Source organism: Gilliamella sp. X-23 (assembly GCF_057063545.1).
Genome location: NZ_JBXSQG010000004.1, coordinates 1 through 57671, shown reverse-complemented (window position 1 = coordinate 57671; position 57671 = coordinate 1). Strand labels below are relative to the sequence as shown.

Below are 57671 nucleotides of genomic sequence, written 5' to 3'. Positions count from 1 at the left end.
TCTAAATAATGAAATGGATGATTTTAGTAGTAAACCAGGTGTCGCTAATCAGTTTGGTGTTGTGAGCAAAGATGCTAATGCAATTGAGCCAAATAAACGCCCTTTATCTTCTATGACGCCAAGTATATTTATTAAAAATAATGATGTTGCAATGGTTATTGGTACGCCGGGCGGTTCAAGGATTTTTACTTCGATCTTTCAAGTGGTGACTAATGTCTTTGATAATCATATGTCATTACAAGCAGCAGTAGATGCTCCGCGTTATCATCATCAATTATTACCAACTAATCTTATCTTTATTGAGCGTTTTCAAAATAAAGTACCAGAAGATTTAAAAGATCAACTCAAACAAATGGGTTATCAGTTTAAGCAGCAAGATTTTAGCGGTGATATTCAAGCTATAAAAATCACGAATAATAAGCCCGAAGCTGTATCAGATATTCGAGGTAGAGGTAAATCAATCATTGTAAAATAAATAATAAAAAACCCGTCACTTGAACGGGTTTTTTGGTATTTATTGTTGGATAATTATTCAGGAATAATATCAACAATAAGTTTAGCAAATGCTTCGCTGTGTACTTGGAAGAACACTTCATGTTCACCAGTAGTACGCAGTACACCATTTGGTAAGCGAACTTCGCTTTTTGATACTTGAATACCACGAGCTTTAACGGCATCAGCGATATCACGAGTACCGATTGAACCAAATAGTTTGCCTTCATCACCAGCTTTAGAAGTAATGGTTACTTTACCAAGCGCATTGATTTGTGCAACGCGTTCTTCAGCTGCTTTTAGTGTTTCAGCAAGTTTTGCTTCTAATTCAGCACGACGAGCTTCAAAGAATTCGATGTTCTTTTTAGTCGCTGATACTGCTTTACCTTGTGGGATCAGGAAGTTACGCGCATAACCCGCTTTAACATTAACTTGATCACCTAAGCTGCCTAAATTAGCAACTTTGTCGAGTAAAATAATTTGCATTATATGTTCCCTCTGTTGCTAATTACTGATGGTTGTCAGTGTATGGTAATAATGCCAAGTAACGAGCGCGTTTGATTGCGCGAGCTAGTTGACGTTGGTATTTTGCGCTAGTACCTGTGATACGGCTTGGTACAATTTTACCACTTTCTGTGATATAGCTTTTTAATAAAGAAACATCTTTATAATCAATTTCTTTAACGCCTTCTGCAGTAAAACGGCAGAATTTGCGACGACGGAAATAACGTGCCATTTGGCTATTCTCCTAATAGTTTAATTTGGTCAGCATGTAAAACAAGTTGGCTTGTTTTGTTGCGTTTAGTGTGGGTGCTTATAAATCCACTAACTAGAACGTTGCTGCCTTTTTTTATGTAACTTAACTCGTGTTGTCCACTGGCTATGACGGGCATGACGCACCATGCTTGCCTTGTGAGTTCTGCTTCGGTTTGTTCAGAGACATGCTCTAAGTAAAACTGGCAGTGCGATATCCCACTTGGACTGACTTTCCTTATCGGTGTTTTAATAACAATACCCGATAACACTAAACGATTATTCTTCGGAATCATCGTCCATGTTTGTTTCGTTAAAATCTTCTTCAGAGCTACGACGCTCATCTTTCGCTTTTAACATCGGTGAAGTTTCAGTTACAGCATGTTTAGTACGCATAATTAAACTGCGAATTACTGCATCGTTAAAACGGAAGTTGTCTTCAAGTTCGTTAACAGCTTCTTGAGTTGCTTCAACATTCATTAGCACGTAATGTGCTTTGTGCAGTTTTTCGATAGGATAGGCTAATTGGCGACGACCCCAATCTTCTAATCGATGGATTTTGCCACCATCAGTGGTTAATGTACCAGTATAACGTTCGATCATACCCGGTACTTGTTCACTTTGATCTGGGTGAACCATAAATACTATTTCGTAATGACGCATTATCGCTCCCTACGGATTAATCAGCTTTCTGTCGGGGCAACCGCAACCCATTGAAAGCAAGGAACATGAAAAATAGGCGGTTGAAATCGACGGGCTATTATATATCAAGTTATTCTGTTTGACAAATGAATATACCGAGATATTTTTTTGTAGATTGGTGTTGTATTTTGTTAGGGAAGCGTCTGTTTTTATGTGCATTTTTTATAAAGTTTCTTTACTGGGATTGTCAAAAGTTAAAATAAAAAATTTAATAAAATCAATACCTTTTCTGACTGTTTTTGATGGTTATAAAAATGAGTTGTAAAATGTAACGATTTCTATACATTTTTGTTGATAAAATATGATATGCTTGGGCATATATAAATTGGCATTGGTTGATGTCTGTATAACTATATTAAGAGGAGAGGTTTGATGGCTCAGGAAACTATTTTTAGTAAAATCATTCGAAAAGAAATTCCAGCGGATATCGTTTTTCAGGATGATAAAGTAACAGCATTTCGTGATATCTCTCCCCAAGCACCGACTCATGTGTTGATTATTCCAAATAAACTGATTCCAACCGTTAATGATATTCAAGAAGAAGACGAAGTCGTTCTTGGGCATATGATGCTGGTTGCGGCTAAAATTGCCAAGCAAGAGGGTATTGATGAAAGCGGTTATCGTTTAATTATGAATTGTAATAAAGATGCTGGGCAAGAGGTTTTCCATCTTCATATGCATTTGTTAGGCGGTAAACATTTAGGTCGATTAATAGGTTAATCATTGTATGAAACAGATCAAACGTATTTTTGTTGTTAGTTTATTGGCTTTTTTGTTGGCCGGTTGTCATCTTATTGGCTTTTCTCAAAAAAAAGAGGTGAAACCACCGGTTGAGGTTAATCAGCCTGATAATACTGGTGTGATTGAAACTCCACCGCAAATTGTTCGACAAACGGATTGGCAGTCGATATTGTCGCCATTTATTTATAAATTAGTGAGTTCTTCGTCTTTAAATTCAGATAATAGACTCATTTTAATTAGCGATATTCAAAATCGTAGTGGTGATTATCTTGCAGGTAATAAGATCAATGAGGCGTTGTATCAATTAATGCGTCAACAAAATACTTTCACAGTGGTAGAGCAACAAGCTGTAAACCAAGCCAAACAAACGTTGGGAATTTTGGCAGATGATAAACTTGTGTCACGCAGTAAGATGATTGGTTTAGCTAAATCAATCAATGCAAATTATGTCCTTTTTACGACAGTTTATAGAGTGCCAAGTGAAAGTAGTGACGCAGATCTTGCTATGGAGTTGCTTTCAACACAAAGTGGCGAGATTTTAACTAGAGTGGCAGCGAAAGATTTGCCGAAGCCGTCTGATAGCTATGCGCAACCAAATCAAGTTGATGGGGATAATTAATAATGGGACCATTGCTGATTGATGTTGAAGGTCTAACACTAACCCAAGATGATAAAAAGCTATTGCAAAATCCGTTGGTGGCTGGGGTGATTTTGTTTAGCCGTAATTATCAAGATCAAGCCCAATTGTTGGCATTGATAAACGAGATTCGTGCTGCTTCTTCACAGCGTTTATTAATCTCGGTCGATCATGAGGGGGGACGTGTTCAGCGGTTTAGAGAGGGCTTTACGACGATTCCCCCTGCGCAATCGTTTGCGGCGCTTAATGATCTTGAGCAAGCAAAATCGTTGGCGTTTGATGCCGGTTGGGTTCTTGCTATGGAGCTGATCGCGTTTGATATCGATCTGAGTTATGCTCCAGTTTTAGATTTAGGTCATGATTGCCTTGCTATCGGTACGCGTTCGTTTCATCAGGATATTAATATTGCTTATCAGGTCGCTTCTGCCATGATTGATGGTATGCATGCAGCAGGGATGAAGACAACAGGAAAGCATTTTCCGGGGCATGGTCATGTGATTGCTGATTCGCATAAAGAAACTCCTGTTGATCATCGTGAAAAATCATTGATTGAGCACGATATGCAGATTTTTACTAGGCTTATTGCTAATCATAAACTTGATGCGATTATGCCAGCTCATGTAATTTACCCCGCTTTTAATGATAAACCTGCAAGCGGATCGCCGTTTTGGCTGAAGACCATGCTTCGCAATCAGTTGCATTTTAATGGTGTGATTTTTTCTGATGATTTATCGATGGAGGGGGCTTCGGTCATGGGCAATCACGCTGAACGAGCTCAAGCCGCGTTAGCTGCAGGTTGTGATCTGCTTTTAGCTTGTAATAATAGGACGGGGACTATGGCTATTTTAGAGCAATTAACCGCGCTAAATAAGGTTAATCCGCTAACATCAGATAAAGTAAAATGTCTATTAACCAATACTAAAATCACCTATGCCGAATTAACGAAAAGCCCCGAGTGGCAACGCCGTTGTGATAATTTACAAAAACTGAATGAGAAGTGGGCAGACTATGCAAATAGCCATCATTGAAATTGACCATAATCAACATCTGATTGCATATAACGATTCAGCTAAGAAGCTGTTTGGTCATCAGTCGTTGGTGTTAAACCAATATTTTGATTATCGAGCGGTTTTCAAATTTGATAATAAAGTCAGTATTGATAAACAAGATGATACGATTATTGTTTTAGATTCGCAGCATTTTTTTCTGCAGAAGGTGATGGCATCATCCAAAACAATATTTATTTTACAATCCATTGAGTATCTCAAAAAACGCTTGTCGAAAATCAATGTGGTGAGTTGTCATGCTTTTGATATTTTTGCTACCCAAAGTGGGGTTATGCAGAAACTAATTGCGCAAGCTAAAGTGTTTTCTATGCAACGCGAGCCGTTATTAATATCGGGTGAAACAGGTACCGGTAAAGATTTATTGGCTAATGCTTGTCATCAATATAGCCCGCGTGGCGATCAGACTTTTTTAGCCTTAAACTGTGCAGCCATGCCCGACGAAGTAGTTGAAAGTGAGTTATATGGTCATGCAGCAGGGGCTTACCCTGGAGCAATTGAGAGCAAAAAAGGCTTTTTTGAGCAAGCCAATGGTGGTTCAGTGTTGCTTGATGGCATTGATGAGATGTCTTTTCAAATGCAAACTAAGTTATTGCGTTTTATCAATGATGGCTATTTTCGTCGTGTGGGTGATGATAATGAGGTTTATGTAGATGTTAGAATCATTTGCGCAACAAAGGTTGATTTGGCCGATTTGGTCGAGCAAGGTAGATTTAGGAAAGATCTTTATTACAGACTGAATGTCTTGTCGCTTAATTTACCTTCTTTACAAGAGCGCAAAGATGATATTGCGCTACTTACTCATATTTTTGTCAATGAATTTGCCAATAAACAAGGCATCACTCCACCAACAGTTGATGATAATGTCATTGATTATTTAACTGGTTATTCATGGCCGGGTAATGTACGGCAACTTAAAAATATCCTTTATTCTGCATTGGCACAATTGAAAGCGCCTAAGTTAACCGCCAAAGATATAGTGTTACCAACCTCAACCCCATCACAATTGCCTTGGGGCGATAATATTGAAAATAAAACTTTAGATCAAATGACCAAACAATTTGAGAAAGAGATTTTATTAAAATTATATGACCAATATCCAAGCTCAAGAAAGCTTGCTAAAAGACTTGGTGTATCGCATACGGCGATTGCGAATAAGTTAAGGGATTATGGGATAGGGCGGTAGGTTTGTTTAGTCACGCTAAAAAAATTTTAATCACAGGTGGTGCTGGATTTGTTGGTTCTGCTGTTATTCGGTATATTATTGAACACACTAAAGATCATGTTATTAATGTAGATAAATTAACTTATGCAGCAAATTTGCAATCGCTTGCGATGGTTTATAACAGTGAACGGTATGTTCTTGAAAAAGTTGATATTTGTAATCAACAATCATTGGAGCGAGTTTTCCAAAAATATCAACCCGATGCTGTGATTCATTTAGCTGCTGAAAGCCATGTGGATACTTCAATAACTAATCCAGCTGTTTTTGTCGAAAATAATATTATCGGTACTTTTACGCTTTTAGAAGTCTCTCGATATTATTGGTGCAATTTATCAGAGGAACGTAAACATAACTTTCTGTTTATTCATGTTTCAACTGATGAAGTTTATGGTGATTTAGGATGTAGAAAACAGCACTTCACAGAAGCGACTCCTTATTCACCAAGTAGCCCATATTCGGCGTCTAAGGCATCAAGTGACCATTTAGTTGCGGCATGGTATCGCACTTATAATCTACCGACAATTATAACGCATAGTACTAATAATTATGGACCTTTTCAGCATGCTGAAAAATTAATTCCGTCAGTAATCTCAAAGGTATTAGCAGGTAAACCAATTTCTATTTATGGCAGTGGCTTACAGATTCGTGATTGGATATATGTCGAGGATAATGCTAAAGCTTTATATACTATTTTAGTAAATGGTAAAATTGGCGAAACTTATAATATTGGTGCAAATAACGAATATACGAACTTAGATACAGTACAAATTATTTGCTCAATGATGGATGAACTTATTCCAAAACACCCAAATGGAATCAAACGATATCAAGATTTAATTCAATTTATATCTGATAGACCTGGCCATGATTATCGATATGCTATCGATTCATCGAAAATACAAAAACAGTTAGGCTGGAAGCCACAAGAAAAGTTTGAAAGTGGTTTGAGAAAAACCGTTGAATGGTATTTAAATAACATAAGAGTGATAGGATAAATTTATGTTACCTAGTGTGTCAATTGTAGTGCCTGTTTATAATGTGGAAAAGTATTTGCGGCAATGTTTAGACAGTATTATAAATCAGTCATTAACCAACATAGAAATAATTTGTGTAAATGACGGTTCTACTGATAATTCACTTGCAATTTTACAAGAATATGCCGATAAAGATTCGAGAGTTCGTATTATTGATAAGTTAAATAGCGGTTATGGTCATTCAATGAATATTGGTCTTCAACAATGCATTGGCGAATATATCGGTATTGTTGAATCTGATGATTTTGCTAAGCCTGATATGTTTGAATCGCTATATAAAGTAGCTGTTGAAAATGATTTAGATATTGCAAGATGTCATTTTTTTACATTTATGCAAAAAGATAGCTCAATTAACAAAATTGATTCATATCAAATGGAAAGCAGTGTTTTAATTAATCCACAAAATGATTTATCTCCATTTTTACAATGGCCGTCAGTATGGGCTAATATTTATAAGCGAACATTTATTCAGGAAAATAATCTAAAATTTTTAGAAACACCCGGCGCATCATATCAAGATACAGCATTTAGTTTTAAAGTCTATGCCTGCGCAACACGAATGATGCTTATTGACGCTCCATTAATTTATTATCGAATACATGATCAGTCGTCAATAAAGAGTAAAGATAAGGTATTTTGTATTTGTGATGAATTTAATGAAATAATGTCATTTTGCAAAAGTAAAATGTTATATGAAAAACTTAAATATCTAATTTGCTATCTTCAATATAAAAGTTATAAATGGAATTATAATCGATTGGAAATGCCATATCGTTATTTATTTCTTTTACGTATGTCTAAAGAAATACGTGAAAATAAAAAAGTTTATTGTAAAAAAAATCCTTTTTTTACTTTTAAAGATATTAAAAAAATTTTGGTTATTAGGCTGTTACCGTTATTATATAAATATAGAGAGAAGCTATAATTTTAATATAAATTGAAAATCGATACATACAGATAATTTTTAATAAACAGGAATATTATGTATTCACTTAATACTAAATATATAGATCGGTTAGATCATTTGCGTTTTTTTGCAGCAATTTTGCTGATTTTTCATCATTTCCGTGGAAATGTTAATTGGAATGGTCATTTGCAATTGGAGTCGATTATACCGTTATGGTTACAAAATGGATCAACGGGTGTATCTTTTTTTCTTGTCTTGACAGGTTTTTTTGTTTTGTCAAATAAGTAATGGTGGACAGAAAAATTTAAAATATTGGGGATTTATTTATAATCGTGTTTTAAGAATTTTTCCTTTAATGATTTTTTTGGTGTTTATCATAATTTGTTGTAGCAGGCAAACATCAACACCTATGGATATCTTAAGGATTATTACTTTACAGCTAAACACAGGTAATCCATTTACAGGTTGGGGGCATGATTTTTACCCAAGTGGTCCTATCTGGACTATAGCTGTAGAGTTTCAGTTTTATCTTCTTTTTCCTTTTCTTTCATTATTTCTAAATCGTTATGGAACTAAATATTTAGTTGGGTTAGTGATTTTGATGATAGCCACAAAATTTAATATTGCTATATTAAAAGGTGGAGACATATACTATAACGTCTATCATAGCATTATAGGTCGATTAGACCAATTCATTATTGGCATGATATTAGGGTATTATTATCAAAAAGGTATTTTTAGGTTTCTAGAAAAATGGAAATATCAGTTACCTTTCTTATTAACCACTATACTTATATTTACTTATCTTTTTAAATTTAAAAAAGTTAGTGTTATGTATACATCTTTATCCTTTACTATCGAAGCGGTTCTTTGGGGAATTATTACCTTATGCTATATTTATGTTAGATTACCTAAAATAAATAAGTTAAATGCTATTTTATCTTATTTAGGTATGTGTAGCTTTTCAATGTATTTATTGCATTTGCCTCTTGGAATTATGTTAAATAAATTAATTGGGTGGCAAGATCCTCAAGATGTTTTTACATCTTTGTCTCAATCTGTAATCAGAACTATTTTAATAATTTTAATTTCATTTTTTACTTTTAATTTGATTGAAAAACCATTTATGAAAATGCGAATAAAATATATAAAAGAATGATATTTTATTATTTATTAAGGAATAATTATGGGATTTAGAAATTGGTTTTTTTCCAAAATTTATATTGATAATAAAAAAGTTAAACATCAAGTTTTAGATATAAATTGTAAATTAGATGTATTAAATCAAAAAATATCTTCGATAACTGAATATTTTCATAATGTTGGAAAAGATGAAAAGCATCATGAATTGTTACAAAGAATAGTTTTTCTAGAAGAAAAATTAGAACTGATACATGGGTTAATTGGAAAAAATACTAATTTGGATATCGATATTCGTAATTTGAACCAAACAGTTAATCTTATTTCAACGAATAGAACAATTAATAAAAGCCAAAAGCTTACATGTTTGTTTTTAGTACATAATATTGAGTCATGGGATAGTATTTTTTCTATTTATCAAGAGATGCTTAAGCATAACCAATTTAATGTTATTGTTGCATCAATAAATAGGCGATATCCAGGAAGTCAAGTATTTAAAGATGAAGAATATGTCCATAATATTTTATCGCAATTAGGTGTACCTCATTTGAGATTCAATAATGATAATTCATTTGACGATTTAAATATTATCAAAACGTTGGCTCCTAATGTGATTTTTAGACAGTCACAATGGGATTATGATATCCCTCCTGCTTTTAGCACAGATAATTTAAGATTTGCAAAACTATGTTTAGTTCCATATGAAATTATGAATTTTGTTCAGTTAGGGTTCAATCATTTATCTAGTCATTACCATAGTTCTTGTTGGAAGCTTTTTGTTGCAAATCAGCAAACTAAAATAGAACAAGAACAGCATGATAAACTCAATGGACTTAATGTTTTTGTGACGGGGCATCCTAAAGTAAAAGCGCTAAAAAATGCTAAACCAAAATGGCCGATTACTTCAAATTCTGAAGGTACAAAATTTAGAATTTTGTGGGCTTCTCATCATAGTACAGATAAAAATTGGAGCAATTTTAGCGTTTTTTTAGATATATATAATGATATGTTAAATTGGGCAAAAGAAGATGATTCAATCGAATTCGTATTTAGTCCTCATCCAGCATTAGTGACAGTTTTGGAGGCAATAACAGACGAAACTCTTAAACGTAGCGTGCAAGAATTTTTTGTAGAATGGAATAAGCTAGATAATACCTATTTTTACAGGGAAGGTCCTTATGGTCCACTATTTCAAGCTTCAGATATTTTAATCATGGATGGTATAAGTTGGCTATTAGAATATCAATTGATGAAAAAGCCATTAATTTTTATTGAACGTGAAGATCATTCTGCATTTACGGTGAATGGTGAACTAATTGCAAATGGAACAAATAGAGTGTCTACATTTGAACAGGCAAAAGCGTTAGCATATCGATTTAAAAATGGCGAGCCAGATCCAAATTGAAAGAATCAAGATATTGTTGTTGAGCAGTTATTGTCAATTGATAATGCTGCAGAAAATATTGTTGATTCTATAATAGATGCTTTTTAGAAAGAATAAACTTTATATTGAAAATTTAACTAAATGCATTAAAAATACTTGTTGATATTATCAGTATTCTTAATGTTTAAATAAATTCATATAAAAATGTTTGTAATTATACATAGTATAACTAATTAGTTATATGATAGTAAAATTAATTATGAAGATATATTTATAAAGTTTTTATATACAAAAATACAACATATTGTTATATAAGGGATATGCTGTTTTTTTGTGAAATTATTGTAAAGACGTTATAATGTTATTTTCCAACCTAATTTAACTCATTAAAAATGACTTTAAAAAACTTAACATGTATTCAAAATATTCTTATTCCAAATGGAATTTTTGGTTCAAACCAGTCAAAATATTTGCGCTCACATTTAACTAGTTATTCTAGTGATGAAATTGTGATTTTTGCAGGAGGAGTAGCATCCTTTGACTCTTATTATAATGCTTTATCCTTGCCTGTTTGGAAAGAACAGTGTGGATTAAATCATCTGGAATTTAGAATGAAAGGAAAGGGTAAGGCTGTCATTAAGTTATTTATTGCTACGATAGAAACTGATTATGAGCTAGCTCATAAAACGGTAGAATTAGATAATTCCGAACAATTTATTTTTGAATGTGATTTAACAAAAATAGAAAATAAAGGACTGATGTATGTAACAATTTCACCAATGGAAGATAAAGTCGTTTTTAAATGTGGTGGGTGGTATACCCAAGAACAACCTAAAAGAGATGTTGTTCTTGGCATAAGCGTTACGCATTTTAATCGTAAAAATTATGTATTACCAGCTATTGAAAGAGTGAAAAAGAATATATTAGATAATGAATATTTTTCTAATAAAGTTCTTTTTACAATAGTGGATAATTCAAAAAATATTACAGAAGAAGAAGCTAATGGTGTGAATGTTATTCCTAATGAAAATACAGGTGGATCTGGTGGCTTCATGAGGGGATTACTTCATTATGAAGATAACACCAATGCAACACATGTTTTATTTATGGATGATGATGCATCTTGTGAAACAGAAAGTATATTGAGAGCTTATTGGATTTTATCTTATGCCTTAGACGATACTTCAGTAGTAAGTGGCTCTTTATTTATGGATGATAGACCTGATTTTCTTATTGAAAAAGGAGCTCAATTTGATGCAATTTGTAAACCAAATTGTTTCAATTATAATGTTGCTGATCGTCATAGCCTATTAGTATCAGAATTAGGTTATCACCCAAAAACAAATTATGGTGCATGGTGGTTTTTTGCTTTTCCAATTAAGGCTATAAAAAACTATACTTTTCCTTTTTTTGTGAGAGGAGATGATATATTTTTTGGAATTTCTAATGATTTTAATTACATATCTCCGATTGGAATTGCTTGCTATGGGGAAAATTTTGCTACTAAGTCATCTCCTTTAAATATGTATTTAGATACAAGGAATCATATAATTAACTCCTTTTATCTAGAAAAAAATATTAAAAAAATACTTAAAATGTATAAACTTTTTTATTTGGATGCACTTTATTCTCATAAATATGAAACAGTATTAGCTATTAGGTTAGCTCTTCGTCATGTTTTAGGTGATATTGATTTTTGGTTCAATAATTATGATTTAAGTGAGGTAAGAAGTAAAATCAATGAATTAGTGAAAGTGGAAAAATTTCATGATATAAATATTAATTCGCTCAGTCTAATTTTTTCTTATAAACGAAGAAGAAAGTTAATTAAAAAGTTAACATTTAATGGTCTTTTACTTCCAATGAAAAACAAAATAGCTTATCAAGATTTTAATTATTGCGCTAATTATGATCACATTTTTAGATTTAAAAATATTCTTTATTATAAACCAAATAGTAAAACAGGTTTTATCGTAAAAGTTTCACGTATTAAGTTTTTTAAATTACTATTTTGTCTTTATATTGATATATTTAAAATGAAATGGAATTATAAAGCTAATTTAGCGAAGTATAAAAATAACTTTGGAAAACTTACATCTAGAGATTTTTGGGTTAAAATCTTGAAAGTATAAATGTATTTTCAATACTAAATTCATTATTAAAAATACACCTGCTATTTAGAATGGCAGGTGTATTTTTAATTTAATACAATGTATTAACAAAATCCAAAGCTTTTTCGATTACATGATGCATGTCATAATATTTATATTCAGCTAATCTACCACCAAAATAAATTTGCTTTTCTTTATCTGCAAGATCTTTATATTTCCTAAATAATGTGGCATTTTTATCATCATTGATTGGATAATATGCCTCATCTCCAATTTTCCAATCGCGAGGATATTCTTTAGTTATAATGGTGTGATCTGTTTCAACGTAGTCAAAATGCTTGTGTTCAATAATACGAGTATAAGGAATTTCGTATTCAGTATAATTAATTACTGCATTTCCTTGATAATTTGCTTCATTAATTGTTTCATTTTCAAAACGTAAAGATCTATATTCTAAAGCACCATATTGATAATCATAAAATTTATCAATTGGCCCGGTATAAATAATTTTATTTGCTAGTTCAAGATTATCTTGTTTATTTTCAAAAAAATCAGTATTTAATTTTACATCAATATCTTTAAGCATTTTTTCAATAATTTGTGTATATCCACCTATTGGAATACCTTGATATTTATCATTGAAGTAGTTGTTATCAAAAGTAAATCGAACAGGCAACCTATTAATTATGAATGGAGGAAGTTCAGTTGCTTTTCTTCCCCATTGTTTTTCTGTATATCCTTTGATTAATATTTCATAAATATCTTTTCCAATTAACGATATTGCCTGTTCTTCAAGATTTCTTGGATTTTCAATATGATATAATTTTTTTTGTTCTTCAATTTTTGCTTGTGCTTCTTTAGGTGTTTTTACTCCCCATAATTGATAAAAGGTATTCATATTGAATGGAAGGTTGTACAGTTTATTTTTGTAATTTGCTATAGGTGAATTGGTAAAACGATTAAACTCTGCAAAGCTATTAATGTAATCCCATACAGTTTTATTATTAGTATGAAAAATATGAGCACCGTACTTATGAACTTGAATTCCTTGGTTATTTTCAGTAAATATGTTTCCTGCAAGATGGTCTCGTTTTTCAATTATAAGTATTTTATACCCTTTTTTCTTTAACTCATGAGCACATATAGCTCCAAATAGGCCACTGCCAACAATCAAATAGTCATATTTCATAGTTTTCTCTTGTTGATTTAATTAAATATATGAATAAAAAGCTATAATTATTGTATACTATAGTATATTGTTGATATGAAAAAGCAAATAATAAATAGGTTTAATATGAATTATTTATTTGTATTTTTTGAATCAAGATGTTATATACAAGGATCTTTAGTTGGTATTTTACAGAGTAATTAAATGAAAAAAAAAATGCCGTTGATATCAATCATTATACCTGTTTACAATTCCAGTCAATTTATATTATCTACGTTGGCTTCTTTAGAAGCTCAATCTTATAATAATTATGAAATCATTTTAATAAATGATGGTTCTACTGATAATTCGCTTGATATTTTAGAAAATTATAAAAAAAAGCATAATAACGTGATTTTATATAATCAAAAAAATAGTGGAGTGTCAGTTGCTAGGAATAAAGGTATTGAGCTCTCAAATGGTGAGTTTATAACATTTTTGGATAGTGATGATACTTATTCACCAAAATTTTTAGAAAAAATTTTATGCAGACAAAAAGAAGAAAATGCTGATTTAGTTTATTGTGGGTATAATATAACTAGTGCTTCAGGTAAACTTAAGGCTGTTCCCTGTTTATTTAAGGAAGGAAGTATCTTAAATTTTTATTTGCAACGAAATGGATATTTTCATTTTTCAGGCATGTTAATCCGTAAAAATATTTTATTAGAAAAACAAATATATTTTGAGGTTGGCCGTAATATCTCTGAAGATCTGTTATTTACTGTTCAACTTCTTAATAACTGTAATTGCTATTGTGTAAAAGAAAATTTATTTAATTATATCCAGCATTCCGGCTCTGTGATGTCCTCTGCATGGTCTGAAAATAAATGGCTTTCCGATATCGACGGGCGTAAACAAATTTTACTTTATTTGATTAATAATTATAATAAAAATAACAAACAAGAAATACTCAAATTAGCTTCCGCTTGTATTTTTCAACGTGAAATATCCTACCTAATTGATTGTGTAAAAAAAATGAAATATAAAAACATTAAATATTATTTAAAATATAGCGATTTTAATGAAAAGGCACGGATTTTTGAAAAGGATAAACTCAATAAAAAGGATTGGGAAAAATTTAAAATTATAAATAGAAATAATAAGATAATTTGGTTTTTTTATACCCTATATTATCGAGTTTTTCGATTGAATGTAAAATTTTTTTGAATATTCATTTTATATAAGAAATATTTAAAAAAATAAAAAATACTACAAAAAAATTTTTTTTGATGTAATTTATGCTTTGCACAATATCTCATTTGTGTCACTGTAATGGCTGATAGCAAAGATGTTGATTTCCATGGCGATGCTGATTTTGCCTCAAGAAAATATTGCGAGCATTTATAATCTCTAGCCCATTTGTGCCACGGTTTGGTTGGTCCAATGTAATGAATTAGTATTGTTTCATCTAAAATAGGCGAGTAGCCATTAACGCTTGATTTATATTTTAATTCGTAATTAATACTGACTTGTTGGTTATATTTTCTATCAAGGTACTTAACCTTTTCGAGTAATATAATATTCAATACATCTTGATCTAAATGTGTAAAGTTTTTTGATAGATTTGAATCGGAAAGCAACTCTAACGCTTTGCTATTTACACTAAATTCTTTCCATTTTTTTAGATCAATTAGTAAAAAACCTGCATTGAAGTAGCCTGATGATAATTTATGTTCGTTGAGTCGAGTAGCACATTTATTCCACCATATTGGATCTTTTTCTGTCACTACATAGGCAATATTATCATCAAACTTTAATGTAACTAATTCTTGCAATGAGCCTTTACAGATAATATCGGCATCCAGATAAAGAATTTTATCCATTTTTTCATAGAAATAATCAGCAACTATAAATCGAAAGTAGGTTGCAATTGTCCAATTTTTAGTAGTTGGTAAGTGTGATAAACTATTATCATCCACTAAATAAATTGTTATATTTGTATTATATTTATCGGCGAGTTGTTTTAATTTTTTTTCAAGATCATTATTAGTGTAATTTGTAAATATATGGAAACTAAAATCTAAATTAGGATTAGCTAGTAAAATAGAAGTAATAGAAACAGCGCAACCTAAAAAAAAATTTTTATCAATGCCATATGCAATATTTAATTGATTCGCGTCATGACTGAGTCCAAATCTTATTCTTTTTTTTATAATATTATTTGCATTGAAATACATTGCTTACTTCCTATTGCATCATCCTTTAATAAAATTAATTATTCATTATTGATTTGTGTTTTATACAGTAAAGAATAAAACTTTGCTTTGACCTTGTTTGTATTATATAGATAAAACAAATTTTTTCTAGTTGAAAAAGAATTGTAATAAAATTTTAAGTTAATAGATTATGTATAGTATAATCCCCTTTCAGATTAATTTTGTTACTTTATTATGTCTAATAAATATAGCTCATTGAATACCATTAAACAATTGTGGCCTTTTATTTATCCACATAAAAAAGCGTTAATTGTTGCAATTATCGCGCTTTTGTTAAATGCTGCAACTGACGCAACTCTCATCTCACTAACAAAACCCCTATTAGATAATGGGTTAATGGATAAAAATTATGAGTTATTAATTCTTTTTTCAATTGGCATTATTGGGTTAATTGCGCTACGAGGGTTATCAAACTATTGTTCTACTTATTGTCTTTCTTGGTTATCAGGTAAAGTGGTTACTAAATTTAGACAGATGATTTTCAATCACTTAGTCAAAAGTCCTATTAGTTTTCTCGATAAAAATCCCATTGGAGAACTTGTTACGGTAATAACATACAATACACAACTATTATCAAAAGCATCATCAGATGCACTGATTATTTTGGTAAGAGAAATCGCTTATGCTATCGGTTTATGTGCTGTTATGTTTTATGGTAATTGGAAGTTGGCTTTAGTGTTAATTATTGTTGTACCGTTAGTTATTTTTATAGCTCAATTTATTGCAAAGAAGTTTCGGAATACACTTGTTTCTATGCAAAAAGGAATAGGTAATATTACAACTGCAGCAGATGAAATGTTGAAGGGGCATAAAGAAATTTTAATTTTTAATGCTCAAAAATATGAAAAAAATAATTTTTATTCAATCAATAAACTTTTTAGGAAAAGTATCTTAAAAATCGTACTTGTTTCGGGGTTATCAACGCCGATAATTCAATTAGTTGCTACATTGGCTTTAGGATTAATTTTATTTCTTGTTGCAAGCCAAGCATTGGAGATCACACCGGGTTCTTTTACTGTGGTTTTTTCTGCTATGGTTGCAGTAATGCGTCCTTTAAGAGAGTTAACCAGTGTTCATCTTGAATTACAAAAAGGTTCTGTAGCTTGTGAATCATTATTTGGGCTTTTAAATTTACCACTTGAAGAAGACAACGGAATAATTGAGTTGAATAGAGCAAAAGGTGAAATTGAGTTTTTTCAGGTCACTTATACTTATCCAACAAGAACAACACCATCTTTAAATAACATTAGCTTTAAAATTAAAAAAGGCGAAACAGTAGCTTTAGTGGGGCGTTCTGGTGCAGGAAAATCAACAATAGCAAGCCTGATACCTAGGTTTTATGATGTAGAAAAAGGAAAAATACTGTTAGATGGTATTGATATCAAAGATTATACGCTTGCCTCATTGCGGAAGCAAATTGGTTATGTTTCACAAAAAGTCCATTTATTTAATGGAACTATAGCGGATAACATAATTTATGGTGCTAAAGAACAGTACACTCGAAAAGATATTATTAATGCAGCTAAACAAGCTAATGCAATGGAGTTTATCGAAAAATTAGAAAATGGCTTGGATACAGAAATTGGTGACAATGGTGTCTTATTATCAGGTGGACAACGACAAAGAATTGCTATTGCAAGAGTACTTTTACGTGATAACCCTATTTTAATTCTTGATGAAGCTACCTCTGCGTTGGATAATGAATCTGAACGGTTTGTTCAACAAGCTATAGAGCATTTACAAAAAAATCGAACTTCTATTGTTATCGCTCATAGGTTGTCAACAATTGAAAAAGCTGATCGTATATTAGTTATTGATGATGGCTTGATAATTGAAGATGGCTCTCATAGCTCATTATTACTTCAAAATGGTATTTATGCCAAGATGTATCAAATGCAATTTAATTCTTAACCAAATAAATATTATGAAAAAAAATAATAATCAATCAATCAATCACGATATTGATCGAGACTCATCTACATGGAAGACCTTTTCTAAGTTATGGCCTTATATTGCTAAACACAAATTGATTCTGTTTTTTTCAGTCATATTGCTTGTTTTTAGTGCATTTGCTGATACTTCACTTATTGCGTTGTTACAGCCTTTACTTGATAAAGGTTTTGTTGAAAATGATCAGCATTTTTTGATGATGGCGCCTTTTTATATTTTCGGACTAGTATTACTCCGTGGTATCGCAAATTATGGATATTCTTTCTTTTTATCTTTGATTTCTACAAAAATCGTACTTAATATTCGTCAGCGTCTTTTTAGTCATTTTGTTGATGCTCCGGTAAGTTATTATGACCAAAATTCTACAGGAAGATTATTGTCTCGCATTACCTATGATACCGATCAAGTCGCTTCATCATCATCTGATGCTTTGATAACGATAGTGCGTGAATCAGCTTTTATTTGTGGGTTATTTTATACAATGTTCAGCAATAGCTGGCAGTTGTCTTTATCGTTGATTATTATTACGCCAATTGTTATTGGGTTAATCTCTTTTATTTCTATAAAATTTAGAAGATTAGCCAAAAATATGCAAAATTCAATGGGTAATGTCACCATGTCTGTTGAACAAATGCTAAAAGGCCATCGAGAAATTATTCTTTTTGGCGCCCAAGATGAAGAGTCAAAAAACTTTGATAAAGTGAATAACAAATTTCGTCGTGATGGTATGAGATTAGTGTCTATTTCTGCATTATCAACGCCTATTGTTCAACTTATCATTTCGTTTGCTATTGCTTTTGTCTTGTTAATGGCGAGTAACCCTGATTTGAGTATTAGTCCCGGACAGTTTACGGTCGTTTTTTCTTCTTTAGTTGCATTAATGCAACCAATAAAAAGTTTAACTAGTGTTAATGCCGAGTTTCAGAAAGGGATGGCGGCTTGTCAAACTTTGTTTGCTATTTTTGAACAGCCAATAGAAAAAGATAATGGAAAAATCAATATTGAGAGAGTTAAAGGCAATATTGAATTTAAACATGTCAGTTTTACTTATGAAAATAGACAAGAGCCAGCATTAAAAGATATTAGCTTTATGGTAGAGCCATGTAAAACAGTAGCGTTAGTTGGGCGCTCGGGATCAGGAAAAACAACTATCGCGAGTTTGCTTACGCGTTTTTATGATATAAGTGAAGGTGAAATTTTAATTGATAATAATAATATTCAAGATTTAACTTTATATAGTTTGCGTAATCAAATTGGATTAGTTTCACAAAATGTACATTTGTTTAATGATACTGTTGCAAATAATATCGCTTACGGGAAAGTAGGTGAATATTCTCGAGATGAAATAGAAGAAGCCGCTAAAAAAGCGTATGCATATGATTTTATTATAGAGCTTGAAAATGGATTTGATACAATAGTGGGTGAAAGTGGTGTGTTATTATCTGGCGGTCAACGACAACGTATTGCAATAGCAAGAGCTTTATTACGAGATACGCCGATACTAATACTTGATGAGGCGACTTCAGCCTTAGATACTGAATCAGAACAAGCAATCCAAAAAGCTTTAGATGTTCTACAAACAGGACGAACATCAATAGTTATTGCTCATCGGTTATCAACAATTGAAAATGCGGATAAAATACTTGTCATTGATAGTGGCAAGATTATTGAGCAAGGTAATCATCAAGAATTGTTATCAATGAATGGATTATATGCAAAGTTATATCAAGGAAATTTTACAAATTAATATGATGAAGAGTTTTTAAAATTTAGATATAAATATATTTTGCATGATAGGATATTAAAAGACATATGATTAATAAAGTACTAGAATGTATTAAATACTTGAATAGGCAGAGAAATTTAAAGGTAAAACCGTTTAAATTGGCTATTAAATTAGCTTTGTTAAATCGAAAAAAAAAAGTAAGGTCTGCATTTTTTCCTGAAAAGTATCGTTCTGTAGCAATTCTTATGAATGATCAAGGAATTGGCGATGCAATAGTTACTTCCTATTTAATTAATACTCTTCGAGAAAATGGCTTTCAGGTTTATGTCGTAGTAGAAAAAAGGATAGCCTTTCTTTTTGATAAATTTATTTCTGTAGATGGGGTTTTATTCTACGATAGGAATAAAAACATAAAACAGATAAAAGAACAATTACAGAGTATAAGAATTGATGTCGCAATTGATCTGGTTGATAAAGGCCAAAATAGTGTAAGGCGCGCTCAAATAATTCAAGCTATCAATCCATTACATACAATTGGTTTTAATCAAGATAAATATAAATTGTATGATACATCAATTTATTATCACGAATACAAATCTCATATTTCAAAGCGAAGTCAGAAAATACTTGAGTTTATGGGTATTCAGTCCACGCCTATAAGATACTTTGTTCATATTCCAACAGAAGCTGAGCTTTCGGCTAAAGATTTTATAAGTTCGTTGCTTTCTTCGAATAAAAATATCATTATTTTTAATCCTTATGGTTCAAATGAGGCTAGAAGTTTTTCTAATTCTCAAATTGATACAACTTTATCCTTTTTATCACAATATGATAATTGTATAACAATTGTCGTGGGCGAACCTAATAAAATATCTCATATTAAAGCTAAAAAAAATATTATTATCAATCCATTATCTTCTTTTTTTGAAAGTGTTGCTTTAGTGAAGTTTTCAAATTTGGTGATTTCTGTTGACACTTCAATTGTGCATATTGCTTCTATTTATAATAAAAAAATGCTTTGTGTTTATAATAATCGGATTATTGATAATAAGTTTATTAATAATTATGTGTGGGGACCTAATTATTCCAATGCAATACAAATATTTACTAATGATTATTTAGGTACCGGACTTGGTGATCCGATAGCGAATCTTGATATTGGTATTGTGCTCGAACAATTAAAATTAGAAATAGAAAAATTATAAAAGTTGAATCAAAAGAATAGGAATAATTTTGATGGATTTAAAGCAAAACAACTTAAATATTATTTAACATACCCTTATTATCAAGCACGGTTCAAGATAATTTAATAGGGGAAATTGATAAATATATCTAAGCGAGTTAGATCTAATTTTTTAATTTATAGCCTAAATAAAGTAAATAATATTTTAAGCCAGTGATGAATTTTTTCTCTTTGATGCTGTTTTTGGCATAAATACGATAATCATTAACGCGCATTTTGGGTTTATAACTTTTAAGTGGACTATTGGTCCAAGGAGTAAAATGTTTATAAAAACAATAGATATTTTGCGCAAGTCCTATATGTTCTTGATACCACATTTTTCTGGCACCCGTAAAATGGATGATATAGGGTAAATCTTCTTTATTATAAAAAAATGTTTCTTTTTGTTTATCATCCATCCAAGTAAATAAATAATTCCAATTAGGATCGATAAATAAGACTTGATGCTGTAAAACTATATTTAGTGCATCTTGGTCTGGGTAGATTAAATCTTTTTGTTCTAACGATAATAAGATGTTATTTGTTTTAGTTTCTGTATCAAATTGCATCCAGTTATTAACATTAATATATAAAAAACCAGAGTTAAAATAATTTTCAGACGTTAACTTGAGTCTTTCTTTATTTTTTAACATATTTTGTTTATCTAACGAGTCAGGTGTTACAGCACAAATAACTGAATCTATATTTGTGTTTAAAATCGGCGATATGTCAGTAAAGCACAGTACATCTGCATCTAAATAAATAAATTTATCAACAATGCCATGCAATAGTCTAGGAACTGACAATCGAAGGTACATTGAGCGATTAATATGTTTTATTTTGTTATTTTGTGTATCTGAATACTTGTTTAATTCATCGGCAGGAATTGAATAGAGCGTGATTGATGAACTAATATGTTGTAATTTTTCTTTTTCTTCTGCAGTTACATCATATAAAAAAACATGAAAATGAATATTATTATGCATATTATTAAGCATGATAGAGGTAATTGAAACACCTACATGTTCAAGATAATTCGAGTCTGTACAATATGCAATATTAATACTCTTATCCATTTCCGATACTCTTAAAAAAATTAACGTTGTTATTTAGTCATTACTGACATTATATGTCAATATAAAATTTATTATTACTTCATTGTTTAATTTAACGTATGTTACAATATTGTAAATTTTTAATCTTGGTTTTAAGACAGCATAAGATGAAAGAAAACCTTTTTATTAGTAAAATTACAACATTATTTAATAATACCATAGAATCTTCACAGACCACACATATCGCATTTTGCTTCGATGATAATTATGCAATGCCTGCTGGTATTGCTATGTCTTCTGTTGTTTTGAATAATCCAGATAAAAATTTGGTGTTTCACTTATTTGCTAATAACGTATCGAATGAAAAAATCATAAGATTTAATCAATTAAGTAAAGAAAATGTGACTATAATTTGTTATGAAATTAGTGATGATTTTTCCATTAACCCTGATACTTTAGTTTTACATGTTTCAGCGTCAACGTGTTTGCGGTTTGTTGTTCCACAAATTTTAAATAAAATTACTTCGAGGGTTTTATATCTGGATTGTGATGTCTTATGCACCCGTAATCTTAATGAATTAATCAACACTGATTTAACTGATAAATATTCTGCTGTCGTCCCTGATGTGGATAAAACGCAAGAAAAACAATGTGCAGCTTGCGATATTCCATATGGCGAATATTTTAATGCAGGAATGATTTATATTAATACGGATATGTGGGTGCAAAATAACCTTACTGAAAAAGCATTTTCAATGATTAATAGTGGCAAAGTATACAAATTTGCCGATCAAGATGTGTTAAATATTTTAATGCAGGGTAAAACCGTATTTTTACCTCAATGTTTCAATAAATTAACGTCACTTACAGTAGGTGGTGAAGAGGACAATCTTATTGATAAAGATAATGTGATTATTCATTATGTCACCGGAAATAAGCCTTGGTATCAACTATATTTAACGCCACTCTATCAAAGTTATATTGCTTCCTCTCCTTGGGCTAAGGATAAATTATTACTCGCTAATGAGAATGCACCATCAACGACAAGACGATACGCTAAGCTTCTTGCAAGCCAACATAAATATTTTTCTGCTTGTAAGTATTATTTACTGTATTTAAAGCATAAAATTTTCAAAAAGCATTAAGGATTAACCGTGTGATTAATGTTGATAAGTTTATTAATAAACGAAATGAATTATTATTATGTGATTTTTTAAATAATACCCCTGTATTACATATTTTATTATGTTTTGACAATAATTATGCTCTATCGGCAGGAGTGGACATTATTTCTGTTATTGAAAATAATAAAAATCGGCAAATTCATTTCCATCTTTTTACGCATAATATTTCAGAAGTAAATAGGCAAAAATTTGCCGCCATTAAATTTGATAATGTCTCTATAACAGAATATGTCATTAATGAGCAGTTCAAAATAGACCAAAAAAATACTGAACAGTTTCCTATAGCGGCTTGTGTTCGATTAATTGCTCCAATAATTTTAAGAGATGTTGCTGAAAGGTTGCTTTATATTGATAGTGATACACTTTGTCTCCAAAACTTAGCATTTATTTCTGATATTAATTTAGATTCAGCGGTTATCGCAGCTGTTGCTGATGTTTCCTATATGCAAGCGTCTCAATGTTCTAAATATAACGTAAAGTTTGGCACTTATTTTAATTCTGGTGTTATGTTAATTAATATTCCACTTTGGTGTCAGGAGGATATTACTTCTAAAACACTAACTCTATTGAATAGTGGTGAAAAATATCAATACCCAGATCAAGACGTATTAAATATTGCAATAGGTGAAAAAAGGATTCTATTAGCAAAGAAATATAATAATTTATTGGCGTTATCAATAAATGGCAATGAAGATTCAAATGTCCCAGATGATACTGTATTGATTCATTATATTACTAAAAACAAACCTTGGCACCAACCTTATCGTTCAACATTATTTGATTTTTATTTACAACAATCACCATGGAAAAATGACGAGCTGCCTTTATATAGTTGTAAAAAAACCTCCTCAATACGAGCTTATTCTCGATTAATGTTTGAGCAAAAAAAATATTTATCAGGACTTAAGCATTATTTTATTTATTTGAAAACCAAATTGACAAAATAAAATTTGTTTATTGGTTCTTTATTCTTTGAAATCTAGGGCGTTATTTACTTTGATGAGTAACGTTCACAATTAAAGATGGCTTTGGTGACTCAAGGATGCCTATATATCTTTTTCGCGCGGTTACTGGTATAGTACAGCAGTTTTTATGTTATTAATTGTTTCATTTTGTGACAATAAATTCATCTCATTTTGGAAATAAGCTGTGATGTTTTCATAATGTTGTATTTTCCCTAGAATATATTTTCTTCATTTTATTGTTGTATTGAACTTATCTTTTTTATTAGGTGTATTTTAAGTGATTGATGATTTTGCTGAGAATGGTTTGCTTGCTAAGGCTATTGACGGTTTTGTAGCAAGAGAACCACAACGAAACATGGCAAGTAAAGTCTCTGAATCAATAAAAAAACAGCGTTCTCTTGTGGTTGAGGCGGGAACAGGGACTGGCAAGACCTTTGCTTATTTAGTTCCTGCATTACGTAGTGATAAAAAAGTAATACTTTCTACTGGCTCTAAAAATTTACAAGAACAGCTATTCAGCAAAGACTTACCAATAATCAAAAAAGCATTAAATTACACAGGAAAAATAGCCTTGCTTAAAGGCCGAGCTAATTATCTTTGTTTAGAACGGCTGTATCATCAATATGCAGCAGCAGGAGATCTTGATAAAGATTTGCGTGTTGATTTAGTTCGTGTAAAAAATTGGTCAATTAAAACCAAAGATGGAGATATTAGCAAATGCACTACTGTCACGGAAGAAAACCTAATTTGGCCAATATTAACAAGCACAAATGATAATTGTTTAGGCAGTGACTGTGAACACTATAGTGATTGTTATGTTGTCAAAGCGCGTAAACGAGCCCTAAATGCAGATGTTGTTGTAGTTAACCATCACTTATTTTTAGCTGATGTTGTAGTAAAAGATACGGGCTTTGGTGAACTTATTCCTAAAGCAGATGTCATGATTTTTGACGAGGCTCATCAACTACCAGATCTTGCTTGTCACTATTTTGGAGAACAGCTAACTAGTCGGCAACTTTTTGATCTTGCTAAAGAAATTAACCTAGCTTATCGTACCGAAGTTAAAGATATGTCTCAGTTACAGCAATGTGCAGATAAACTACAAAAATGTACGCAAGACTTACGAATTGTTATTAACCAACAGCCACCAAAAGGTAATTTACGCTTTTTATTTAACCAAGAAGCAGTTAAAAAAGAGATTTCTTATCTTGTTGATGCATTAGATTTTTGTCACGAAGTTTTGTTATTGACGGTTGGACGTTCGACAACGTTAGATAACTGTTTTGAACGAATTAATCAATATAGTATGCTACTAAAACGCTTGAAGGAGACAAATGTAACTGGTTTTAGTTATTGGTATGAAAGTAGCCATAACTATTTTGTTTTTGCGCTAACACCTTTGTCTGTTGCCGATAAATTTACTGAACTATTAACACAGCGAAAAGGCAGTTGGATTTTTACATCAGCAACGTTATCGGTTGATAATCAATTAGATTATTTTACTAAACGCTTAGGGCTGACAAATGCTGATTCACTAATATTAGAAAGCCCATTTGATTATATTAACCAGACGATTTTGTGTGTTCCACGTTATATTCCATCGCCAAATGAGCAAGGCAATGCCGAAAAATTAGCCAATATTTTGTTGCCTGTTATTGAAGCTAATAATGGTCGTTGTTTCTTTTTGTGTACCTCATATGCAATGATGAATGCACTCGCTAAACAGTTTCGAGAATTAACCAAATTACCAGTATTAGTACAAGGTGAAACCAGTAAAGTTAAATTGCTTGAACAGTTTATTCATACGGGCAATGCGCTACTTATTGCTACGAGCAGTTTTTGGGAAGGGATCGATGTTAGAGGCGATACTTTATCATGTGTTATTATAGATAAATTACCGTTTACGTCGCCTGATGATCCGTTAATTAAAGCCCGTATGGAGGATTGTCAAATGCAGGGTGGGGACGCATTTAATGATGTACAATTACCCGAAGCTGTGATCACCTTAAAACAAGGTGTAGGGCGACTAATTCGTCATCACAAAGATCGTGGTGCGGTTATCATCTGTGATAATCGTTTGGTGATGCGACCTTACGGCGCAACATTTATTAATAGTTTACCACCCTCACCAAGGACACGGGACATAAATAAAGTTATAAACTTTTTAATAACTAAAAGCTAAATGATAATAGATAAAATTTTTTGGAAAAAACATGAGTACTATTTTAGCCATTGATACTTCAACAGAAGCTTGTTCGGTTGCTTTACTTTACCGTAACGAAATCACTCACGATTTTATTTTATCTGCTCGTGATCATACTAAACAAATATTACCGATGGTTGATAGACTTCTTAAACAATCAGACTGTTCACTTACGCAAGTTGATGCAATCGCTTTTGGCCAAGGTCCTGGTAGTTTTACTGGCGTTAGAATTGGTATTGGCGTGGCTCAAGGTTTAGCGTTAGGTATTGATAAACCTATGATAGGTGTGTCAACACTGATGACTTTGGCTCAAGGTGTTTATCGAACAACGCAAGCAACAAACGTTATTGCCGCAATTGATGCTAGAATGAACGAAGTCTATTTAGGTCAATACCATTACGTTAACGAGCAATGGCAAGCGGTTATTGCTGAATGTGTTATTAAGCCTGAAAATGTAATCGAAAAAGTGAAGCATATCAGTCAAAATCATTATTGTGCAGGTACGGGGTGGCAAACTTATCCTGATATGATTAATCATATAAAACAAAGTGATATATTATTGCCTAATGCACAAGATCTTATTGTTATTGCCAAGGATAAATGCAAAAAAAATGAATTGGTTAATGTTGAAGATGTACAGCCAACTTATTTACGTAACGAAGTGACTTGGAAAAAGTTGCCTGGACGATAACGGCAATAATATAAAACAAAAAAGCCACTTATATGTGGCTTTTTTTGCTTAAAATTAGGAGGGGGCGCTTTATTTATAAAGCCCTAAATGCTCTTTCGCATAGGCCTCAAAATCAGTGCAGCCACCGATTGGCTTTTCATCAATAAAAATTTGCGGTACAGTTTCAACAGGTTTACCTACACTTTTAGAAAGATCTTCTTTGGTAATGCCTTCTACATTAATATCGACATAGCGATAAGAAAAATCATCACGCTCTTGAGATAGTTTTTCGGCTAGCTCTTTAGCTCGAACACAATAAGGGCATCCTTGACGCCCAAAAATTACAGTATACATTTGTCACCTCGAATAAGTTGTTTACATATATCATTACTATACGTTACTTTTAATTTAAAAAAAGTGGTTAAATATAGTTAATTAAATAGATTATATCTATTGATAATAGGCTTGAAAAGTCAATCAGGTTTTATGCTTAAAATTGTGGAAAAGACGGTTTTGTCCCTATAAAAATCGTTCAGGAAAGGTATTGATTTTATTGAAGTTTTTTTTGGTGTATTTTTTGAGGAATTTATACCTTTCAATTGCTATTTTTTTATAAAATATCAACTAGATAACATATGTTGACTTTGATTTGTGTGTTTTTCAACTACAGCATATATTCAAGTTTATTATATTTATTTCCTGATAGACGTTATAATCTATATGAATTAACTAGCTGGATATGAATATGCTGAAAAAATTGTTATTGATTGCTTTATTACTACCTATCACCGTATTTGCTGCTAAAAAAGAGTGTGGTGTTAAACCCAGTTATGATATTACGATTAGCAAAGAAAGTGTTCATATCTTTAATAAAAAAAATGATTTAACTATTACGCCAAATGGTAATGTGGTTTTAAATAAACAATCAGTAACACTTAATCCGCCATTACAAAAAAAACTGGTTCAATTTCAACAAGACTTACGCAAGCAGTTACCGCAATTAGAACAACAATCGTTAAGTCTTTTATTAGACGTGAAAATGACTTTTGAACAGGCAATAAAAAATCAATTGAGCGACGATAATGAACTAAAAAGTGAATTAAACAAATTATATAAACGTTTAGTTAAGTTGTTACATGCTTCGATTATTACAGAAAATGGCAATACACGATTTTCTTACCAAAATTTTAATAATCTAAAAAAAGATGGCGAAGATATCGGTCAGCGCATTTTTTATAATGTTGTGGGAGGAAGTATTTTGCATTTCGATTTCTTTAAAAATTTAGGTGCAATCAAACAAATCTCTAAAAATGAGTGGAAAGCTCAAAAACCTAAATTAAAAGCTTTTGATGCTCATATTTGTTCTGTGATTACCGATATTGATGCGCAATACAAAGAAATATTAACTCAACTTAATCAATCTAGTCATAAGTAAATAGACATTAATAAAAACTTTTGCGAAAATGAGGCCTTTACTATGATAGCTAAACGGAAGCTTATGACTGCACATATCATTGATGGAAAAACATTAGCACAACAAATACGAACTGATATTGGTAATAAAGTTAACACACGTATTAAAAACGGTCTATCTGTTCCAGGGCTTGCTGTAATTCAAGTGGGTTCAGATCCCGCATCAAAAATTTATGTCAAAAATAAGCAAAAAGCTTGTGATGATGTTGGTTTTATTTCATTTGCGTATGACTTCCCAGCGTCGACTACCGATGAGTTATTGGCATTAATTGATGAACTCAATCAACGATCAGATGTACATGGTATTTTAGTACAACTTCCTTTACCTGATAATATTGATAAAACTAAGGTGCTTGAACGTATTGATCCGAGTAAAGATGTTGATGGTTTTCATCCTTACAATATTGGCCACTTATTACAACGTGATCCGATTTTACGACCATGTACACCATATGGTGTGGTTAAAATGCTTGAATCAACAGGTATTAATTTATCAGGATTAAATGCCACTGTGGTTGGTGCATCAAGCATCGTAGGTCGTCCTATGGCATTAGAATTATTGCTATTAGGTTGCACAACAACCATTACCCATAGTCGTACCGTTGATTTAGCCAAACATGTGAGTAATGCAGATATCGTTGTTGCAGGAGTTGGCATTCCTAATTATGTTAAGGGTGAGTGGATAAAACCAGGCGCAATTGTTATTGATGTTGGTATCAATCGTCTGCCAGATGGTAAATTAGCTGGTGATGTGGAGTTTGATGCTTCAGTTAAACGGGCAGGTTGGATAACGCCTGTGCCAGGTGGTGTTGGTCCAATGACTGTTGCTATGTTGATGAGCAACACGCTTGAAGCCTGTGAAAAGTTTAGTAAATAAAATTACTTTAAATTTATTGAGTTTGGAATTAATAGATTTACGTTAAATTAAAAAAAGAGTAGGGAATTTTTATGATTACATTTCACACTAATTTAGGTGATATTAAAATCAAAACTTTTGACGATAAGGCGCCAGAAACCGTTAAAAATTTTGTTGAATATTGCAAAGACGGTTTTTACAACAACACAATCTTCCATCGTGTTATTAATAATTTCATGATTCAAGGTGGTGGGTTTGAACCTGGTATGAAGCAGAAAAAAACAAAATCGCCAATAAAAAATGAAGCAGATAACGGACTAAAAAATGATCGTGGCACTTTAGCGATGGCACGAACATCTGATCCACACTCTGCGACTGCACAATTTTTTATCAACGTAGTGGATAATGATTATCTTAACTTCCGCTCTGCTGATGTTAATGGCTATGGCTATTGTGTTTTTGCACAAGTCGTCGAAGGGCTAGACGTTGTTGATAAAATCAAAGTCGTTAAAACAGGGCGTAGCGGTATGCATTCAGATGTACCTGTGGAAGATGTCATTATTACGAGTGTTACGGTTGAATAATCCTGTTCGTTATTTTATCGCTGATATTCATCTAGCTGATAATGAGCCTGATGGTTATATAGGTATAACCGCAGGCTTTCTTTCTTTTTTAAATACACTACCCGATAATTGCGAACTGTATATTTTAGGGGATTTGTTTGACTATTGGGTTGGTGATGATGTCAAAACCAATATACAACAACAAATTGCACTGGCATTACAAGCCTTATCAAAACGTCATATCAAAAAATATTTTGTGCATGGTAATCGTGATTTTCTGTTAGGCAAAAGATATGCTCAGCAGTGTGATATGATTTTATTGCCAGAAATTAACTGCTTGCCCAATCAAGAAAAAAATATTGTTTTTTTACATGGTGATTTATTATGTATTGATGATCTTCAATATCAAAAATTTAGAAAAGTTATGCATAATAGATGGTTACAAAAACTGTTTTTATTACTTCCGCGCTTTGTTCGGCTTAAAATTGCGGCTAAGTTACGGCAAAAAAGTAGCCTGCATAATCAAATTAAATCTGAATCTATTATGGATGTCAATCAACAAGCGGTGGTTGAAATGATGGTCGAATATAATGCGGATATTATGGTACACGGACATACGCACAAACCTGCAACACACCATTTTCAAATTGAAGGCAACCGTGCAACTCGTATTGTGCTGGGGGCATGGCATGATGGCGTGACATATATCAAACAAGAACAAAATAGTAATACTTTAGCTCTTTATAACCATTCTTTTAAATAATCACTTTGTAAAACATGCTCGACTTTACCAAACTCAATTAGCTTGCCTTGATCTAAAATTGCTACATTATTGGCTATCTTTTTAACTTCATTAATATTATGTGTTACATAAATAATTGGTATATTTAAATCATTAGCTAACTTATCAATATAAGTTAATAGCTCTTTTTTTCTAGGCATATCAAGGGCGGAAAGCGGTTCGTCCATCAGTAGCAATAGCGGATTGGTTAATAGTGCTCGACCGATTGCAACTCGCTGTTTTTCGCCACCAGATAACATTGTTGGATAGCGATTTAATAATGAGTGAATATTAAGTACATTCACGATTTCGTCAAATTTTGAAGAATTGAAGTTTTTAGCACCATAAGTTAGGTTTTTAATCACTTTATAATGAGGGAAAAGTAATGCATCTTGAAAAACGGTGCCAATCTGACGTTTTTCAGGTGCGATAAAAAGGTTCTTATCACAATCAACCAGTGATGTGTTATTGAGTTTGATATAACCTTGGTCGGGTTTAATTAATCCATTAATAAGGTTGATTAGCGTTGATTTCCCCGATCCTGAAACGCCTAAAATAGCAGTAACGCCTTGGCAATCTATATCATGATTGAATTGGAAAGAAAATGAAGCCAATTGTTTGCTAACCTGTATTTTTAACATAGTGATTATCCTGCTAGCTTCCTCTTATGCCATCGATTTAATAATTCGGATAAAAAAAGGGCAATGAGCGATAACACAATCGAAATAATACAAAGTCGTAAAGCACCTCGTTCACCATTAGGGATTTGCAGAAATGTGTACATTGCGAGTGGTAAGGTCCGAGTTTCACCTTGAATATTTGATACAAATGTAATTGTTGCACCGAATTCTCCTAAACAACGTGCAAAGCCGAGTACCATTCCCATTAAAATCCCAGGAAAAGCTAAAGGTAAAGTGATCGTGATAAATACTCGCCACTTATGGGATCCAAGAGTTCGAGCAACGTTTTCAAAGCGTATATCAATGGATTCAATGGCTAAACGAATTGAACGTACCATTAGAGGAAATGCCACTATCGCTGAAGCTAAAGCCGCACCTTGCCAATTAAAGCTAAAACTGAAATGAAAATTGTTATTTAACCACCCACCAATAATGCCGTGCCGTCCCATGGTTATTAGTAATAAATAACCTAAAACAACCGGTGGCAAAACAAGTGGAAGATGCACAATACTATCAAATACCGATTTACCCCAAAATTGACAGCGTGCCAATATCCAAGCCGTTAAAATACCTATTGGTAAACTAAAACCAATTGCTGCAAAGGCTATTTTTAAACTAAGTAGCAAGGTTTGCCATTCAAATTCGCTTAATAACATAGTTGTATCTTTTTATACCACCCGTGGTAAATTACTTTGTTATGAACCCATATTTTTCAAAAATGACTTTAGCGTGCGGTGAATTTAAATATTGATAAAAATCGTTCGCTTTTAAGTTTAATAACGTGATTGGATATTCAATAGATTTGAATGTATTTGCAGGGAACGTTCCAATAATTTTCACTTTATCACTTACTTTGGCATCGGTGTTGTAGACAATGCCAAGGGCGGCCTCGTTACGCTCAACTAACATCAAAGCGTCTCGAACATTGCTAGCTGGGGCAAATTGTGGTGATAATTTGTCAAATACTCCTAAATTAGTGAGTGATTCTTTTGCATAAAGGCCCGCAGGAACGTGATCTGGATCACCAATGGCAATTCTTTCGTCTTTAGGTAAAATCGCTTGCCAATTGGTATTGTTATTGATTAAGACGTTATCTAATGGTGAACTTTTTGGGGCAATAAGAACTAATGCATTTTTTAATAGGTCTTGTTTATCCTTCGCAATATTATGCTCAATAAGGTAAGTCATCCACTTTTGATCGGCTGACATAAATATATCGGCAGGGGCTCCTTGTTCAATTTGTTTCGCTAATACTGATGACGAAGCAAACGAAAATACAATATCCACATCTTGATGTTGAGTTTTATAAGCCGTTGCAATATCTTGCATCGCATTAGTTAATGACGAGGCGGCAAATACAGTCAATTTTTCAGCCGCTATTGCTGAAAAAGTCATCGCTATCATTGCCAAAGCACTAATAATTTCAATCAATTTCTTCATTTTTTTCTCACAATAAAAATAAGTTAATTTTGATGGTTCATGTTTTTGTAGATATTTGGCTGTGATGGAATATCTCCAGCGATTAAGTAAATTATCTAACAATCGCTATATAAAAAAAAACATATCGATATTAGCAAAATTTATTTATAAAGTACAACTAAACTGATGCCAGGCAGCAATCAATAAGATTTGTTGCATATTTTGATGGAATATGAAAAAGCGTTTACAATAATCACTCATATCTCCTCCAACTTGGTTGTGTATGGTGTTAAATTATGTTCTCTCCTGAAATTTTATTAACGTTGAATATTCAGCAACGGTTATTTACTGATCCACGGCGCATTATGCTGTTAAAAGCAATTGAACAAACAGGCTCATTAAGTCAGGCTGCCAAGCAAATTGGCATTAGCTATAAAACAGCGTGGGACGCTATCAATGAAATTAACAAATTAGCGCCTAAACCTTTTTTAATTACTGCAATTGGCGGTAAAAATGGTGGTGGCACTAAGCTGAGTGCTTATGCTGTTAGGTTCATTCAACTTTATGATCTATTAACTCAGTTGCAACAAACTGCATTTAACATATTGAGTGATGATAAGGTCCCATTGGATGATATTTTAAAAGCTACAGCAAGATTATCATTGCAAACAAGTGCACGAAATCAGTTATATGGCACAGTTAAGCAGATTCAAACAAGCGATGTTGCAGGTTTTATTACTGTACTACTCTGTGATAATCAAACTGAGTTAACAGTTTACATTACGCAGTCGAGTATTGAGCGGTTAAAGTTGAGTATTGATAAAACTGTCTTGTTACTAATTAAAGCTCCGATGATTGAATGGGCAAATACAAAAGAGATCGAGAATGAGAACCACTTATTGGTTACCGTTGAACAGATCACAACAGATGGCAAATGGAGCGAAATTGCTTTTTCATTATCTTCTGGTGTCGTGCTTTATGCTAGCAAATTAGCTGATGAAGTTAAACAATCAGCCTTAACCGTAGGTAAACAGACTACGTTATTTATTCATCCACAACATATTATTGTTGCGACATTAGTTTAGCAATATGAGGTTACCATGCTACAAATAGAAAAAGCACATTTTAAAATTAGTGATTACCAAGTTTTTATTATTGAATCGTTGTTAATCAATCAAGGCAGTCATGTTGCTTTTGTGGGGCGTAATGGTAGTGGTAAATCCATACTAGCTAAAGCACTAGCAGGAGAACAAAAATTATTAACAGGAAAAGTTATCAATCAATTTAAATCTATAACCCGTATCTCGTTTGAACAGCTTCAAAAGCTGATTGATGATGAATTTAAGCGTAATAATACTGATATGCTAAGTGAAGGTGAAAATGATATAGGCTTAACTACTGAACAAATCATTCAAGAAAATAATTTTAATCAACAACTTTGTCAGCAATTAGCAACACAATTTGGCATTAGTCACCTATTAACCAGACGCTTTAAATACCTTTCAACGGGCGAAACACGCAAAACCTTAATTTGCCGAGCCTTGATGCAGCAACCTGATTTTTTGATATTAGATGAGCCATTTGATGGTTTAGATGTGGCATCACGTGCAAATTTAGCTAAAATACTTGCTGACCTTGCAAAACAAAACATTACTATTGTTCTTGTTCTAAATCGGTTTAATGAAATTCCTGATTTTATCGAAAATATTGGTATATTAGCTGATTGTCAACTCTTGAAAATTGATACAAAGAGCACAATATTAAACGATGCAACAGTTAAGCAATTAGCTGATTTGGAAAATATACCCAATATGCCATTACCAGAAGCTGATGAATCACCAACACGATTAGCAGATCAATTAGATCGAGTCATATTAAATAATGGCTATGTCCGTTATGACGATAAAACAATTATTAATGGATTAACTTGGCAAGTCAAAGCCAAACAAAATTGGCAAATTGTTGGACCTAATGGTGCAGGTAAATCGACGCTATTAAGTCTAATCACCGGCGATCACCCACAAGGGTATAGCAATGATCTTACTTTATTTGGTCGAAAACGTGGCTCGGGCGAAACCATATGGGATATTAAACGCCATATTGGTTATGTCAGCAGTAGCTTACATTTGGATTATCGTGTTAGTTCTAGCGTTAAAAATGTATTATTGTCTGGCTATTTTGATTCGATCGGTATCTATCAGGCTCCCAGTGATAGACAAGCTAAATTGGCTGATGAATGGTTACAGTTGTTAGGTTTACAGACGCAGGCGGATAATCCATTTCAATCGCTCTCTTGGGGACAACAACGATTAGTTTTGATAGCTAGAGCTTTAGTCAAACATCCGACACTGCTTATTTTAGATGAACCATTGCAAGGGCTAGACCATCTTAATCGAGAATTAGTCAAACGCTGGATAGATCGCTTAATTAGTGAAGGACATACTCAGTTACTCTTTGTGTCTCATCACGCAGAAGATGCACCTAAATGCATCACTCATCGATTAACTTTTGTTCATGACTTTGATGATAGCTATCAATATCGCTTTGAACAGTTAAGCGAAATAATTAGTTAAACCTATTAAAAACAGGTTTAAAAATAGGAAAAACCATAAAAATAAAATGGATTTTTTTATGAAAATTTATCTTGATATTTGAAAAAAGTTTATAAAGGTTACACTTATGAAGTTATCCCCGTTACCTGTGGATAACTCTGTGAGTAGTTTATTTAAAAAAGCGCTAACCTCAGTCACTATCAGGATTTTTCTTGATTTGATTGCAACTTAATCACGAAAATATTTTTTGTTTTATATCAATTGCTTATCATAAATCAAGGTATAAATTCATTAACTTTTTTATACATAAGAAAGGGAACTGAACGAAAAATAGAAGATTTTTAAAGGTCAAGTCCTTTTGGGGATAATTTTTATTAATAGGTAAAATATTAGGTTGTGATGTAATGAAAAAATTTAAATTATGTTCCGAATTTAAGCCTGCTGGTGATCAACCTGAAGCAATAAAAAAAATTAATCAAAATATTGAAGATGGAATTGCTCATCAAACATTATTGGGCGTAACGGGATCAGGTAAAACGTTTACTATGGCAAACGTTATTGCTACACATAACCGCCCAACAATCATTTTAGCGCCCAATAAAACACTGGCAGCTCAGTTATATGGTGAAATGAAGGCCTTTTTCCCTGAAAATGCGGTTGAGTATTTCGTATCTTATTATGATTACTATCAACCTGAATCTTATGTACCTTCAACCGATACATTTATTGAAAAAGATGCTTCAATCAATGAGCATATAGAGCAGATGCGCCTTTCTGCCACTAAATCATTACTCGAACGACGTGATGTGGTGATCGTTGCTTCAGTATCGGCAATTTATGGTTTAGGTGCGCCAGAAACCTATATGTCAATGATATTGCACCTAACAAAAGGCACGATAACCGATCAGCGTTCAATCTTAACTCGCTTGGCCGAATTGCAATACATGCGTAATGAAATCAACTTTAGTCGTGGTACGTTTCGTGTTCGAGGGGATGTGATAGACATCTTTCCTGCTGACTCAGATGAACTTGCAGTGCGCGTAGAGTTATTTGATGACGAAGTCGATCGTATTGTTATGTTCGATCCACTTACCGGTAATAGTATCAATGAAGTATCACGGATTACTATCTATCCAAAAACACACTATGTAACGCCAAGAAACATTATGGAAAATGCCATTGCGCAAATTAAACAAGAGCTTAAAGAGCGACAAAAAGTATTGTTAGATAACAATCGCCTACTGGAAGAACAACGTTTAACTCAGCGAACACTATTTGATATTGAAATGATGACCGAACTGGGCTATTGCTCTGGCATCGAAAATTACTCGCGCTTTTTAGCCCAGCGTAATCCGGGTGATCCGCCAGCAACGTTATTTGATTACTTGCCTCCAGACGGATTATTATTTATTGATGAATCGCATGTTGCAATTCCACAAATCGGCGCAATGTATAATGGTGACCGCTCACGTAAGCTTAACCTAGTTGAATATGGCTTTCGTTTACCGTCAGCGTTAGATAATAGGCCTTTAAAGTTTGCAGAATTTGAAAATATTATGCCACAAACCATTTATGTATCAGCAACACCTGCCAAATACGAAATTGAAAAATCAGGTGGTGAAATTATTGAACAAGTGGTTAGACCTACAGGATTATTAGATCCCATTATTGAAATTCGACCGGTTGCAACACAAGTTGATGATCTGTTATCTGAAATCAAAATTCGTATTAACAATGACGAGCGCGTTTTGGTGACCACACTTACTAAACGAATGGCAGAAAATTTAACTGATTATTTGTCAGAACATAATGTCAATGTCAAATATTTACATTCAGATATTAATACGGTTGAACGAATGGAAATTATTCGAGACTTACGTTTAGGGAAAGTGGATGTGCTAGTGGGAATTAACTTATTGCGAGAAGGTCTAGATATACCTGAAGTTTCTTTAATAGCAATATTAGATGCTGACCGTGAAGGTTTTTTGCGTTCTGAAAGCTCGCTCATTCAAACTGTAGGACGTGCAGCTCGAAACGTGAATGGTAAAGCGATATTATATGCTGATAGAATTACTCCAGCGATGAAAAAAACAATTGACGAAACCGCTCGCCGTCGTCAAAAACAGGAAAACTTTAATACAGCACATGGCATCACACCAAAATCAGTACGTAAAGAAATTAAAGATATATTAGAGGCCGGTTTAAGCACTAAGAAATCGACAGCTAAAGTACAAGCATTTGAGTCAGGTAAACCTTATCATTATGTTTCAGTTAAGGAAGTACAAGCAAAAGTGAAAGAACTTGAAACAATGATGTATGAAGCGGCTCAAAATCTTGAATTTGAAAAAGCGGGTGTACTACGTGATGAAATAAAAAAATTGCGTGCGGATTTTATTAAAGTATCTTAATGACGCATCTAAAAAGGAAAATATGATGACAATAACACGAATTGATCCCGATGATCGCTGGTCTGAAGCTGTGATTCATAATAACGTAATTTATTACACAAGTGTTCCTACTGAGCTTGAAAATGATGCTTATATACAAACCAAAAGTGCATTGGCTGAAATTGATAAAATATTAGCACGAGCCGATAGTGATAAATCACTTATATTGGATGCGACATTATTTTTGGTCAATAAAAGTGACTTTGCTGCAATGAATAAAGCGTGGGATGAATGGGTAGCTAAAGGGAGTGCGCCAGTTCGTTGCACAGTGCAAGCAGGCTTGATGAAAAAGGAATATCTGATAGAAATTAAAATTGTGGCTGCTGTAAAAGATTAACATTTCCATTATCGCCGATACTATTCGGCGGTATCACTTTGATTATTCAAATTATACTACCCTAACTCGGTGTATTTATTGCCAATAGATAAAATCGTGACTATCCCAATCCCCTAAATTTTAGTGTATACTTTACATACATCCTATTTTTAATTATTCAAACATTCGCTATGCACACTCAACCTAAAATTGCCATTGTCATGGGTTCTAAAAGTGATTGGGACACCATGCAACAAGCTGCAGATATCTTAGATGCATTGACTATTTGCTACCATGTTGAAATCGTTTCAGCACACCGTACACCCGATAAGTTATTTCGCTTTGCTGAAGATGCTAAACAAAAAGGCTATGATGTGATCATCGCTGGCGCTGGCGGTGCAGCTCATTTGCCCGGTATGTTAGCCGCTAAAACGCTTGTTCCTGTATTAGGTGTCCCGGTACAAAGTGCTGCATTAAATGGTGTTGATAGTCTTTATTCTATTGTTCAAATGCCTAAGGGCATTCCTGTTGGCACTTTAGCTATAGGTAAATCTGGTGCGGCTAATGCAGCATTACTTGCTGCGCAAATTCTTGCTTTACACGATCAAGATATTTATCAACGCTTATCAACATGGCGATTAACTCAAACTGATGAAGTGTTAAATCACCCAGATCCAAGAGTGGATGCATAATATGAAAACTCAATCTGTTTGTGTATTAGGTAATGGTCAACTAGGGCGAATGCTTAAACAAGCGGGAGAACCGTTAGGTATTAAAGTTTATCCTGTTGGATTAGATGCAGATCCTGCTACTATTCCATATCAACAGTCAGTGATCACAGCCGAAATTGAACGATGGTCAGATACCCCTTTTACGCAAATTTTAGCTAAGCATCCTCATTTTATTAATCGAGATGTTTTTCCGCTTATTGCTGACCGTTTAACTCAAAAACAGCTGCTTGATGAACTTGGTTTACCCACAGCTAAATGGTTTACGCTTAATCATTCTCAAGATTGGCCAACTTTATTTACTGAACTGGGTGATCTACTAATTGTTAAACGTCGAACGGGTGGTTATGACGGACGAGGACAATGGCGTATAGCTGTTAATCATCCAATCACCGTCTCAGACGACATTTATCAAAACGCAATTGTTGAGCAGGCTATTCCATTTGAAAAAGAGATGTCATTAGTGGGCGCGCGTAATGCAAAAGGTCAAACGGTATTTTACCCGCTTACCAATAATTTACACCAAGATGGCATTTTAAAAATGAGTGTTGTGCTACCAAACCAATTCCCTTTATTACAAACACAAGCCGAAAAAATGCTATCTGCCATTATGCATAAATTGAATTATATTGGCGTAATGGCAATGGAATGCTTCATTGTTGGTGATAAATTACTAATTAATGAACTGGCTCCACGGGTACATAATAGTGGTCATTGGACACAAAATGGTGCTTCGATAAGCCAATTTGAATTGCATCTTCGTGCCATATTAGATTTACCACTTCCTAAGCCAGACGTTTTTGCTCCATCAGTTATGGTTAACTTAATTGGTACAGAATTAAATCTTAATTGGCTATCTATCGACTTGGTACATATGCATTGGTACGAAAAAGAGGTCAGAGCAGGGCGTAAAGTAGGGCATTTAAACTTAACTCATAGCCAGTCTAGTCAATTATTAAAAGCGTTAGAAAATCTAATACCTCTATTGCCTAATGATTATCAAAAAAGTATTGAATGGGCAGAGCAAAAATTATAACAATTTAGCAAACTAAACTGGTTAAGACGATGAAATTAGAGATAGACCATGATCAACTTTAATCAAAAAATCAATTATCAACGTTATGCTAGCAAACAGCGTGAATCACTATCTGATGAATACTCAATAGTACGTTGTTTTGAAAGTGATCGTGGCCGCATCATTAATTCAGCAGCTATTCGTCGCCTACAACAAAAAACGCAAGTTTTTCCATTAGAACGGAATTCAGTGGTTAGAACGAGGCTTACTCACTCTATGGAAGTGCAACAAGTCGGTCGTTACATTGTCAAAGAAATTATCAATCGCCTTGGCAAAGTAGGAAAATTAAAAAAATATGGACTTGATAATTGCATAATGGCGATCGAAAGCCTAGTTGAAATGGCTTGTCTAATGCACGATATTGGTAATCCTCCATTTGGTCACTTTGGTGAGGCCGCCATTAATAAATGGTTTACACAACGCTTAGGTCTTGGCAAATCTACACTTTATCCAGTTCTTGAAATCAATGATAACGATGATGACAAAATAAAAGAAATTAAAACCAAAATTCGCCAAGATTTATCAAATTTTGAAGGTAACGCGCAAGCAATTCGTTTAGTTCATTCCATATTACGTCTCAATTTAACTTATTCACAAATTGCCTCGATTCTTAAATATTCTAAACCAGCTTATTGGTCAAATCAGGTGCCTGCTGAATTTTCTTACTTAATGAAAAAACCAGGCTATTATTTATCAGAAGAACCATTTATTGAAGAACTTTACAAACAGCTTGATATCAAACCATTTCATCGTTATCCATTAACTTACATTATGGAAGCGGCCGACGATATCTCATATTGTATTGCCGATCTTGAAGATGCTGTTGAAAAAAGAATCCTAACAGTAAAACAGCTTTACACCTATCTAGCAGAAGCATGGGGTCCAATTAAAAAAGGTGATTTGTTTGATACAGTAGTTAAACGCCCTTATGAAAACCTAACACAGAATGAATTTGATGCAATTGGCATCGATCAGTTTTTTATGTATCTGCGAGTCAACACCATAGGTAGACTGGTACCACATGCAGCCGAGCGCGTTATTGAAAATATTGAAGCCATTTATTGTGGCTCGTTTAATCATGCTTTACTTGAAGATAATGGTGCAGAATATAAATTACTTAATATTTTTAAAACAGTCGGCTTTAAACATGTGTTTAATCATGAATCGGTCGAAAATATCGAACTTCAAGGATACCGAATTATTAGCGGATTACTCGATATTTATAGCCCACTGCTTGATATGCCTACCGATGATTTTTTAAAATTGGTTGAGAACAAACATCACAAGGATTATCTTATTGAAACGCGCTTATATCATAAATTATCTTCAAAACATTGCGTTGCTTATGAGCAAGCAATTAGCAAACTTAAACCAGATGAAGCAAACTTTGCTTGCATGGAATTTTATTACCGATGTCGCTTACTACAAGATTATATTAGCGGTATGACTGACCACTTTGCTTATGACGAATATCGTAAACTAATGGTGACATTCTAATTTGCACGACATCCTAATTGAGTATAATTGTTTGGCACCAATAATACACATTGGCACCATATTAGTGCATAGCTAAGTGACAATATATCAAAGCAGACTTTTATTGTTTATATCTTTAATCAATTAAATTCAATCACTAAGCTTGAACTTTTATAACGGCTCACTTCCATTTCTCTTATCAATTCTACTTAAATTATGCGAAGTTATCTATTTTTGGCATGATCTTTGCAGTAATTGTGTTGTATTTCATATTTATTAGGAGCAATTGATGAAATTAGTTACTGTAGTAATAAAACCTTTCAAATTAGAAGAAGTTCGAGAAGCCTTATCCAATATAGGTATTACAGGATTAACAGTTACTGAAGTCAAAGGTTTTGGACGACAAAAAGGTCATGCTGAGCTATATCGTGGCGCCGAATATAATGTCAATTTTCTACCTAAAGTTAAAATTGACTTAGCTATTAGCGACGATCAGCTTGACGAAGTCATTAGTACCGTGGCTAAAGCAGCACATACGGGCAAAATTGGTGATGGCAAAATTTTTGTTACCTCACTTGATCATGTGGTACGTATACGTACAGGCGAAACCGACGACTCAGCACTTTGATTTATTGTTAAGGATATCATTATGTCAAAAAAAATTATTTTTTCTTTAGCGATTTTATTTTCAAGTTCCGCTTTTGCAAATGAAGTTGCCATAGTCGATAAAGCTGATAATGGATTTATGATGATCTGTACTGCTTTAGTACTTTTTATGTCTGTTCCCGGTATTGCTTTGTTTTATGGCGGTTTATTACGTTCCAAAAATGTACTATCAATGTTATCTCAAATTCTTGTAACTTTTTCACTTATTGCCGTGTTATGGATTACTTATGGTTATTCACTCTCCTTTGGTGAAGGAAATTGGTTTTATGGTAACTTTAACCATTTTTTATTAACAGGCATTGGAATTACGGATGTGTCAGGATCAATTTATGAACTCATATGGGTCGCATTTCAAGGATCATTTGCTTGTATTACCTGCTGTTTAATTCCAGGCGCTTTCGCAGAAAGAATTCGCTTTTCAGCCGTATTAATTTTTATGGTGTTATGGTTTACATTTTCATATATTCCTATGGCTCATATGGTATGGGGGGGCGGAATTTTAGGTGATGAAGGTGCGCTCGATTTTGCCGGTGGTACTGTAGTACATATTAACGCAGCGATTGCTGGAATTGTTGGTGCTTATTTAATTAAAAATCGTCTTGGTTATAATCGTGAACCACTAAAACCATTTAACTTGCCTTATGTTTATCTTGGTGCTGCAATTCTTTATATTGGTTGGTTTGGTTTTAATGCCGGCTCATCAACACATGCTGATGAAATCGCAGGTTTAGCCTTTATTAACACAGTTGCTGCAACTGCAGCTGCAGTTTTAGCATGGACATTAGCTGAATGGTTTTTACGAGGCAAGCCATCATGCCTTGGTTCTGCATCAGGTGTGATAGCTGGATTAGTTGGCGTAACACCTGCTGCCGGCCTTGTTGGTGTTGGTGGTGCAATGTTAATTGGTTTTATTTGTGGATTTGCAGGGGTATGGGGAGTATCAACACTCAAAAGAATGCTAAAAGTTGATGATACATGTGACGTATTTGGTGTGCATGGCGTATGTGGTATTGTTGGTTGTATATTGACTGGTATTTTTGCATCAGAATCTCTTGGGGGAGTTGGTTATGCAGAAGGTATCACAATGGTAAGTCAAGTAGGGATCCAATTGATGAGTGTTATTACCTGCGTAATTTGGACTACGGTGGTGGCTTATATTGCTTATAAAATTGCAGATGTTTGTGTTGGCTTAAGGGTGTCAGAAGAACACGAACGGGAAGGTCTTGACATAAATAGTCATGGCGAAAGCGCTTTTAATAATTAATTATCAAGTAAGAACATAATTAATTAATCAGTTAAAAATAATAAGTCACTTAAACTAAAATAATTTACAGGATTTTAATCCTGTAAATTATCGCTTTGATTCATTATTGTTAATAAGCATCCTTTTTTAGTTGTTCCAAAGTATAATGTTATTATTTCAGACAACGGTGTCGCCAGAACAATATTAACGAAATTACAAAACGATAAATGTGTGCGTTATTTAATATTTTGGTGAGGCTGACTGATTATTTTTTATTTTAAACGTTTATATGCGGAAAAATGCTTCATGATCAAAACCCTCCAAAAACTCATAAGGCGTTTTACCGAAAATCGCTTAAGCTTTGGCTTTCTATTTTTTGAATCTTCTAATATTGGCTGATTATGCTATATCTCCACTAAAGTGCGTATTACACTTTTCCAGTTTTCCCATTCGTCTGTGGGTAGGTCTAGTAAATTTCTAGTTTATTTGATTGGTTGTTATCTGTTTTAACAAATAGATATTTGCCAGTATTTTAATATTCACATCCGTTATCCGAATAAATACTCTTTAGTCTGTTTTTTAGTAGTTTCTCAAATTACTGCAAACAACACGAGTAATTCCTATATATAAACTGTTTACAAATGTTTGTTATTTTATTTTAAATTTTATTTAAAAAATTTTTATATAAAAAGGTAGATAAATTTTTTTTTAACGTTATACTGCCGTAAATTCGTGTAATTAAACTTTAATTAGTTAAAAAAGCGAATATAAAAACGATTTATCAGGAAAAAATTGAAATATAGGATGTTATGCAGTACAACTTTTTTTATCAAATTTGGCAACATTATGTTTTAAATGTTTCTAAATACCTATCAGGCATTATTTGTACCACCCACTTATTTAATAAACATACACAAAATTGTCGCAAATACTTTTTAATAAATGTTAACAAGTGGCTATGTTTTGAACTAAAGCCGCGATTACAATTATATAAATGCTCACAATGTTACTTATTTACCTTGACCATGTTATTGTTATTGTCGTACCCATTAAATACACAAGCGTTATCGGCTACTACAACAAATATAATTCAAGGTTCAGCACCGTATTTAACGTTTGATGGTGGTAAAACTAAAGCTACCACGACGGAAGAGCTGTTAAGTATCACCTTATCAGATGGCACCACTATCACGCCAGCAACAAATACTTCAACCGCGGCTAATCCCATAGTCTTACCTAATGCTGGCGAGACCTTGGCTAATGTTGGCATGTTTGTTCCAACATCAACAGACTCAATAGAATTACAGGAACTAATTAATGGCTCCTATAACTTTTGGCGTGATGATGATGGTGATGGACAGGGAGAAAGTGGTTTAACTGCAACAGGTAGTTTAAGTATTAATCTCACAGATAGACATAATCAAAAAGTTAGTCGCAATCATGCCTTAGATATTTGCGGAGCGCCTTATAAAATGGTGTTAAGCAACACCAATGGTATGTTAATGACACAGTACGGTGTTCCTAATAGAAGTACTTTCAGCGCTGGTTCTGTAAGTTACTTCATCACTCCGATTTTAACTCCTAAAGTCTGCTATATTAAGGCTGGAGATTTAGAGTTAGACATAAATCAGTTCGCTGGCCCAGCAGGTATGTGGAATCCAGATAAGGGGTTTATCTCATCTGGTAACTTTCCGACTACGGGTATTAATGGTTTATTCTTTGATTTATACATAGAAGGTAGTAGTCGACTAAATTGGCCAACTATCAATAATGCAGGTATAACTGTTAACATGAAACCCAATGCGACAGGTAGCAGTGTGCGAATCACATTAACTGGTCCAACGGTGAATGGAAATCGAAACTCAATTAGCAAACCAAACTTACCTCAGACATTCGAATTAGTCGGTTACGATCGCAGTGGCAAAGCAGTGATCAAATATGGATTTGTATTGCAAAAGTGGTTTGTCAATCGTGGAGACAGATTTGCTTTATTTTCTTCACATGAAAACTGGTGTAAGGCATTAGGTTATAGAGTTATACAGGTTAAAGATGTCACCAACGCAAACTGTACTGGTCTGCATAGCAGTTGTCAAAGTGCCAAACCATCCTCAGTTGGCAATCATTACCATCGACGAATTGGCGGCGGCTTGCTTAGCGAGTGGGGGTACGCGATGGAATACACGGATTTAGTAGGTTTACCCTCAGATAATGCATACTGGACAAGCGATGTAGTAGCAGGTAACCAGCTTGTTGTCACCGCGGTTGGAGGTCAGGTTAAAACAAGAAAGCCTAACCAAACTGCGTACGGAATGTGTGTCTACCCTTAAATTTTAGCGTTTAATCCGAGGACATGTTTATTTAAATTAAGTAGTCAAATAGGTTGCCCCAGCATGAGAGGGCAACCGAGTTGGCAACATTGGCAGCTAATGCGTTTTTCATGCAAAAATACTACCATCGCCCCCTATGAAAGGCTAATTATTGTTGATAACTATGATATCTCCTCGAGCTCTGTCGATATCAAGCGTCCAAGTATGGATTCCAAATTCAATCAATACCGTGATTTTTGTCATTACTTTTGTTATTGTTAAATTTAATCATCCCAAAGCATAATGGCATTATCTTCAGTTAAGATTAAAGGTGGAGCAAAAAGATACTCTTTTACTTTAGTCGGTAAAACCTGCATATCATTAAAATTAAATTGCAATTCTGGATAAACATCAGCGATTTCTTTTATCCGAGTATTTAGTAATTCCTTTATTTTATTTGACTCTTTGGCAATGGCGAGGTCATCTTTTAGCATACCAATTTGTTTTTTATGATGTTCTGACTCAAATATCTCGTGAAAAACAAAAGAAAACTCCCCTTTATTGACCCTATTGTCATCGTGATACTCCCTATATTCAGAATGGTGTAATTTAAGTTCCTTAACACGCAAAGCAATAATCTCATCAATATGATCAGTATAATAATTTAATGTCGGATCTAAATAGGCAAGTGTTCTGTGCTCAGGTATTGAATCATTACTATGTACTAAGGTAAATAAAGGTTTTTTATATATCTTCATTCTGTAACTTCCTTTTAATTAGGATAAAAAGGTAACAAGATCATTCAATAACAAAAATCGATTGTTACTTTTTATGTAAAAAATCTCAGGTTAACATAATGCTTAAATATAAAAATAAAAAAATTCAAATACTTAATGATATTTATTATTAGATATTAAAATTAATGAATTTAAATTTAAAAGCACAAAAGCTTAAAAAATAAAACACCATTAGGAACGGCTACTATCAGGAAAACGGTTTAGACTGTAACAAATAGTCTTATTTACTTGTAAGCCTTATTTAAAGGCTAATTACGAAGTGTGAGCAACACGACAAAACACTTTATACTAGAATAAAATATCTCAATAAACGAATGGCGGGCTATTTAAAATAGTAAATGAATACCATTTAATAAGCACACTCATATGAGACAAATTTTATTTTGGAGAGTTCAATAATTTTGCTAGATTTAACCTTTTGGTTCAAGATACATTCTTAAAATGTTACCAACAAACACGCTATAGCGCCGAAAAATCTACCATAATAAATTTTAACTTATTTGACTATTAAAGCTATTAAACGCAAGATGCTCATCAAATCCCTTATTTTAATTAAACGAGCAATATTAGTAAGCTTGATAATCAGGTTATAGATATAGTGATGATTGACTCGATTTTAAATACCTTTCGGTATTTTTATTTTATTATTTTTGTAATTTGATCATATTAGCAAATTAACAGGCAGGATTTTTGCCCTGCCCAATAACCTAAAATCAGTCGTATTTTTTGACATGCATTAAGTTAGGCAAAGCAATTGCCAATAGAATAATACCGACCCCAATCCATTGATTAAAATGGACCGCTTCTTGCAAATAAAAATATGAACAAGTCACTGCGACAGGCAGTTCTGCTGCTGATAATATAGCGCTTAATGAAATTCCGATTCTAGGGATCCCCACTGAAAATAAAAAAGGAGGCAGTACAGTTCCAAGCAATGCTAATAAAAATCCTAATTGATATAGCTTATCGTTAATATCAAGTTTGAAGAAAAACAAAGGTGGAAAAATTAAAAACGTAATAATACATGCGCCAGTAATCATCAATGCACTTTTTTCGAGTTTAGGTAGCTCATTACCAATATTGCTGCTAGTGCTAATAAAAAGCGAATACATTAGCGCAGCTAAAAAACCAAAAAAACAGCCTGTTAAATTTAAAGTAATATCTTGGTTAAACAAGCCAGCAGCCAAGCTACTACCCAATATAATTACAATTACTGTTGCAAGTTGAATAATCGTAGGTTTATTTTTAAAAATAACAAAATCAATAATGACGCTAATCCACAAATATTGCATTAATAAAATAATGGCAATTGACGCCGGCACTAGTTGTACACATTGGTAATAACAGATGCCTACCAAGCCTGGAAAAAGACCAACGGCACAAACTTTCCATTTTTTTGTTGATTGCATTTTTTTTATGTTCGTCGTTGCTGATGATGTGTTAGTTGGTGCTGATTGTTTGGTTTTGTGTATTTTTTTTACGATAAAGTGAATACCCCACAACATTAACATTCCAAAAAAACATTGGATACCCGTCACTTCACCTAAGGAATAGCCCGCTTTATACGCAGTTTTCACAATAGAGGAGAGCACGCCAAAACTACATGCCCCTAAAAAAACCAGAAAACCACCTAAAAATTTATATTGCATATTTAAATCTCATCAAACTAAAAAATATTGTAAAAAATCAAAAATAAAAAACAATAAAAACCCTCAGGGGCGATTGTTTTTCAATCTCCCCAGCGGATTTTTAATAAATTAAATTAAAAAATGAATTAAAATAACATGATAAATAATATTTTAAAATTCATTAATCTGAATAGATAAATGGTTAGATATCAGATTGGTTTTTAGTATGTTCATAATTAAATGAATAATAAAAAACAACACCAATTACGAGCGCATAAGATGCAAAAATTAACCAAATTGTTTGCCAATCTTTAGTCCCCTCGTGTGTACACATATTAACCACAACACCACTTAAAATTGAACCAAAATAAGCGCCAATACCATTGGACATTGTCATAAACAGCCCTTGAGCACTAGCACGAATATCAGCGCTGACCTCTTTTTCAATAAAAATAGACCCTGAAATATTAAAGAAGTCAAATGCGCACCCATAGACAATCATTGAAAGCATTAATAGCACAAATCCAAAAGGTGTTGGATCGCCAAATGCAAACAAACCAAATCTAAGTGTCCAAGCAATTAAGCTTATCATTATGACTTTTTTTATGCCAAATTTTTTGAGGAAAAATGGGATAGTCAAAATAAAGGCAACTTCAGCCATTTGCGAAACAGATAATAAGATAGCAGGGTATTGCACAATCAAACTATCTTTAAACTCTGGAATTTTAGCAAAATCATGTAAGAAAGTGCTACCGAAAGTATTGGTAATTTGTAATATTGCGCCAAGTAACATAGCAAAAAGAAAAAATACCGCCATGACTGGTTTTTTGAATAATACAAAAGCATCTAATCCTAAATAAGAAATCCACGGCTGTTTTTGACTTTTAGATACAGCAATATTGGGTAATGTTGCACTATAAATCACAAGTAAAACCGAAGCAGCGCAGGCAACATAAAGCTGAGCATTGCTCAACTCGAATTTGCATAAGCTAACAGTCCACATTGCGATAATAAAGCCTACTGTGCCAAATACTCGTATTTTAGGAAAGACAGCGACAGTATCTAAGTTTGCTTTATCTAAGCAGTGATAACTAATTGAGTTAGATAAGGAAATCGTTGGCATAAATGCTAACGCATTACCTAACATCACCCAAAATAAAATGGCTGGATCAGTTACCGATGCGGCATAAAAAAGCGCAATAGCACAAACAGAATGGCAAAATAGATAAAGATATTTAGCTTGCAAAAACTTATCGGCAATGATGCCAATAATAAATGGTGTAATTAATGCGGCTAAACCTTTAGTACTAAAAATCATCGATACTTCAACACCTGAAAAGTGTAAGGCATTAAATAGATAAGCACCAAAAGTAGTTAGCCAACTTCCCCAAATAAAATATTGGAAAAACATCATTATTTTTAATCTATTTTTTATGTTCATTGTTTATTCCTAAAATAAAGTGAACTTTTTATAGAAAATCAAATATAAAAGTATCACTTAAAAGCGTTCAATCGTTTTTGTAATAAGTTGTAAAAAGGTTGCTTTAACGCGTTCTGCCGTTTCAATGACTTCTTCGTGCCCTAATGGTTGATCTAAAATGCCACAAGCCATATTGGTTAAGCACGAAATACCAATGGTTTTAATGCCTGAATGGTGCGCTATAATTGCTTCCGGTACGGTTGACATCCCCACTGCATCGGCACCTAACACGCGAATCATTCTAATTTCAGCAGGTGTTTCATAAGTTGGACCTGTCCACCAAGCATAAACACCTTGTTGTAAATTAATATTCAGTTCTTTAGCTACATCAATCACGGTTGAACGCAATTGCTTGTTATAAAGCTCACTCACATCTAAAAAACGCACACCTAAATCAGGATTATTTGGTCCAATGAGCGGATTATTAGCCGTAAGATTGATATGATCTGTAATGAGCATTAAATCTCCCGGTTTAAAACTGGTATTGACTGCACCACATGCATTAGTGATAATTAATTTTTCAACGCCAAGCATTTTCATCACACGAATAGGGAAAGTGACTTGATCTAATGAAAATCCTTCATAATAGTGAAAGCGTCCTTTCATTGCCACGACGGTCTTATCACCGCATTTGCCAATAACTAATTCATTAGCATGACCTACCGCTGCTGATTTGGCAAAATGTGGAATTGTGTCATAAGGGATGTGAACAGCATCTTCAAGGGTATCGGCAAAAGGCCCTAAGCCTGAACCTAAAATAATTCCAATAGTTGGTTTTTTGTCCGTGTGTTTTTGAATATAGTTAACGGCTTGTTGAATATCAGAAGTTTGATGCATGATAGTATCCTTTCAAAAATTAAATGTTATAAAGTAAAATAGAATGAATAAACAGTTTGAACCGATTAATTAGTTCAGTTAGACAATAAACTTATAAAATAATTAAAAAAAGTAATGATGTATATTATGAAGATTTTCGCTTAATAAAGAAAGATACGAATTGCGATATCTTAGAATGAATTAAATAATGAGTTTTTTTATTTTTATTATTCAACTTATTAAGTTAAAAATTAATTTGATCCATCAATATGGGTTAATACTAAAATCGTCATTAAGCTAGGCGATCATCGCCAGAATAGATTACCCCTTTATCGCCTCTAAAAAATCCCAATAAAGTTAAATGGCACTGTTTAGCCAAATCAACGGCCATTGAGGTTGCTGCCGAAACCGCTAATAAAAATTCCACACCACACTTGGCCGTTTTTTGCACCATTTCGTAGCTGGCGCGGCTTGAAACCAATACCACACCATGTTGATAGTTAGGATTATTAGGTAATTGCATTGCTCTAAAACCAAGCAGTTTATCTAATGCGACATGCCGGCCGATATCTTCAAACCCCGCCATAAATTGGCCTTTCAAATCCAGCCACACAGCGGCATGAGTGCAACCCGTTTGTTGACCCACTTGTTGAACTTGCAATAAGCCATTTAAGCTGTCACTAAAATCAGCTAACTTAATTTGATTTATTCGTGGCAAAGTGGGGATGACTTGACAAACTTGCTCTATCTGTTCAGTGCCACAGATGCCACAACCTGTGCGTCCTGTTAAATTACGGCGCTTTTCTTTCAGTTCACTAAAGCGTCGCGACGAAAGTTCAATCTGGACTTCTATACCTTTTGGGGTATCAATAATATCAATGCCATAAATATCATTAACCGATTGAATAATATTTTCAGTTAACGAAAATCCCATTGCAAAATAGTGCAAATCTTTGGGGGTTGCCATCATCACGACATGCGAAATACCGTTATAAATTAACGCAACAGGTTTTTCGATAGCGATCACATCAGATTGAGTGTTTTGCAACTCACTATTTTTAAATTTTTGTACTAGAATTGATTCAATACCGATCGCCATGATTTGTCTCTTGTTAATTGGCTTGTAATTAAAACGACTATATAAGCACAAGCTCAAATGTGAATTAACCTAACAAACGTTAACGCGTGTAAGTTTCTATCAATAGATAGCATACTTAGCGCTAAGTAACCAATATTATGGTAAAATAGTTGACCATAATCAATTCATAATTCACAAACATAAGCCTATGTCATTACACGAAATCACACTGGCCATTATGCAGTTTATTGAGCATCATCAAATTTGGGCATTGCCAATTATATTTTTATTAGCATTTGGTGAATCATTGGCAATCATCTCGCTTTTGGTTCCTGCAACTGCCATTTTATTTGGGGTAGGGGCTTTAATTGGTGGAGGCGCAATATCGTTTGTACCGGTATTAATTGTTGCTACGGCAGGCGCTGTAATTGGCGATTTACTTTCTTATTGGCTAGGAAAACACTATCATCAACAAGTTATTGCTTCATGGCCACTTAATAAGCACCCGAAATTAGTTTATCGTGCCGAACAATTCTTTCAAAGTTATGGAACATTTGGGGTATTTATCGGTCGTTTTTTTGGACCACTACGCGCAATTGTGCCATTAATAGCTGGCGCAATGCACATGCCAGCCACCAAATTTAATTTAGCCAATATTGCTTCTGCGCCAGTTTGGGCATTTGTATTGCTTGCACCAGGTGCGTTTGGTGTGCCTTGGCTAGAAACACTCTTTGGTTAAAGCGTGCCTATGGTATAACTACGACGTCCACTTTTGCGCCCCAGTGCTTCTAAATTGGTTTGCAATGGTGGGAATGGTAGCGTCAAATGATGTTTACGATAAGCTTCAAGTATCAATTTATGTATAGCGCTTCGCAGTAACATTCGGTGTCCCATTTCAGCAGCAAAAACACGTAATTCAAACAACTGAATGCCTTCTTGGATATCTACCAAAAATACTTGTGGTTCAGGATCGTTAAGCACATATTCACATTCATCTGAGGCTTGTTGTAAAAGTTTGATAACCAGATCACTATCAGCATCGATAGTTGCGGGAATGGTTAATACAATCCGAGTGATCGAATCTGATAACGACCAGTTCACCAATTGTTCGGTAATGAAAGCTTTATTGGGCATCACAATTTCTTTACGATCCCAATCAACAATGGTAATTGCTCGGGTATTAATTTTGGTGATATTACCGGTCAAATCGCGAATTGTCACAGTATCGCCAATGCGCACCGGTTTTTCAAATAAAATGATTAAACCAGAGATAAAATTGGCAAATATTTCTTGTAAACCAAAACCTAACCCTACACCTAGTGCAGCAATTAACCATTGAATTTTAGACCAGTCGATACCAATAAACGAAAACGCAATCATACTACCTATCATTAAGGTAATATATTTTGAAACCGTCGAAATTGCATAACCTGTTCCTGGGGCTAAATCTAAATGCTGTAAAATGCCTAACTCCAATAAAGCAGGCAGATTTTTGACGAGTTGCACGGTAATTGTCATCACTAAAATTGCAATGCATACCGCACCAAGGGTGATGTATTGTTCAATTTCGGTACCATTAACAATGGCACTGGTTCCCCATAGCTTAATATTATTCATAAAAGCAAAAGCCGAATGCAGTTCAGACCACAGCAAAATCATAGTAATGAGCGCAATCATCATAATAATCGATCTAACTAAATGTAAAGATTGGGCACTGATAACATCTAAATTAATAACAGGTTCATCGACACTTTCGTTCAGTGAGTTAAGATCATCTTCTTGTGATTTTGCCCGATGCATCCGTTCTAAACGGCGTTGCTTGGTGCGTTCAAATTCAATACGGCGCTTTTGGATCCACATCCAACGCCGAATCATAAAATAAATAACTAACAGCGCAAACCAGATAATAACCGAAGCTTCAAGGCGACCTAATAACACTTGTGCTGTTGATAAATAGCCCAAACAAGCAGCAATAATGGCGAGCCATGGTGCACTTAATAAGATAAACCACAAAATATGACTTAATAAATTATCGCCCGAACCTTTTTTATCGATATACAGAGGCACGCCAGCGCGATGAATGGCATTAGTCATAAACACTAAAGCAAAGCAAAGAAAAATAAACGCCGTACGACCAATTGTGGCAGCAAATTGGCGGTTGTTATACTCATCAAAGCTCATCACTATCATCACTAATGGAATCACAAGCCAAATTGAAAGCTGATAATATTTCATTGCCGAGCGTACGCTACGTTCAGACCAACCAAAATGGCTAATAAACAGCCCATTAGATGAAGCAAAGTGCGCTGAAATAATAAACACCCACAAAATAGGCGCTGCTGCATTTACACCATAACCTAATGCATATGCAACAGGATAATCCCAATTAATTTGCAATGCATAACCAAACACTGCCCACAAAATTGGCACCGGTAACGCCATAATTAATGAAAAGATAACTACTTTTAGGGTTAAAGAATAACTATCTTGTGTTACTTTACCCACGCGGCTGGCTGATTTAGTTAAAAAGGTATTATATTTGGTGCGCATTTTAAAATGCGTAAACACAAAGAGTAACGATAAAATGATTAAAAATAGCGGCTTGGGTGCACTTAGTACTTCAGTACTGGCATTATAAAGTTGTGAAAGGGTATCGATTGAAAAAATGACATAAACTACATCTTTAGCTAAATTGATTGGATAACTCAAGGATATTGGATTAACATCCGCCACCCAAAAGAAGTACCTATGTGCGGCATCGTTCACTTCATCAATCGCATTAGTTAATTGTTTATTAGCAATTTTTAATTTGGTCAATTCTAAAATGGTGGTATCAGTACCTGAAATAAGCGTCTTAAGTAATTCGGACTGTTCCCGAATTAAACGGCGATATTGTGTTGCTTCTTTGAGGTTATTAAGCGGACTTGTTAAGGTTGGATAATCGTCTAAAGCAGTTAAAATATTACTATAATTAAGTTGTTGGGCTTTGGCCTCGGCAATTTCGGCATCTAGTGCTTGCGATTTAGGTTTTTCAGGTAAGCGCAATAATTGTTGACGTAAGGTTTCACCCAGAGCGGTTGAAAAGCTCAACCACTCACCTTGCTCGTCAAGCGTTGCTAGCGTATTTTGTACGTGTGAAATCTGCGTAGTGATATTGTTTTGCTCATTAACGATGCTGGTTAAATGCGTTTTTTGTAACTCCATATTTTGCCGGAGTTCATCATTTTTATCACTCAATTGTTGAACAACTTGCGAAAGATCATCCTCGCTATTAATGATGGGCGTGGTTTCTTCGGCAAAGGTTAGTGAAGAAAACAACACAGCAGCAAAGCATAAAAAACCACGAATCCACATAAAGTTATATCCTATTAGCTAATTTTTGACCTACACGTGCAACATTGCCCACCTTAAGGTGGCTTTCAAACTCAATTGCATTTGATGCAAATAATGTAATCACTGTCGACCCCAATTTAAAGCAACCCATATCTTGCCCTTTTTGTAATTTGACTTCACCTGAATATGTCCAACGTTTCATGACACCCTCGCGCGGCGGCGTAATGACACCTTCCCAGGGTACTTCAATGCTACCGACAATGGTTGCGCCGACTAAAATTTGCGCCATTGGTCCAAACTCTGTTTCAAAAAGGCATATTACACGTTCATTACGTGCAAAAATATTTGGAATGCTTTCCGTTGTCGCCTTATTGACTGAAAACAGTGAACCGGGCACATAAATCATCTCACGCAAAACACCATCGCAAGGCATATGAAAGCGGTGATAATTTTTAGGTGATAAATAAGTGGTTGCATATGAACCATTTTTAAAAAACTTGATCATATCAGGATGACAAGCAAGCAGTGATTCTAAAGAATAAAAATGTCCTTTAGCCTGTAACAGCTGGGTATCTTGAACGGTACCAAACTGACTAATAACGCCATCAGCCGGCATAACAACCACACTATCGGTAGCATCAATTGGGCGTGCATCTTCTTTTAATTCGCGAGCAAAAAAATCATTAAAGCATTTAAACTCTTTAACATCGCTAATTTTTGCTTCGCTCAAATCCACTTTATACAGTTTACAAAAGCCCATAATCATCCATGTAGTCACTTTTCCCAACTGCTTTTTTGCTAGCCATCCAAATGTGACGGTTAATAGCTGTTTAGGAAGAAGATACTGAATAATTGCTTTTAACTGATTTAACATATATAACTCTCAAAATTACGGTAGAAACGTTGCATTATACCAAGTTTTATATACAAAGTGTAAAACTCATAAAATCAATAATATGTAATATTTATAACTAAATAAATTAAAACAACACAAAAAACACCAAATTATCAATAATAAACACCGGAATTAAAATGCATATTGACCATTTCATATAGCCAAAAAAGCTTGGCATATTGATTTTGTTTTGAGTAGCAATACTTTTGACCATAAAATTAGGAGCATTGCCGATGTAGCTAAGTGCCCCCATAAAAACCGATCCCATTGAGATAGCAAGCAAGGTCTTTTGTAACGTGGTCATCAAAGTATTGGCATCGCCCGAAGCTAGATTAAAAAACACCAAATAAGTTGGCGCATTATCTAAAAAACCCGACAACAATCCAGATAACCAAAAATACATGCTATTAATGGGATCGCCTTGAACTGTGGTAACTAGTGATAGCAAAGGTGCTAAAGCGCCATCGTTACCAGCACGCAAAATGGCTAGCACGGGCACAATGGTGATAAAAATTCCCATAAACAGCTTGGCTACTTCGATAATAGGTTCCCAATTAAATTCGTTACCTGCGCGTACTTGTTTGGGCGTGATTAATATTGAAATGAGGGCAATTATAATAAACATAATATCACGAATTAAATTGGGTAAAGTAATATGCGAACCCAGAATCTCAATGTTAACTGATGAGCGCCAAATGCCTGACATTAGTACACAAGTGATAATTGCTAGCAATAAAAGAAAGTTGCTTACACCATAAACCTTAATAGTGCTAGCTTTTGGAGTCGAAGTTAGCGCAAGTGAATTACCGTATTGGATGCGAAAGTAGTGGCAATCAATCTTATAATAAATTGCTAATAACAAAATTGAACTAAGCAAAACTGGCAACAGCATATGCTTAACCGTCCATCCAAAATTAACGCCTTTTAAAAAACCAATAAATAAAGGTGGATCGCCTAGTGGCGTTAGTCCACCACCAATATTTGCCACTAAAAAGATAAAAAAGACAATCGTATGTACGGCGTAATTTCGATCACGATTAGCTCTAATTAGCGGTCGAATCATTAACATAGCAGCGCCAGTTGTTCCCATGATTGACGCTAACAAAGTTCCTATTGCCAACAAACTAACGTTTAACTTAGGCGTACTAAGCACATCGCTCTTAATTAAAATCCCCCCCGAAACAGTAAACAGTGCTAGCAGTAATAAAATAAAAGGGATGTATTCCGCTATTATTGCATGAACGGTAAGATGAATTGTTGTTTGCAAACCAAAAAAGCATAAGGCAAACAGCAAAAAAAGCATCGTCCAACATATTGTTATTTTGCCATAATGATGGTGCCATAATCGCGGCAAAAATAATGGCAATAACGCAATAGAAAGCAAAATCCCCACAAAAGGGATCCCCCAACAAATTGATAAATCATCACCGCTAAAATCGACAGCAAAAAGGTCAAAAGGTAATAGTGTTAAAACGATAAAGGAATAGAGGGTTTTCATTAAGGTTGGTATTTTGATTTTAAAGTGACGCAAATTATAACAAAGTGTTTGAAGTTTATCGAATTCTAAGATTCTTAGTAAGGATTGGGGGATAATATTGTAACGGAATTTAATAATATAAAACCACCCCCAAAAATTATTCCCCAAAGCCCGCCAATATAGGTTGACTCGATCTTTAACAAAACTTTACAAATTTTTAACGGGAAAACTAGCGCATTATTAATCAAGCGGTTATAATTTAAGCGCCTTCAAAGCAAGGAAAAGCTCGTGAGTTGAGCAGTTGGCTATAAAAAATGTAAATAAAACAATAAATTACTTGACAGGATTATCGAAATGCGTTACCATTTATGGCATCTGGCATCTGGCATCTGGCCTGCCAAACCTATGCCCTAAATCTTTTTCAATTTCACCGTAGTCTAAATCAGACTCAATTCTTATTTTTATCACCGAAGTTATTGAGTTTAGCGAACTCGCCGAGTTTATCGGTAGGGCTATCTACAAGGCCGAGGGGCTTATCTTTTCTATCTAAATTATCAAATTTACTTAGATTATTTAGATTAACTAAATTATGGTTGTTCTTCGTGCCATTGTTTTTGTTGTCATATACACAGAGTTCTATGGCATTAACGGCGTCTACATCAAGGTATATTGAGGGCAGTGCGCCATATTTAACGTTCGACGGTGGCCGAACAAAGGTAACAGATACAGACAGTTTATTGTTTATTAAGTTGCAGGATGGTCGGGTTATCACGCCGTCTACTAATCCATCAAGTGCAACAAATCCAATAAGATTGCCTTATGTAGGTAGCACTTTGGGTCATATAGATATGATAGTCCCATCAACAGCTAGTTCAGTGAGTTTAAGTGATTTAGTCACTAGGTATAATTATTGGGGAGATGATGATGGAGATGGACAGGGTATAAATGGTGTTACTGCTACAGGGGATATATCGGTATCGTTTACGGATAAGGATGGC

Annotated in this window: 53 protein-coding genes and 1 pseudogene (1 of these 54 running past the window's edge); 35 read left to right on the top strand and 19 right to left on the bottom strand. The window is 33.6% G+C overall.

What is annotated here, in order from left to right:
- Positions 1–475: the final stretch of a gamma-glutamyltransferase gene (ggt, locus tag ACYH9I_RS03935; RefSeq protein ID WP_483559095.1), read on the top strand. Its footprint begins 1229 nt before the window's first position; 475 of the gene's 1704 nt are visible here — the last part of the coding sequence; its start codon lies beyond the left edge, outside the window; it ends in the stop codon at positions 473–475.
- Between the two features lie 53 nt (positions 476–528).
- Here ggt and rplI read toward each other — a convergent pair whose 3' ends face one another.
- Genes rplI through rpsF form a run of 4 tightly spaced genes read right to left on the bottom strand, consistent with a single transcriptional unit; the run spans position 529 to position 1908 of the window.
- Positions 529–978 (bottom strand): 50S ribosomal protein L9, encoded by a 450-nt coding sequence (gene rplI, locus ACYH9I_RS03930; protein WP_065590871.1) that lies wholly within the window; start codon positions 976–978, stop codon positions 529–531.
- 22 nt (positions 979–1000) lie between these two features.
- Positions 1001–1228: a 30S ribosomal protein S18 gene (gene rpsR / locus ACYH9I_RS03925; protein ID WP_025314965.1), complete on the bottom strand. Its 228-nt coding sequence runs from the start codon at positions 1226–1228 to the stop codon at positions 1001–1003.
- A 4-nt stretch (positions 1229–1232) separates the two neighbouring features.
- On the bottom strand, positions 1233–1538 hold the full coding sequence (priB, locus tag ACYH9I_RS03920; protein ID WP_370516541.1) for a primosomal replication protein N: 306 nt from the start codon (positions 1536–1538) through the stop codon (positions 1233–1235).
- Positions 1525–1908 (bottom strand): 30S ribosomal protein S6, encoded by a 384-nt coding sequence (gene rpsF / locus ACYH9I_RS03915; protein ID WP_091347472.1) that lies wholly within the window; start codon positions 1906–1908, stop codon positions 1525–1527. Before rpsF ends, priB begins: the two co-directional genes overlap by 14 nt.
- A gap of 411 nt (positions 1909–2319) precedes the next feature.
- On the opposite strand from rpsF, the gene ACYH9I_RS03910 reads away from it, so the two are divergent.
- The 10 genes from ACYH9I_RS03910 to ACYH9I_RS03865 all read left to right on the top strand — a co-directional run bounded on the left by ACYH9I_RS03910 (position 2320) and on the right by ACYH9I_RS03865 (position 12211).
- The gene (locus ACYH9I_RS03910; protein ID WP_160403916.1) at positions 2320–2667 is read left to right on the top strand and encodes an HIT domain-containing protein; all 348 of its coding nucleotides are present in this window, start codon (positions 2320–2322) and stop codon (positions 2665–2667) included.
- A 7-nt stretch (positions 2668–2674) separates the two neighbouring features.
- The gene (locus ACYH9I_RS03905) at positions 2675–3307 is read left to right on the top strand and encodes a penicillin-binding protein activator LpoB (RefSeq protein ID WP_483559093.1); all 633 of its coding nucleotides are present in this window, start codon (positions 2675–2677) and stop codon (positions 3305–3307) included.
- A 2-nt stretch (positions 3308–3309) separates the two neighbouring features.
- On the top strand, positions 3310–4353 hold the full coding sequence (gene nagZ, locus ACYH9I_RS03900) for a beta-N-acetylhexosaminidase (protein WP_483559091.1): 1044 nt from the start codon (positions 3310–3312) through the stop codon (positions 4351–4353).
- Positions 4334–5575 carry a sigma 54-interacting transcriptional regulator gene (locus ACYH9I_RS03895; RefSeq protein WP_483559089.1) on the top strand — a complete coding sequence of 414 codons (1242 nt, stop codon included), beginning with the start codon at positions 4334–4336 and terminating at the stop codon, positions 5573–5575. Before nagZ ends, ACYH9I_RS03895 begins: the two co-directional genes overlap by 20 nt.
- A gap of 2 nt (positions 5576–5577) precedes the next feature.
- Positions 5578–6609 (top strand): dTDP-glucose 4,6-dehydratase, encoded by a 1032-nt coding sequence (rfbB, locus tag ACYH9I_RS03890; protein WP_483559087.1) that lies wholly within the window; start codon positions 5578–5580, stop codon positions 6607–6609.
- Positions 6610–6613: 4 nt separating this feature from the next.
- The gene (locus tag ACYH9I_RS03885) at positions 6614–7573 is read left to right on the top strand and encodes a glycosyltransferase (RefSeq protein ID WP_483559085.1); all 960 of its coding nucleotides are present in this window, start codon (positions 6614–6616) and stop codon (positions 7571–7573) included.
- Between the two features lie 57 nt (positions 7574–7630).
- Positions 7631–7843: an acyltransferase family protein gene (locus ACYH9I_RS03880; protein WP_483559083.1), complete on the top strand. Its 213-nt coding sequence runs from the start codon at positions 7631–7633 to the stop codon at positions 7841–7843.
- Positions 7824–8714, top strand: coding sequence for an acyltransferase family protein (locus tag ACYH9I_RS03875; RefSeq protein ID WP_483559082.1), 891 nt, complete (start codon positions 7824–7826; stop codon positions 8712–8714). The genes ACYH9I_RS03880 and ACYH9I_RS03875 overlap by 20 nt, the downstream gene beginning before the upstream one ends.
- Before the next feature lie 27 nt (positions 8715–8741).
- Positions 8742–10100 carry a hypothetical protein gene (locus ACYH9I_RS03870; protein WP_483559080.1) on the top strand — a complete coding sequence of 453 codons (1359 nt, stop codon included), beginning with the start codon at positions 8742–8744 and terminating at the stop codon, positions 10098–10100.
- Positions 10101–10471: 371 nt separating this feature from the next.
- Positions 10472–12211 carry a glycosyltransferase gene (locus ACYH9I_RS03865; protein ID WP_483559079.1) on the top strand — a complete coding sequence of 580 codons (1740 nt, stop codon included), beginning with the start codon at positions 10472–10474 and terminating at the stop codon, positions 12209–12211.
- Between the two features lie 70 nt (positions 12212–12281).
- Here the strand turns inward: ACYH9I_RS03865 and glf are convergent, their stop codons facing one another.
- Entirely contained in the window at positions 12282–13379 is a 1098-nt protein-coding gene (gene glf / locus ACYH9I_RS03860) for a UDP-galactopyranose mutase (protein WP_483559077.1), read from the bottom strand.
- Between the two features lie 183 nt (positions 13380–13562).
- Between glf and ACYH9I_RS03855 the strand changes: the two genes are divergently transcribed.
- Positions 13563–14564 (top strand): glycosyltransferase family 2 protein, encoded by a 1002-nt coding sequence (locus tag ACYH9I_RS03855; protein ID WP_483559076.1) that lies wholly within the window; start codon positions 13563–13565, stop codon positions 14562–14564.
- On the opposite strand, the gene ACYH9I_RS03850 is transcribed toward ACYH9I_RS03855, so the two are convergent.
- Positions 14528–15574: a glycosyltransferase gene (locus tag ACYH9I_RS03850; RefSeq protein ID WP_483559074.1), complete on the bottom strand. Its 1047-nt coding sequence runs from the start codon at positions 15572–15574 to the stop codon at positions 14528–14530. The genes ACYH9I_RS03855 and ACYH9I_RS03850 overlap by 37 nt on opposite strands.
- A gap of 213 nt (positions 15575–15787) precedes the next feature.
- On the opposite strand from ACYH9I_RS03850, the gene msbA (ACYH9I_RS03845) reads away from it, so the two are divergent.
- The 3 genes from msbA (ACYH9I_RS03845) to ACYH9I_RS03835 all read left to right on the top strand — a co-directional run bounded on the left by msbA (ACYH9I_RS03845) (position 15788) and on the right by ACYH9I_RS03835 (position 20494).
- Entirely contained in the window at positions 15788–17524 is a 1737-nt protein-coding gene (gene msbA, locus ACYH9I_RS03845) for a lipid A export permease/ATP-binding protein MsbA (RefSeq protein ID WP_483559073.1), read from the top strand.
- A 13-nt stretch (positions 17525–17537) separates the two neighbouring features.
- On the top strand, positions 17538–19310 hold the full coding sequence (gene msbA / locus ACYH9I_RS03840; protein ID WP_483559072.1) for a lipid A ABC transporter ATP-binding protein/permease MsbA: 1773 nt from the start codon (positions 17538–17540) through the stop codon (positions 19308–19310).
- 65 nt (positions 19311–19375) lie between these two features.
- Positions 19376–20494 carry a glycosyltransferase family 9 protein gene (locus ACYH9I_RS03835; protein ID WP_483559070.1) on the top strand — a complete coding sequence of 373 codons (1119 nt, stop codon included), beginning with the start codon at positions 19376–19378 and terminating at the stop codon, positions 20492–20494.
- A 142-nt stretch (positions 20495–20636) separates the two neighbouring features.
- On the opposite strand, the gene ACYH9I_RS03830 is transcribed toward ACYH9I_RS03835, so the two are convergent.
- Positions 20637–21587, bottom strand: a complete 951-nt coding sequence (locus tag ACYH9I_RS03830) for a glycosyltransferase family 8 protein (RefSeq protein ID WP_483559068.1) — start codon at positions 21585–21587, stop codon at positions 20637–20639.
- A gap of 146 nt (positions 21588–21733) precedes the next feature.
- Between ACYH9I_RS03830 and ACYH9I_RS03825 the strand changes: the two genes are divergently transcribed.
- The 4 genes from ACYH9I_RS03825 to tsaB all read left to right on the top strand — a co-directional run bounded on the left by ACYH9I_RS03825 (position 21734) and on the right by tsaB (position 26609).
- Positions 21734–22711 carry a glycosyltransferase family 8 protein gene (locus tag ACYH9I_RS03825; protein ID WP_483559066.1) on the top strand — a complete coding sequence of 326 codons (978 nt, stop codon included), beginning with the start codon at positions 21734–21736 and terminating at the stop codon, positions 22709–22711.
- Between the two features lie 11 nt (positions 22712–22722).
- Positions 22723–23697: a glycosyltransferase family 8 protein gene (locus ACYH9I_RS03820; RefSeq protein ID WP_483559064.1), complete on the top strand. Its 975-nt coding sequence runs from the start codon at positions 22723–22725 to the stop codon at positions 23695–23697.
- Between the two features lie 295 nt (positions 23698–23992).
- A complete protein-coding gene (yoaA, locus tag ACYH9I_RS03815) occupies positions 23993–25897 on the top strand; it encodes a DNA repair helicase YoaA (RefSeq protein ID WP_483559062.1) in 1905 nt (634 codons plus the stop codon).
- Positions 25898–25928: 31 nt separating this feature from the next.
- Positions 25929–26609 carry a tRNA (adenosine(37)-N6)-threonylcarbamoyltransferase complex dimerization subunit type 1 TsaB gene (gene tsaB, locus ACYH9I_RS03810; protein WP_483559060.1) on the top strand — a complete coding sequence of 227 codons (681 nt, stop codon included), beginning with the start codon at positions 25929–25931 and terminating at the stop codon, positions 26607–26609.
- Positions 26610–26678: 69 nt separating this feature from the next.
- Here the strand turns inward: tsaB and ACYH9I_RS03805 are convergent, their stop codons facing one another.
- The gene (locus ACYH9I_RS03805; protein ID WP_091347437.1) at positions 26679–26942 is read right to left on the bottom strand and encodes a GrxA family glutaredoxin; all 264 of its coding nucleotides are present in this window, start codon (positions 26940–26942) and stop codon (positions 26679–26681) included.
- 391 nt (positions 26943–27333) lie between these two features.
- Between ACYH9I_RS03805 and ACYH9I_RS03800 the strand changes: the two genes are divergently transcribed.
- The 4 genes from ACYH9I_RS03800 (at position 27334) to ACYH9I_RS03785 (ending at position 30243) form a co-directional block, all read left to right on the top strand.
- Positions 27334–28023, top strand: coding sequence for a DUF2884 family protein (locus tag ACYH9I_RS03800; RefSeq protein WP_483559058.1), 690 nt, complete (start codon positions 27334–27336; stop codon positions 28021–28023).
- A gap of 63 nt (positions 28024–28086) precedes the next feature.
- Entirely contained in the window at positions 28087–28938 is an 852-nt protein-coding gene (gene folD / locus ACYH9I_RS03795) for a bifunctional methylenetetrahydrofolate dehydrogenase/methenyltetrahydrofolate cyclohydrolase FolD (protein WP_483559056.1), read from the top strand.
- A gap of 71 nt (positions 28939–29009) precedes the next feature.
- Positions 29010–29501 (top strand): peptidylprolyl isomerase B, encoded by a 492-nt coding sequence (ppiB, locus tag ACYH9I_RS03790; RefSeq protein WP_174796074.1) that lies wholly within the window; start codon positions 29010–29012, stop codon positions 29499–29501.
- The gene (locus ACYH9I_RS03785) at positions 29455–30243 is read left to right on the top strand and encodes a UDP-2,3-diacylglucosamine diphosphatase (protein WP_483559053.1); all 789 of its coding nucleotides are present in this window, start codon (positions 29455–29457) and stop codon (positions 30241–30243) included. The genes ppiB and ACYH9I_RS03785 overlap by 47 nt, the downstream gene beginning before the upstream one ends.
- Here the strand turns inward: ACYH9I_RS03785 and modC are convergent.
- The 3 genes from modC to modA are packed head-to-tail and all read right to left on the bottom strand — an operon-like array spanning position 30222 to position 32381.
- Positions 30222–30902: a molybdenum ABC transporter ATP-binding protein gene (gene modC / locus ACYH9I_RS03780; protein WP_483559051.1), complete on the bottom strand. Its 681-nt coding sequence runs from the start codon at positions 30900–30902 to the stop codon at positions 30222–30224. The two genes, ACYH9I_RS03785 and modC, sit on opposite strands and share 22 nt — an antisense overlap.
- A 5-nt stretch (positions 30903–30907) precedes the next feature.
- Positions 30908–31597, bottom strand: coding sequence for a molybdate ABC transporter permease subunit (gene modB / locus ACYH9I_RS03775; protein WP_483559049.1), 690 nt, complete (start codon positions 31595–31597; stop codon positions 30908–30910).
- A 31-nt stretch (positions 31598–31628) separates the two neighbouring features.
- Positions 31629–32381 (bottom strand): molybdate ABC transporter substrate-binding protein, encoded by a 753-nt coding sequence (modA, locus tag ACYH9I_RS03770; protein WP_483559047.1) that lies wholly within the window; start codon positions 32379–32381, stop codon positions 31629–31631.
- Between the two features lie 275 nt (positions 32382–32656).
- Here modA and ACYH9I_RS03765 point away from each other — a divergent pair, with 275 nt between their 5' ends.
- The 10 genes from ACYH9I_RS03765 (at position 32657) to ACYH9I_RS03720 (ending at position 45190) form a co-directional block, all read left to right on the top strand.
- Positions 32657–33445 carry a TOBE domain-containing protein gene (locus ACYH9I_RS03765; RefSeq protein WP_483559045.1) on the top strand — a complete coding sequence of 263 codons (789 nt, stop codon included), beginning with the start codon at positions 32657–32659 and terminating at the stop codon, positions 33443–33445.
- Positions 33446–33460: 15 nt separating this feature from the next.
- Positions 33461–34933: a molybdate ABC transporter ATP-binding protein ModF gene (gene modF / locus ACYH9I_RS03760; protein ID WP_483559043.1), complete on the top strand. Its 1473-nt coding sequence runs from the start codon at positions 33461–33463 to the stop codon at positions 34931–34933.
- Between the two features lie 383 nt (positions 34934–35316).
- Positions 35317–37320: an excinuclease ABC subunit UvrB gene (gene uvrB / locus ACYH9I_RS03755; protein WP_483559041.1), complete on the top strand. Its 2004-nt coding sequence runs from the start codon at positions 35317–35319 to the stop codon at positions 37318–37320.
- 25 nt (positions 37321–37345) lie between these two features.
- Positions 37346–37696 (top strand): RidA family protein, encoded by a 351-nt coding sequence (locus ACYH9I_RS03750; RefSeq protein WP_483559214.1) that lies wholly within the window; start codon positions 37346–37348, stop codon positions 37694–37696.
- A 170-nt stretch (positions 37697–37866) separates the two neighbouring features.
- Positions 37867–38367 (top strand): 5-(carboxyamino)imidazole ribonucleotide mutase, encoded by a 501-nt coding sequence (gene purE / locus ACYH9I_RS03745; RefSeq protein WP_483559039.1) that lies wholly within the window; start codon positions 37867–37869, stop codon positions 38365–38367.
- A gap of 1 nt (position 38368) precedes the next feature.
- Positions 38369–39439, top strand: a complete 1071-nt coding sequence (purK, locus tag ACYH9I_RS03740; protein WP_483559037.1) for a 5-(carboxyamino)imidazole ribonucleotide synthase — start codon at positions 38369–38371, stop codon at positions 39437–39439.
- Between the two features lie 48 nt (positions 39440–39487).
- Complete coding sequence (gene dgt / locus ACYH9I_RS03735; RefSeq protein WP_483559035.1) at positions 39488–40975, top strand: dGTPase; 1488 nt, start codon at positions 39488–39490, stop codon at positions 40973–40975.
- A 268-nt stretch (positions 40976–41243) separates the two neighbouring features.
- Positions 41244–41582, top strand: coding sequence for a P-II family nitrogen regulator (gene glnK / locus ACYH9I_RS03730; protein ID WP_160402694.1), 339 nt, complete (start codon positions 41244–41246; stop codon positions 41580–41582).
- Positions 41583–41603: 21 nt separating this feature from the next.
- A complete protein-coding gene (gene amtB / locus ACYH9I_RS03725) occupies positions 41604–42884 on the top strand; it encodes an ammonium transporter AmtB (protein WP_483559032.1) in 1281 nt (426 codons plus the stop codon).
- 1016 nt (positions 42885–43900) lie between these two features.
- Complete coding sequence (locus ACYH9I_RS03720) at positions 43901–45190, top strand: hypothetical protein (RefSeq protein WP_483559031.1); 1290 nt, start codon at positions 43901–43903, stop codon at positions 45188–45190.
- A gap of 263 nt (positions 45191–45453) precedes the next feature.
- On the opposite strand, the gene ACYH9I_RS03715 is transcribed toward ACYH9I_RS03720, so the two are convergent.
- From ACYH9I_RS03715 to fdhD, 5 genes are all read right to left on the bottom strand, one after another.
- Positions 45454–45927, bottom strand: coding sequence for a hypothetical protein (locus ACYH9I_RS03715; protein WP_483559029.1), 474 nt, complete (start codon positions 45925–45927; stop codon positions 45454–45456).
- Between the two features lie 752 nt (positions 45928–46679).
- The gene (locus ACYH9I_RS03710; RefSeq protein WP_483559027.1) at positions 46680–47615 is read right to left on the bottom strand and encodes an EamA family transporter; all 936 of its coding nucleotides are present in this window, start codon (positions 47613–47615) and stop codon (positions 46680–46682) included.
- Between the two features lie 181 nt (positions 47616–47796).
- The gene (locus ACYH9I_RS03705) at positions 47797–49035 is read right to left on the bottom strand and encodes a nucleoside permease (protein ID WP_483559025.1); all 1239 of its coding nucleotides are present in this window, start codon (positions 49033–49035) and stop codon (positions 47797–47799) included.
- Positions 49036–49092: 57 nt separating this feature from the next.
- On the bottom strand, positions 49093–49911 hold the full coding sequence (locus tag ACYH9I_RS03700; protein WP_483559024.1) for a purine-nucleoside phosphorylase: 819 nt from the start codon (positions 49909–49911) through the stop codon (positions 49093–49095).
- Positions 49912–50182: 271 nt separating this feature from the next.
- Positions 50183–50989 (bottom strand): formate dehydrogenase accessory sulfurtransferase FdhD, encoded by an 807-nt coding sequence (gene fdhD / locus ACYH9I_RS03695; protein WP_483559022.1) that lies wholly within the window; start codon positions 50987–50989, stop codon positions 50183–50185.
- A gap of 187 nt (positions 50990–51176) precedes the next feature.
- On the opposite strand from fdhD, the gene ACYH9I_RS03690 reads away from it, so the two are divergent.
- Positions 51177–51707: a DedA family protein gene (locus tag ACYH9I_RS03690; RefSeq protein WP_483559021.1), complete on the top strand. Its 531-nt coding sequence runs from the start codon at positions 51177–51179 to the stop codon at positions 51705–51707.
- Here ACYH9I_RS03690 and mscM read toward each other — a convergent pair.
- From mscM to ACYH9I_RS03675, 3 genes and pseudogenes are all read right to left on the bottom strand, one after another.
- A pseudogene (mscM, locus tag ACYH9I_RS03685) lies at positions 51704–54250 on the bottom strand (miniconductance mechanosensitive channel MscM); the annotation flags it as partial. The gene ACYH9I_RS03690 and the pseudogene mscM sit on opposite strands and share 4 nt — an antisense overlap.
- A gap of 76 nt (positions 54251–54326) precedes the next feature.
- A complete protein-coding gene (gene asd, locus ACYH9I_RS03680) occupies positions 54327–55175 on the bottom strand; it encodes an archaetidylserine decarboxylase (protein ID WP_483559019.1) in 849 nt (282 codons plus the stop codon).
- A 106-nt stretch (positions 55176–55281) separates the two neighbouring features.
- Positions 55282–56694, bottom strand: a complete 1413-nt coding sequence (locus tag ACYH9I_RS03675) for a sodium:proton antiporter (RefSeq protein WP_483559017.1) — start codon at positions 56692–56694, stop codon at positions 55282–55284.
- Positions 56695–57041: 347 nt separating this feature from the next.
- Between ACYH9I_RS03675 and ACYH9I_RS03670 the strand changes: the two genes are divergently transcribed.
- Positions 57042–57671 (top strand): hypothetical protein (locus ACYH9I_RS03670; RefSeq protein WP_483559015.1); only part of this gene is annotated, 630 nt, incomplete at its 3' end.

What these genes read in the sequence shown, in the direction of transcription:
- ACYH9I_RS03700 (WP_483559024.1), bottom strand. Translation starts at nt 49,911, where the DNA reads ATGCATCAAACTTCTGATATTCAACAAGCCGTTAACTATATTCAAAAA.
- ACYH9I_RS03690 (WP_483559021.1), top strand. Translation starts at nt 51,177, where the DNA reads ATGTCATTACACGAAATCACACTGGCCATTATGCAGTTTATTGAGCAT.
- nagZ (WP_483559091.1), top strand. Translation starts at nt 3,310, where the DNA reads ATGGGACCATTGCTGATTGATGTTGAAGGTCTAACACTAACCCAAGAT.
- ACYH9I_RS03715 (WP_483559029.1), bottom strand. Translation starts at nt 45,927, where the DNA reads ATGAAGATATATAAAAAACCTTTATTTACCTTAGTACATAGTAATGAT.
- folD (WP_483559056.1), top strand. Translation starts at nt 28,087, where the DNA reads ATGACTGCACATATCATTGATGGAAAAACATTAGCACAACAAATACGA.
- modC (WP_483559051.1), bottom strand. Translation starts at nt 30,902, where the DNA reads ATGTTAAAAATACAGGTTAGCAAACAATTGGCTTCATTTTCTTTCCAA.
- ACYH9I_RS03905 (WP_483559093.1), top strand. Translation starts at nt 2,675, where the DNA reads ATGAAACAGATCAAACGTATTTTTGTTGTTAGTTTATTGGCTTTTTTG.
- ACYH9I_RS03830 (WP_483559068.1), bottom strand. Translation starts at nt 21,587, where the DNA reads ATGGATAAGAGTATTAATATTGCATATTGTACAGACTCGAATTATCTT.
- dgt (WP_483559035.1), top strand. Translation starts at nt 39,488, where the DNA reads ATGATCAACTTTAATCAAAAAATCAATTATCAACGTTATGCTAGCAAA.
- ppiB (WP_174796074.1), top strand. Translation starts at nt 29,010, where the DNA reads ATGATTACATTTCACACTAATTTAGGTGATATTAAAATCAAAACTTTT.
- ACYH9I_RS03835 (WP_483559070.1), top strand. Translation starts at nt 19,376, where the DNA reads ATGATTAATAAAGTACTAGAATGTATTAAATACTTGAATAGGCAGAGA.
- rpsF (WP_091347472.1), bottom strand. Translation starts at nt 1,908, where the DNA reads ATGCGTCATTACGAAATAGTATTTATGGTTCACCCAGATCAAAGTGAA.
- modB (WP_483559049.1), bottom strand. Translation starts at nt 31,597, where the DNA reads ATGTTATTAAGCGAATTTGAATGGCAAACCTTGCTACTTAGTTTAAAA.
- ACYH9I_RS03675 (WP_483559017.1), bottom strand. Translation starts at nt 56,694, where the DNA reads ATGAAAACCCTCTATTCCTTTATCGTTTTAACACTATTACCTTTTGAC.
- ACYH9I_RS03785 (WP_483559053.1), top strand. Translation starts at nt 29,455, where the DNA reads ATGTACCTGTGGAAGATGTCATTATTACGAGTGTTACGGTTGAATAAT.
- modF (WP_483559043.1), top strand. Translation starts at nt 33,461, where the DNA reads ATGCTACAAATAGAAAAAGCACATTTTAAAATTAGTGATTACCAAGTT.
- ACYH9I_RS03855 (WP_483559076.1), top strand. Translation starts at nt 13,563, where the DNA reads ATGAAAAAAAAAATGCCGTTGATATCAATCATTATACCTGTTTACAAT.
- glnK (WP_160402694.1), top strand. Translation starts at nt 41,244, where the DNA reads ATGAAATTAGTTACTGTAGTAATAAAACCTTTCAAATTAGAAGAAGTT.
- ACYH9I_RS03880 (WP_483559083.1), top strand. Translation starts at nt 7,631, where the DNA reads ATGTATTCACTTAATACTAAATATATAGATCGGTTAGATCATTTGCGT.
- rpsR (WP_025314965.1), bottom strand. Translation starts at nt 1,228, where the DNA reads ATGGCACGTTATTTCCGTCGTCGCAAATTCTGCCGTTTTACTGCAGAA.
- glf (WP_483559077.1), bottom strand. Translation starts at nt 13,379, where the DNA reads ATGAAATATGACTATTTGATTGTTGGCAGTGGCCTATTTGGAGCTATA.
- ACYH9I_RS03870 (WP_483559080.1), top strand. Translation starts at nt 8,742, where the DNA reads ATGGGATTTAGAAATTGGTTTTTTTCCAAAATTTATATTGATAATAAA.
- purK (WP_483559037.1), top strand. Translation starts at nt 38,369, where the DNA reads ATGAAAACTCAATCTGTTTGTGTATTAGGTAATGGTCAACTAGGGCGA.
- ACYH9I_RS03750 (WP_483559214.1), top strand. Translation starts at nt 37,346, where the DNA reads ATGACAATAACACGAATTGATCCCGATGATCGCTGGTCTGAAGCTGTG.
- amtB (WP_483559032.1), top strand. Translation starts at nt 41,604, where the DNA reads ATGTCAAAAAAAATTATTTTTTCTTTAGCGATTTTATTTTCAAGTTCC.
- ACYH9I_RS03910 (WP_160403916.1), top strand. Translation starts at nt 2,320, where the DNA reads ATGGCTCAGGAAACTATTTTTAGTAAAATCATTCGAAAAGAAATTCCA.
- modA (WP_483559047.1), bottom strand. Translation starts at nt 32,381, where the DNA reads ATGAAGAAATTGATTGAAATTATTAGTGCTTTGGCAATGATAGCGATG.
- msbA (WP_483559073.1), top strand. Translation starts at nt 15,788, where the DNA reads ATGTCTAATAAATATAGCTCATTGAATACCATTAAACAATTGTGGCCT.
- purE (WP_483559039.1), top strand. Translation starts at nt 37,867, where the DNA reads ATGCACACTCAACCTAAAATTGCCATTGTCATGGGTTCTAAAAGTGAT.
- ACYH9I_RS03865 (WP_483559079.1), top strand. Translation starts at nt 10,472, where the DNA reads ATGACTTTAAAAAACTTAACATGTATTCAAAATATTCTTATTCCAAAT.
- ACYH9I_RS03885 (WP_483559085.1), top strand. Translation starts at nt 6,614, where the DNA reads ATGTTACCTAGTGTGTCAATTGTAGTGCCTGTTTATAATGTGGAAAAG.
- asd (WP_483559019.1), bottom strand. Translation starts at nt 55,175, where the DNA reads ATGTTAAATCAGTTAAAAGCAATTATTCAGTATCTTCTTCCTAAACAG.
- rplI (WP_065590871.1), bottom strand. Translation starts at nt 978, where the DNA reads ATGCAAATTATTTTACTCGACAAAGTTGCTAATTTAGGCAGCTTAGGT.
- ACYH9I_RS03825 (WP_483559066.1), top strand. Translation starts at nt 21,734, where the DNA reads ATGAAAGAAAACCTTTTTATTAGTAAAATTACAACATTATTTAATAAT.
- ACYH9I_RS03850 (WP_483559074.1), bottom strand. Translation starts at nt 15,574, where the DNA reads ATGTATTTCAATGCAAATAATATTATAAAAAAAAGAATAAGATTTGGA.
- ACYH9I_RS03800 (WP_483559058.1), top strand. Translation starts at nt 27,334, where the DNA reads ATGCTGAAAAAATTGTTATTGATTGCTTTATTACTACCTATCACCGTA.
- tsaB (WP_483559060.1), top strand. Translation starts at nt 25,929, where the DNA reads ATGAGTACTATTTTAGCCATTGATACTTCAACAGAAGCTTGTTCGGTT.
- ACYH9I_RS03710 (WP_483559027.1), bottom strand. Translation starts at nt 47,615, where the DNA reads ATGCAATATAAATTTTTAGGTGGTTTTCTGGTTTTTTTAGGGGCATGT.
- fdhD (WP_483559022.1), bottom strand. Translation starts at nt 50,989, where the DNA reads ATGGCGATCGGTATTGAATCAATTCTAGTACAAAAATTTAAAAATAGT.
- ACYH9I_RS03705 (WP_483559025.1), bottom strand. Translation starts at nt 49,035, where the DNA reads ATGAACATAAAAAATAGATTAAAAATAATGATGTTTTTCCAATATTTT.
- uvrB (WP_483559041.1), top strand. Translation starts at nt 35,317, where the DNA reads ATGAAAAAATTTAAATTATGTTCCGAATTTAAGCCTGCTGGTGATCAA.
- msbA (WP_483559072.1), top strand. Translation starts at nt 17,538, where the DNA reads ATGAAAAAAAATAATAATCAATCAATCAATCACGATATTGATCGAGAC.
- ACYH9I_RS03895 (WP_483559089.1), top strand. Translation starts at nt 4,334, where the DNA reads ATGCAAATAGCCATCATTGAAATTGACCATAATCAACATCTGATTGCA.
- ACYH9I_RS03765 (WP_483559045.1), top strand. Translation starts at nt 32,657, where the DNA reads ATGTTCTCTCCTGAAATTTTATTAACGTTGAATATTCAGCAACGGTTA.
- ACYH9I_RS03805 (WP_091347437.1), bottom strand. Translation starts at nt 26,942, where the DNA reads ATGTATACTGTAATTTTTGGGCGTCAAGGATGCCCTTATTGTGTTCGA.